53 protein-coding genes and 2 tRNA genes (2 of these 55 cut by a window edge) are annotated in these 55430 nt (G+C 72.3%); 26 read left to right on the top strand and 29 right to left on the bottom strand.

Translation table 11 applies throughout. The features are described from left to right. The 5 genes from pnuC to ACFWGP_RS15790 all read right to left on the bottom strand — a co-directional run. Positions 1-170, bottom strand: the 5' end (the start) of a protein-coding gene (pnuC, locus tag ACFWGP_RS15810) for a nicotinamide riboside transporter PnuC (protein ID WP_376931333.1). Its footprint begins 523 nt before the window's first position; 170 of the gene's 693 nt are visible here — the first part of the coding sequence; it begins with the start codon at positions 168-170; its stop codon lies off the left edge, out of view. Beyond that, positions 167-589 carry a DUF3054 domain-containing protein gene (locus tag ACFWGP_RS15805; RefSeq protein WP_376931332.1) on the bottom strand — a complete coding sequence of 141 codons (423 nt, stop codon included), beginning with the start codon at positions 587-589 and terminating at the stop codon, positions 167-169. Before ACFWGP_RS15805 ends, pnuC begins: the two co-directional genes overlap by 4 nt. Next, positions 586-2493 (bottom strand): thioredoxin domain-containing protein, encoded by a 1908-nt coding sequence (locus ACFWGP_RS15800; protein WP_376931331.1) that lies wholly within the window; start codon positions 2491-2493, stop codon positions 586-588. The genes ACFWGP_RS15805 and ACFWGP_RS15800 overlap by 4 nt, the downstream gene beginning before the upstream one ends. A 3-nt stretch (positions 2494-2496) precedes the next feature. Continuing rightward, entirely contained in the window at positions 2497-3324 is an 828-nt protein-coding gene (locus ACFWGP_RS15795) for an aldo/keto reductase (protein WP_376931330.1), read from the bottom strand. A gap of 78 nt (positions 3325-3402) precedes the next feature. Then, positions 3403-4167, bottom strand: a complete 765-nt coding sequence (locus ACFWGP_RS15790; protein WP_231430304.1) for a DUF1684 domain-containing protein — start codon at positions 4165-4167, stop codon at positions 3403-3405. A gap of 81 nt (positions 4168-4248) precedes the next feature. Between ACFWGP_RS15790 and hrpA the strand changes: the two genes are divergently transcribed. Further along, entirely contained in the window at positions 4249-8253 is a 4005-nt protein-coding gene (hrpA, locus tag ACFWGP_RS15785; protein WP_376931329.1) for an ATP-dependent RNA helicase HrpA, read from the top strand. A gap of 30 nt (positions 8254-8283) precedes the next feature. Here hrpA and ACFWGP_RS15780 read toward each other — a convergent pair whose 3' ends face one another. The 3 genes from ACFWGP_RS15780 to ACFWGP_RS15770 are packed head-to-tail and all read right to left on the bottom strand — an operon-like array spanning position 8284 to position 10977. After that, positions 8284-9060 carry an amino acid ABC transporter ATP-binding protein gene (locus tag ACFWGP_RS15780; RefSeq protein WP_304504449.1) on the bottom strand — a complete coding sequence of 259 codons (777 nt, stop codon included), beginning with the start codon at positions 9058-9060 and terminating at the stop codon, positions 8284-8286. Continuing rightward, positions 9057-10055 (bottom strand): amino acid ABC transporter permease, encoded by a 999-nt coding sequence (locus tag ACFWGP_RS15775; RefSeq protein WP_374201102.1) that lies wholly within the window; start codon positions 10053-10055, stop codon positions 9057-9059. The genes ACFWGP_RS15780 and ACFWGP_RS15775 overlap by 4 nt, the downstream gene beginning before the upstream one ends. Before the next feature lie 19 nt (positions 10056-10074). Next, on the bottom strand, positions 10075-10977 hold the full coding sequence (locus tag ACFWGP_RS15770; protein WP_231430302.1) for an ABC transporter substrate-binding protein: 903 nt from the start codon (positions 10975-10977) through the stop codon (positions 10075-10077). A gap of 249 nt (positions 10978-11226) precedes the next feature. Between ACFWGP_RS15770 and ACFWGP_RS15765 the strand changes: the two genes are divergently transcribed. The 8 genes from ACFWGP_RS15765 to ACFWGP_RS15730 all read left to right on the top strand — a co-directional run bounded on the left by ACFWGP_RS15765 (position 11227) and on the right by ACFWGP_RS15730 (position 18435). Continuing rightward, positions 11227-12435, top strand: coding sequence for an MFS transporter (locus tag ACFWGP_RS15765; RefSeq protein ID WP_231430301.1), 1209 nt, complete (start codon positions 11227-11229; stop codon positions 12433-12435). 14 nt (positions 12436-12449) lie between these two features. Next, a complete protein-coding gene (locus ACFWGP_RS15760; RefSeq protein ID WP_376931328.1) occupies positions 12450-13283 on the top strand; it encodes an aldo/keto reductase in 834 nt (277 codons plus the stop codon). A 98-nt stretch (positions 13284-13381) separates the two neighbouring features. Then, entirely contained in the window at positions 13382-14320 is a 939-nt protein-coding gene (locus ACFWGP_RS15755) for a DUF4349 domain-containing protein (RefSeq protein ID WP_376931327.1), read from the top strand. Positions 14321-14329: 9 nt separating this feature from the next. Then, the gene (locus tag ACFWGP_RS15750) at positions 14330-15520 is read left to right on the top strand and encodes an acyl-CoA dehydrogenase family protein (RefSeq protein ID WP_376931326.1); all 1191 of its coding nucleotides are present in this window, start codon (positions 14330-14332) and stop codon (positions 15518-15520) included. A gap of 105 nt (positions 15521-15625) precedes the next feature. Further along, complete coding sequence (locus ACFWGP_RS15745; RefSeq protein ID WP_231430297.1) at positions 15626-15799, top strand: hypothetical protein; 174 nt, start codon at positions 15626-15628, stop codon at positions 15797-15799. A 10-nt stretch (positions 15800-15809) separates the two neighbouring features. Beyond that, on the top strand, positions 15810-16688 hold the full coding sequence (locus tag ACFWGP_RS15740; RefSeq protein ID WP_376931325.1) for a metal-dependent hydrolase: 879 nt from the start codon (positions 15810-15812) through the stop codon (positions 16686-16688). Positions 16689-16739: 51 nt separating this feature from the next. Next, positions 16740-17234, top strand: coding sequence for a cation:proton antiporter regulatory subunit (locus tag ACFWGP_RS15735; RefSeq protein WP_231430295.1), 495 nt, complete (start codon positions 16740-16742; stop codon positions 17232-17234). A gap of 13 nt (positions 17235-17247) precedes the next feature. After that, positions 17248-18435: a cation:proton antiporter gene (locus ACFWGP_RS15730; protein WP_275505595.1), complete on the top strand. Its 1188-nt coding sequence runs from the start codon at positions 17248-17250 to the stop codon at positions 18433-18435. A gap of 111 nt (positions 18436-18546) precedes the next feature. Here ACFWGP_RS15730 and ACFWGP_RS15725 read toward each other — a convergent pair whose 3' ends face one another. Next, the gene (locus ACFWGP_RS15725) at positions 18547-19668 is read right to left on the bottom strand and encodes an LLM class flavin-dependent oxidoreductase (protein ID WP_231430293.1); all 1122 of its coding nucleotides are present in this window, start codon (positions 19666-19668) and stop codon (positions 18547-18549) included. Here ACFWGP_RS15725 and ACFWGP_RS15720 point away from each other — a divergent pair. Together ACFWGP_RS15720 and ACFWGP_RS15715 are read left to right on the top strand one after the other, a co-directional pair. After that, positions 19667-20512 (top strand): NADPH-dependent F420 reductase, encoded by an 846-nt coding sequence (locus tag ACFWGP_RS15720; protein ID WP_376931324.1) that lies wholly within the window; start codon positions 19667-19669, stop codon positions 20510-20512. The genes ACFWGP_RS15725 and ACFWGP_RS15720 overlap by 2 nt on opposite strands. A 56-nt stretch (positions 20513-20568) precedes the next feature. After that, positions 20569-21264, top strand: coding sequence for a DNA alkylation repair protein (locus ACFWGP_RS15715; protein ID WP_376931323.1), 696 nt, complete (start codon positions 20569-20571; stop codon positions 21262-21264). A 108-nt stretch (positions 21265-21372) separates the two neighbouring features. On the opposite strand, the gene ACFWGP_RS15710 is transcribed toward ACFWGP_RS15715, so the two are convergent. From ACFWGP_RS15710 to galU, 5 genes are all read right to left on the bottom strand, one after another. Further along, the gene (locus ACFWGP_RS15710) at positions 21373-22872 is read right to left on the bottom strand and encodes an MFS transporter (RefSeq protein WP_376931322.1); all 1500 of its coding nucleotides are present in this window, start codon (positions 22870-22872) and stop codon (positions 21373-21375) included. A 78-nt stretch (positions 22873-22950) separates the two neighbouring features. Next, a tRNA-Ala gene (locus tag ACFWGP_RS15705) sits at positions 22951-23023 on the bottom strand. 55 nt (positions 23024-23078) lie between these two features. Next, positions 23079-24104 (bottom strand): hypothetical protein, encoded by a 1026-nt coding sequence (locus ACFWGP_RS15700; RefSeq protein WP_275505592.1) that lies wholly within the window; start codon positions 24102-24104, stop codon positions 23079-23081. 52 nt (positions 24105-24156) lie between these two features. After that, entirely contained in the window at positions 24157-24819 is a 663-nt protein-coding gene (locus ACFWGP_RS15695; protein WP_231430288.1) for a GNAT family N-acetyltransferase, read from the bottom strand. 2 nt (positions 24820-24821) lie between these two features. Then, complete coding sequence (gene galU / locus ACFWGP_RS15690; protein ID WP_231430287.1) at positions 24822-25727, bottom strand: UTP--glucose-1-phosphate uridylyltransferase GalU; 906 nt, start codon at positions 25725-25727, stop codon at positions 24822-24824. Positions 25728-25809: 82 nt separating this feature from the next. Here galU and ACFWGP_RS15685 point away from each other — a divergent pair, with 82 nt between their 5' ends. The 3 genes from ACFWGP_RS15685 to mscL are packed head-to-tail and all read left to right on the top strand — an operon-like array spanning position 25810 to position 27218. Then, positions 25810-26388, top strand: a complete 579-nt coding sequence (locus tag ACFWGP_RS15685) for a 5-formyltetrahydrofolate cyclo-ligase (RefSeq protein ID WP_231430286.1) — start codon at positions 25810-25812, stop codon at positions 26386-26388. A gap of 35 nt (positions 26389-26423) precedes the next feature. Continuing rightward, positions 26424-26738: an FmdB family zinc ribbon protein gene (locus ACFWGP_RS15680; protein WP_231430285.1), complete on the top strand. Its 315-nt coding sequence runs from the start codon at positions 26424-26426 to the stop codon at positions 26736-26738. 51 nt (positions 26739-26789) lie between these two features. Further along, positions 26790-27218, top strand: coding sequence for a large conductance mechanosensitive channel protein MscL (gene mscL / locus ACFWGP_RS15675; RefSeq protein ID WP_376931321.1), 429 nt, complete (start codon positions 26790-26792; stop codon positions 27216-27218). 33 nt (positions 27219-27251) lie between these two features. Here mscL and ACFWGP_RS15670 read toward each other — a convergent pair whose 3' ends face one another. Both ACFWGP_RS15670 and ACFWGP_RS15665 read right to left on the bottom strand, forming a co-directional pair. Beyond that, on the bottom strand, positions 27252-27473 hold the full coding sequence (locus ACFWGP_RS15670) for a hypothetical protein (RefSeq protein ID WP_275505559.1): 222 nt from the start codon (positions 27471-27473) through the stop codon (positions 27252-27254). After that, on the bottom strand, positions 27470-31165 hold the full coding sequence (locus ACFWGP_RS15665) for an AAA family ATPase (RefSeq protein ID WP_376931462.1): 3696 nt from the start codon (positions 31163-31165) through the stop codon (positions 27470-27472). The genes ACFWGP_RS15670 and ACFWGP_RS15665 overlap by 4 nt, the downstream gene beginning before the upstream one ends. A 197-nt stretch (positions 31166-31362) precedes the next feature. Between ACFWGP_RS15665 and ACFWGP_RS15660 the strand changes: the two genes are divergently transcribed. From ACFWGP_RS15660 to ACFWGP_RS15650, 3 genes are read left to right on the top strand one after another with little or no spacing between them, the layout of a single operon-like run. Beyond that, on the top strand, positions 31363-33093 hold the full coding sequence (locus ACFWGP_RS15660) for an FAD-dependent oxidoreductase (protein ID WP_376931320.1): 1731 nt from the start codon (positions 31363-31365) through the stop codon (positions 33091-33093). A gap of 29 nt (positions 33094-33122) precedes the next feature. Next, positions 33123-33431, top strand: coding sequence for a rhodanese-like domain-containing protein (locus ACFWGP_RS15655; protein ID WP_231430281.1), 309 nt, complete (start codon positions 33123-33125; stop codon positions 33429-33431). Continuing rightward, a complete protein-coding gene (locus ACFWGP_RS15650; protein ID WP_376931319.1) occupies positions 33428-33724 on the top strand; it encodes a metal-sensitive transcriptional regulator in 297 nt (98 codons plus the stop codon). Before ACFWGP_RS15655 ends, ACFWGP_RS15650 begins: the two co-directional genes overlap by 4 nt. 181 nt (positions 33725-33905) lie before the next feature. On the opposite strand, the gene ald is transcribed toward ACFWGP_RS15650, so the two are convergent. After that, complete coding sequence (gene ald, locus ACFWGP_RS15645; protein WP_231430280.1) at positions 33906-35003, bottom strand: alanine dehydrogenase; 1098 nt, start codon at positions 35001-35003, stop codon at positions 33906-33908. Between the two features lie 126 nt (positions 35004-35129). Here ald and ACFWGP_RS15640 point away from each other — a divergent pair, with 126 nt between their 5' ends. After that, the gene (locus ACFWGP_RS15640; protein WP_231430279.1) at positions 35130-35648 is read left to right on the top strand and encodes an Lrp/AsnC family transcriptional regulator; all 519 of its coding nucleotides are present in this window, start codon (positions 35130-35132) and stop codon (positions 35646-35648) included. A gap of 30 nt (positions 35649-35678) precedes the next feature. Here ACFWGP_RS15640 and ACFWGP_RS15635 read toward each other — a convergent pair whose 3' ends face one another. Further along, positions 35679-36755, bottom strand: coding sequence for an ATP-dependent DNA ligase (locus tag ACFWGP_RS15635; protein ID WP_275505556.1), 1077 nt, complete (start codon positions 36753-36755; stop codon positions 35679-35681). Between the two features lie 147 nt (positions 36756-36902). Between ACFWGP_RS15635 and ACFWGP_RS15630 the strand changes: the two genes are divergently transcribed. Further along, entirely contained in the window at positions 36903-37175 is a 273-nt protein-coding gene (locus tag ACFWGP_RS15630) for a hypothetical protein (RefSeq protein WP_376931318.1), read from the top strand. Between the two features lie 48 nt (positions 37176-37223). Beyond that, a complete protein-coding gene (locus ACFWGP_RS15625; protein WP_376931317.1) occupies positions 37224-40640 on the top strand; it encodes an SNF2-related protein in 3417 nt (1138 codons plus the stop codon). A gap of 317 nt (positions 40641-40957) precedes the next feature. Here the strand turns inward: ACFWGP_RS15625 and ACFWGP_RS15620 are convergent. Beyond that, positions 40958-41032 (bottom strand) — tRNA-Arg (locus ACFWGP_RS15620). Between the two features lie 96 nt (positions 41033-41128). Here ACFWGP_RS15620 and ACFWGP_RS15615 point away from each other — a divergent pair. Further along, positions 41129-42166 carry a beta-propeller fold lactonase family protein gene (locus ACFWGP_RS15615; RefSeq protein WP_231430275.1) on the top strand — a complete coding sequence of 346 codons (1038 nt, stop codon included), beginning with the start codon at positions 41129-41131 and terminating at the stop codon, positions 42164-42166. 95 nt (positions 42167-42261) lie between these two features. On the opposite strand, the gene ACFWGP_RS15610 is transcribed toward ACFWGP_RS15615, so the two are convergent. The 4 genes from ACFWGP_RS15610 to ACFWGP_RS15595 all read right to left on the bottom strand — a co-directional run bounded on the left by ACFWGP_RS15610 (position 42262) and on the right by ACFWGP_RS15595 (position 45836). Further along, on the bottom strand, positions 42262-42951 hold the full coding sequence (locus ACFWGP_RS15610; protein ID WP_231430274.1) for a CHAP domain-containing protein: 690 nt from the start codon (positions 42949-42951) through the stop codon (positions 42262-42264). A 251-nt stretch (positions 42952-43202) separates the two neighbouring features. Continuing rightward, complete coding sequence (locus ACFWGP_RS15605; protein ID WP_231430273.1) at positions 43203-43700, bottom strand: HNH endonuclease; 498 nt, start codon at positions 43698-43700, stop codon at positions 43203-43205. A gap of 359 nt (positions 43701-44059) precedes the next feature. Further along, complete coding sequence (locus tag ACFWGP_RS15600; RefSeq protein WP_275505553.1) at positions 44060-44914, bottom strand: C40 family peptidase; 855 nt, start codon at positions 44912-44914, stop codon at positions 44060-44062. 229 nt (positions 44915-45143) lie between these two features. Then, on the bottom strand, positions 45144-45836 hold the full coding sequence (locus tag ACFWGP_RS15595; protein WP_275505552.1) for a metal-dependent transcriptional regulator: 693 nt from the start codon (positions 45834-45836) through the stop codon (positions 45144-45146). A 71-nt stretch (positions 45837-45907) separates the two neighbouring features. On the opposite strand from ACFWGP_RS15595, the gene serC reads away from it, so the two are divergent. Continuing rightward, positions 45908-47023 carry a phosphoserine transaminase gene (gene serC, locus ACFWGP_RS15590; RefSeq protein WP_231430270.1) on the top strand — a complete coding sequence of 372 codons (1116 nt, stop codon included), beginning with the start codon at positions 45908-45910 and terminating at the stop codon, positions 47021-47023. Between the two features lie 4 nt (positions 47024-47027). After that, complete coding sequence (locus ACFWGP_RS15585) at positions 47028-47303, top strand: DUF2530 domain-containing protein (RefSeq protein ID WP_275505551.1); 276 nt, start codon at positions 47028-47030, stop codon at positions 47301-47303. Here the strand turns inward: ACFWGP_RS15585 and ACFWGP_RS15580 are convergent. Next, complete coding sequence (locus tag ACFWGP_RS15580) at positions 47267-47998, bottom strand: DUF3027 domain-containing protein (RefSeq protein ID WP_231430268.1); 732 nt, start codon at positions 47996-47998, stop codon at positions 47267-47269. The two genes, ACFWGP_RS15585 and ACFWGP_RS15580, sit on opposite strands and share 37 nt — an antisense overlap. Next, positions 47991-48371, bottom strand: a complete 381-nt coding sequence (locus ACFWGP_RS15575) for a cold-shock protein (protein ID WP_231430267.1) — start codon at positions 48369-48371, stop codon at positions 47991-47993. The genes ACFWGP_RS15580 and ACFWGP_RS15575 overlap by 8 nt, the downstream gene beginning before the upstream one ends. A 111-nt stretch (positions 48372-48482) precedes the next feature. Between ACFWGP_RS15575 and ACFWGP_RS15570 the strand changes: the two genes are divergently transcribed. The 3 genes from ACFWGP_RS15570 (at position 48483) to ACFWGP_RS15560 (ending at position 52363) form a co-directional block, all read left to right on the top strand. Then, positions 48483-48758: a multidrug ABC transporter ATPase gene (locus tag ACFWGP_RS15570; protein WP_231430266.1), complete on the top strand. Its 276-nt coding sequence runs from the start codon at positions 48483-48485 to the stop codon at positions 48756-48758. A gap of 9 nt (positions 48759-48767) precedes the next feature. Further along, complete coding sequence (locus ACFWGP_RS15565) at positions 48768-50627, top strand: helicase-associated domain-containing protein (protein ID WP_376931316.1); 1860 nt, start codon at positions 48768-48770, stop codon at positions 50625-50627. 92 nt (positions 50628-50719) lie between these two features. Beyond that, complete coding sequence (locus tag ACFWGP_RS15560) at positions 50720-52363, top strand: DNA repair helicase XPB (protein WP_231430264.1); 1644 nt, start codon at positions 50720-50722, stop codon at positions 52361-52363. A 30-nt stretch (positions 52364-52393) separates the two neighbouring features. Here ACFWGP_RS15560 and ACFWGP_RS15555 read toward each other — a convergent pair whose 3' ends face one another. The 4 genes in view from ACFWGP_RS15555 to folE are tightly spaced (at most 1 nt apart) and all read right to left on the bottom strand, a layout consistent with a single transcriptional unit that may run on beyond the window. Next, positions 52394-53146: a pyrimidine reductase family protein gene (locus ACFWGP_RS15555; protein WP_376931315.1), complete on the bottom strand. Its 753-nt coding sequence runs from the start codon at positions 53144-53146 to the stop codon at positions 52394-52396. Further along, positions 53143-54066 (bottom strand): dihydropteroate synthase, encoded by a 924-nt coding sequence (folP, locus tag ACFWGP_RS15550; RefSeq protein ID WP_374201101.1) that lies wholly within the window; start codon positions 54064-54066, stop codon positions 53143-53145. The genes ACFWGP_RS15555 and folP overlap by 4 nt, the downstream gene beginning before the upstream one ends. Then, on the bottom strand, positions 54063-55307 hold the full coding sequence (locus tag ACFWGP_RS15545) for an NAD(P)/FAD-dependent oxidoreductase (RefSeq protein WP_231430262.1): 1245 nt from the start codon (positions 55305-55307) through the stop codon (positions 54063-54065). Before ACFWGP_RS15545 ends, folP begins: the two co-directional genes overlap by 4 nt. 1 nt (position 55308) lies before the next feature. Then, positions 55309-55430, bottom strand: the final stretch of a protein-coding gene (folE, locus tag ACFWGP_RS15540) for a GTP cyclohydrolase I FolE (protein WP_231430261.1). It continues 517 nt past the right edge of the window; the window shows 122 of its 639 coding nt (coding positions 518-639); the start codon falls outside the window, past its right edge; its stop codon occupies positions 55309-55311.

Here is a 55430-nt window from a genome sequence, read left to right as displayed (position 1 = left end):
ATGCCGACGGGCCACGCCCAGACCTTGCGCCGCATGCCGCCGAGCGCCGACGCGAGCCCGAACAGGTTGCCCACGATCTCGCGCCAGAGGATCACCTGTCCGCCGATCACGAGCTGGGCGTCGAAGAGCCACTCGATCGGGCCGGGCGCCGCCGCGGCTTCGAGCATCATGCGACGGTCCTGGCGCTTCCGCGGAGGGCGCGCACGAGCGCGACGATCGCACGCCAGCCGATGAGGAGGAGGGCGAGCGTCAGCGCCGCGACGATCATGAACGCGACCTGCGCGGTGTCGCCGGCGAGGACCCGGAGGGCGAGCCCGCCGACGACGGCCACGGCCCACACGATCACGCCCGTCGGCCACGGCGCGCTCGGCGCGCGCCAGGCGCGTGCGAGGCCCCATCCCGCGAGCACGGCGACGAGGAACGGCCACGCGGTCGCGGCGATGCCGGCGACGTCGAGCGCCTCGGCGTGGCTGCGACGGCCGATGAGCACGAAGACGACGACGAGCGCCAGGTCGACGACGAGGCTCACGAGGATCGTTCGCGCGCTCGCCCGGTTCGGGCTCGCCGATCCGGCGACGGTTCCGCTCATGCCTCCATCGTACGGAGCGCGGCGAGCGCCCGGAGCGCGGCGGCGTCGACGACCGGCAGCGCGCAGACGAACTCGCGGCACCGGTAGGCCGCGGCGGCGCCGTCGCGCAGGTCGCGCCCGGCGAACAGGTCGAAGCCGGCATCCGCGAACCGTCGGGCCGCCTCCTCCGTGACGACGGCCGTGATGGATGCCTCGTGCCGACGGCTCTCGGCGACGAGCTCGGCCTCCTGCGGGGCCGCGGCGGCCGCGCCACCGGTCGCCGCGCCGGGCACGACGGTCACGAGCTGCACGACGGGCGCGGCGAGGTCGGCCATGAGCCCGAGCGAAGCGCCGAACGCGATCGGACGCTGCACGGCGACGGCGGCGACGCGCTCCATCGCCGCGACGGCCGCGACCCGATATCGATCGCCGGCACCGAGCAGCCACAGCCGCCACGCCGCCTGCGCGCATGCGGTCGCGCCCGACGGGGTCGCGCCCTCGGCGGGGTCACCGGGCAGGGCGAGGCCGCGCGCGGCGAGCACGGGATCGGGCCCGCCGGGCACGGCGAAGGGCACGGTCTCGTCGGGCCGGGCCGCGTCGATCGCGGCGTCGACGAGTTCGCGCGCGACCTCGGCGTACCGGGGATCGCCGCTCGCGAGCGCGAGGTCGATGAGTCCCCCGGCGAGCATTCCGGGGTCTTCGAGGGCCGCGGTGGCGGCCGACGCCCGGCCGTCGCGCGAGGCCCGGACGATCGCGCCGTCGGCGAGGTGGTGGCCGATCACGAAGTCGGCGGCCCGGCGCGCAGCGGCCAGGGCTCGATCGCCGTCCTGCCCGCCGATGGCGCCCGACGCACGTGCGAGCGCGCCGATCGCCAGGCCGTTCCAGCCCGTGAGCACCTTCTCGTCGAGCGCGGGCGGCTCGAGCGACCTCCGTCGCTCGGCGTCGGCCTGCGCGTAACCGCCTTCGGTGCGCACGCCGTCGACGATGCTCTCCGAGTCCTGCGCGGCGGCGAACCCGCCCGACGCGAGCTGCATCGTGCCGATGAGGAACGCCGACGTGTCGCGGGCGACCTCGCGGAGCACTGCGTCGTCGCGGGCCAGGTCGGCCGCGACGGCGAGCAGCAGGGCGTTGTCGGTGAGCATCCGTTCGTAGTGCGGCTCGCTCCAGTCGGCGCGAGTGGCGTACCTGAAGAACCCGCCGTCGACCGGGTCGCGGAGCGGCGACGCCGCCATCGCCCGCAGCGTGCGGCGGGCGATGGCTCGGCCGTCGGCGCCGCTCCGCGCGAGGAAGTCGAGCACCGGCGCCACCGGGAACTTCGGGGCCCCGCCGTAGCCTCCGTGCACCCGGTCCTCCTGCGCCGCGAGCGCCTCGACGGCGTCAGCCAGCCGAGCGGTCGTCGGCAGTGCGCCCGCCGTCTCGGCCGACGCCGCGTCGGCGAGCGCACCCGCGACCGCGTCGGCGGTGTCGGTCAGCTGCGTCCGCCGTTCGCGCCAGGCCTCGTCGACCGCGGCGAGCACCTGCCGGAACGACGGCATGCCGCGCTGCGGAGCGGGCGGGAAGTACGTGCCCGCGTAGAACGCCCGCCCGTCGGGGGTTGCGAAGACCGTGAGGGGCCAGCCGAGCTCGCGCGTGAACGCCGAGGCGGCGGCCAGGTAGCTCGAGTCGACGTCGGGGTGCTCCTCGCGGTCGACCTTGATCGCGACGAACCGCTCGTTGAGCACGCGCGCCGTCTCGACGTCGTCGAAGCTCTCGCGGGCCATCACGTGGCACCAGTGGCAGGTCGCGTAGCCGATCGAGATCATGACGGGGATGTCTCGCGCGCGCGCCTCGTCGAAGGCGTCGTCGCCCCAGGGGAACCAGTCGACGGGGTTCCCCGCGTGGGCCCGCAGGTACGGGCTGACGGCGTCGGCGAGGCGTCGGCCCATCGGTCAGTCCACCTCGTCGGGGTGGGCGCTCACCCGGCCCTCGCGCTCGAGCGCCGTGATCGCCTGCATCTCGGCATCGTCGAGCTCGAAGTCGAACACGTCGAAGTTCTCGGCCATGCGCTCGCGACGGGTCGACTTCGGGAAGACGATGTGCCCGCGCTGCAGGTGCCAGCGCACGACGATCTGGGCGGGGGTCTTCTCGTGCGCCGCCGCCGGTCCGGCGATCTCGGGCAGTTCGAAGAGCGGGTACTTGCCCTGCCCGAGCGGCCCCCAGGCCTCGATCGCGATGCCGTGCTCCTCGGCGAACGCCGCGGTCGCCGGCTGCTGGTGGGCCGGGTGCAGCTCGATCTGGTCGACGGCGGGCACGACGTCGGTCTCGTCGAGCAGTCGTTCGAGGTGCGGCACGAGGAAGTTCGAGACGCCGATCGAACGCACGCGACCGCTGTCGCGGAGCTTCTCGAACTCGCGCCACGTGTCGACGTACCGGTCGCGGGCCGGGCTCGGCCAGTGGATCAGGTAGAGGTCGACGTAGTCGAGCCCCAGCCGTTCGAGGCTCGCATCGAAGGCGTCGTGCACGGACTGCGTGCCCTGGTCGTCGTTCCAGAGCTTCGTCGTCACGTACAGCTGTTCTCGGGCGATGCCCGATGCCGCGATCGCCCGGCCCACGCCCGCCTCGTTGCCGTAGATGCGCGCCGTGTCGAGGTGCCGGTAGCCGACCTCGAGCGCGTCGGTCACGATCCGCTCGGTCTCGTTCGGGTCGACCTTGAAGACCCCGAAGCCGAGCTGCGGGATGGAGTGGCCGTCGTTGAGCTGGATGCGGGGAACCGTCATGCCCGCCATCCCATCACGGCCGGGCTCGCGCCGACAGGGCGGTTCGCTGCCCGCGAAGCCGGGCACGGCCGCCTCCGGTCACGCCGCGGGCGACTCCGCCGCGACCGTGCGGCGCACCGGCAGGCGCTCCCCCGCGCGCACCGCGACCGACCACCGGTTGCCGGGCGAGGGCAGCGGGCACACGTACTGGTCGCTGAAGGCGCAGGGCGGCAGGTACGCCCGGTTGAAGTCGAGCTCGAGCGTGCCGTCGGCCGCGGGCTCGTCCACGGCGAGGAAGCGGAACCGGTACGCCTCGTGGCCGCTCGTCGCGTCGGCGAACACCGCGCCGAGGCCGCCGGCGTCCCGCGTCAGGGTGAGTTCGATCGGGGTGCCGTCGACGTCGAACCGGGCGACGCCTGCGACGTGCTCGGTCGACGCGTGCCCGTCGACGCTCGTCACGTCGAGCGTCGCGTCCGCCGCAGGCTCGAAGCTCGCACGCACGACCCAGCGCGGCGACGGTGCGAACGCGTCGATGCCGGCGAGCGACGTGCGCGTCGGGGCGTCGGGGTCGAGCACGCGCAGCGCCAGCGCCCCGTCGCGCTCGAACGCGCGCAGCACCGTCGCACCCACCGCCAGTTCGTCGCCGGCTGCGAGGCGCACCGCGTCCGAGGCATCCGCGAGCCCCGTGCCGACCACCGCGCCGTCATGGGCCGCCCAGCGACCGGGCGCGCCCTCCACCGCCGCCGGCTCGTCGGTGAGCCAGTGCGTGTGCCGCAGGGCGGCGAGCCCGTGCGGGGCCGTCGCGCGCGCTTCGCGCGCGTGGTGCCAGTCGTGCCAGTCCGACTCGAAGCGTTCGCTCGTCATGCCTCCACGCTACCGATCGCGGCGACCCGGTTCAGCGCTCGGCGTCCTCGTACGACCCACCACGTCATACGATGGAGGGCTATGTCGTCGCCTGCGCCGATCCCCGTGATCACCTATCCCGCCGAGCTGCCGGTCTCCGCGCAGCGCGACGAGATCGCGCGCGCCCTCGAGTCGCACCAGGTCGTGATCGTCGCCGGCGCGACGGGCTCGGGCAAGACGACGCAGCTGCCGAAGATCTGCCTCGAGCTCGGCCGGACCTCGATCGCGCACACCCAGCCCCGCCGCATCGCCGCGCGCACGATCGCCGAGCGCATCTCCGAGGAGCTCGGCGTCGAGCTCGGTGGCCTCGTCGGCTACCAGGTGCGCTTCACCGACCGGGTGAGCGAGTCGACCCGCGTCAAGGTGATGACCGACGGCATCCTGCTGAACGAGATCCACCGCGACCGCGACCTGCGCCGGTACGACACGATCATCATCGACGAGGCGCACGAGCGCAGCCTCAACATCGACTTCCTGCTCGGCTACCTGAAGCGGCTGCTGCCGCGCCGCCCCGACCTCAAGGTCATCGTCACGAGCGCGACGATCGACCCCGAGAGCTTCGCGCGGCACTTCGAGGATGGCTCGGGCGAGCCCGCGCCCGTGATCGAGGTGTCGGGCCGGACGTATCCCGTCGAGGTCCGGTACCGGCCGCTCGTCGCCGCGGCCGGCATCGGCGACGACGACGAGGACGAGGGCGCCGCGGCCGAGGACAAGGACGTGCAGCGCGGCATCATCGACGCGCTCGACGAGCTCGACCGCGAGTCGAGCGGCGACGTGCTCGTCTTCCTCTCGGGCGAGGGCGAGATCCGCGACGCCGAGCAGGCGGTACGGGCCCGCTATGCGGGCGGTCGCGGCGGCGAGACCGAGGTGCTGCCGCTCTACGGGCGCCTGTCCTCCGCCGATCAGCACCGCGTGTTCGAACCGTCGAAGGTCGCGGGCCTGCGGCGCCGCGTCGTGCTCGCGACGAACGTCGCCGAGACGAGCCTCACGGTGCCGGGCATCCGCTACGTCGTCGACGCGGGCACCGCGCGCATCAGCAGGTACTCGGTGCGCTCGAAGGTGCAGCGGCTGCCGATCGAGCCGATCTCGCAGGCCTCGGCGAACCAGCGCTCCGGCCGGTCGGGCCGCACGAGCGACGGCATCGCGATCCGGCTCTACTCGGAGGAGGACTTCGAGCGCCGGCCCGAGTTCACCGACCCCGAGATCCTGCGCACGAACCTCGCCGCGGTGATCCTGCAGATGGCGTCCCTCGGGCTCGGCCCGATCGAGGAGTTCCCGTTCCTCACGCCGCCCGACGCCCGCGGAATCCGCGACGGTCTCGAGCTGCTGCGCGAACTCGGTGCGCTCGACGACGGCGCCGCGGGCGACGGGCCGCAGCTCACGCGCATCGGACGCCAGCTCTCGCGCCTGCCGATCGAGCCGCGCTTCGCGCGCATGGTGCTCGAGTCGAAGGCGCAGGGCGTCTCGCGCGAGGTGCTCGCGATCGTCGCGGGCCTCACCGTCCAGGACCCGCGCGAGCGCCCCCTCGAGCGCCGCGAGGAGGCGAACGGGTCCCACGCCCGATTCGTCGACCCGACGAGCGACTTCCTGACGCTCCTGAACCTCTGGAACCACCTCGAGCGGCAGCAGCGCGAGCTCTCGGGCAGCGCGTTCCGCCGCATGTGCAGGTCGGAGTTCCTGAACTACCTGCGCGTGCGGGAGTGGCAGGACCTGTACCGCCAGCTCGTGCGCCTCGCGAAGCCGCTCGGCCTGCACGTCGCCGAGCGGGCCGGCGAACCGAACGGCGACGGCATCCACCGGGCGCTCCTCGCGGGTCTCCTCTCGCAGATCGGGCTGCGCGACGACGCCCTGCGCCAATCAGCACCGACGTCGACGGGGCGCGGCGGCGCGCGCGACGCCGATCGCAGGGGACGGCGCCGCGACGCCGAGTTCCTCGGCGCCCGCAACACCCGCTTCGTGGTCTTCCCCGGCTCCGCACTCGCGAAGAAGCCGCCGCCGGCGCTCATGAGCGCCGAACTGGTCGAGACGAGCCGGCTCTTCGCCCGCACGAATGCCGCGATCGACCCGGCATGGGCCGAGCAGCTCGCCGGCCCGCTCGCCAAGCGCAGCTACTCCGAGCCGCGCTGGGAGCGCCGCCAGGGCTCGGCCGTCGCCGACGAGAAGGTGCTGCTGTTCGGCGTGCCGATCGTCGCGAAGCGGCGGATCCAGCTCGCCCGGGTCGACGCCGAGCTCGCCCGCGAGCTGTTCATCCGGCACGCCCTCGTCGACGAGGACTGGGACACCTCGAAGCTCGATCGCCGGCTCTTCGCGTTCGTCAGGCAGAACCGGGCGCTGCGCGGCGAGCTCGGCGAGGTCGAGGAGCGCACCCGCCGCCGTGACCTGCTCGCGGGCGACGAGGCGGTCGTCGCGTTCTACGAGGCGCGCGTGCCGCACGACGTCGCCGACGTTCGCTCGTTCGAGCGGTGGTGGCGCGGTGCGCAGCGCACGGCGCCCGACCTCCTCACGATGCGCCGCGAGGACCTGCTCGGCGAGGACACCGACCGCGCGCACGACGACGGCTTCCCCGACCGCTGGCGGCAGGGCGACCAGACCCTCTCGCTCGCGTACCGCTTCGAACCCGGGGCCGACGACGACGGCGTCACGGTCGTCGTGCCGCTCGTGCTGCTGCCGCGGCTCGAGGCGACCGGCTTCGACTGGCAGGTCCCCGGACTCCGCGACGAGCTCATCACGGCGCTGCTGCGCTCCCTGCCGAAGGTGCTCCGTCGCCAGGTCGTCCCGGCGGCCGAGTGGGCGGCGAAGATCGCCGCCGAGCTTCCGGACGGCCCCGAGGGCGGCGAGCCTCGCGAACCGCTCGTCGCCGAGGTCGGCCGGGCGATCCGGCGGCTCACGTTCACGCCCGTCGACCCGAGCGACTTCGACCTCGACCGCGTGCCGCCGCACCTTCGGGTCACGTTCCGCGCCGTCGACGAGCGCGGCCGCGCGCTCGGCGCGTCGAAGGACCTGTCCGAGCTGCAGGCCCGGCTCGCCGACCGCACGCGCGACGCCGTCGCGCGCGCCGTGAGCGGGTCGGGTGGTCCCGGCGATCGCCCGGCCGTCGCGGGCGACCGCCGCAATGGACGCGGCGCACGGAACGACGACCGGCGCGGCCCGCGGCCCGCCACCGCCCCTCCCCCCGAGCTCGCCGAGCGCGGCGGCATCACCGCCTGGGAGTGGGACGCGCTGCCCGAGCATCTCGACACGAGCCAGGCCGGCAACGTCGTGCGGGCCTATCCGACACTCGTCGACGAGCGCGAGGCGGTGGCCCTCCGGCTCGTCGCGACGCCCGAGGAGCGCGATCGGGCGCTCCGGCGAGGCATCCGGCGGCTCGTCGTGCTCTCGACCCCGACGCCGGTCGCCTATGTGCAGGAGCACCTCTCGAACGAGGAGAAGCTCGCGCTCGCCGCGAGCGCGTACCCGTCGACCCGCGCGCTGCTCGACGACTGCCTCGCCGCCTGCGTCGACGCCGAACTGCGTGCCCGCCACCCCGACGGGCTCCTGCGGACGCGAGCCGAGTTCGATGCCGTGCGCGACGCGGTCGCGGCCACGATCGTCGACCGGCTGTTCGAGACGGTGTCGCTCGTCGCCCGGATCCTCAGGGCGGCCCGCGAGGCCGACCGGGCGATCTCGGGCGCGTCGAGCATCCAGCTCATGGCGGCGCTCGCCGACCTCCGCGAGCAGCTCGCCGCCCTCGTGCCGAACGGGTTCGTCTCGGCCACGGGGCTCGAGCGGCTGCGCCACCTGCCGCGGTACCTCGAGGCGATCACGGCGCGCGTGCGCAAGCTCGTGGACAACCCCGGACGCGACCGGCAGCTCATGAACGAGTTCGACGTCGCCCGTTCGGCCTATGAGAAGGCCGGAGGCACGCTGCCGATCGACGCCGAGGCCGACCCGGTGCTCGTGCGCGTGCGGTGGATGCTCGAGGAGCTGCGCGTGGGCCTCTTCGCCCAGGAGCTGCGCACGGCCGAGACCGTCTCGGTCCAGCGCGTGCAGAAGGCGCTCGCCGGCTGAGCCGACGAGCGCCTTCGGGGCGGATGCGCCTCAGAGCACCTTGGAGAGGAACGCCTTGGTGCGCTGGTGCTGCGGGTTCGAGAGCACTTCTCGCGGGTCGCCCGACTCGACGACGACGCCCCCGTCCATGAAGACGAGCGTGTCGGCGACCTCGCGGGCGAAGCCCATCTCGTGCGTCACGACGATCATCGTCATGCCGCTCTTCGCGAGCTCCTTCATGACCTCGAGCACCTCGCCGACGAGCTCGGGGTCGAGCGCCGAGGTCGGCTCGTCGAACAGCATGAGCTTCGGCTCCATCGCGAGCGCCCTGGCGATCGCGACACGCTGCTGCTGCCCGCCCGACAACTGCGAGGGGTAGTAGTCGGAGCGCTCGGCGAGGCCGACGCGGGCGAGCAGCTCGAGCGCGCGCGCCTTCGCCTGCGACTTCGGCAGCCCCTTCTTCAGCAGCGTCGGTGCGAGCATCACGTTCTCGACGGCCGTCATGTGCGGGAAGAGGTTGAAGCGCTGGAACACCATGCCGATGTCGCGGCGCTGCTTCGCGGCCTCCTTCGGGTGCAGCTCGTAGATCTTGTCGCCGTGCTGGCGGTAGCCCACGAGCTGGCCGTCGACCGAGAGCCGTCCGGTGCTCACGGTCTCGAGGTGGTTGATGCAGCGGAGGAAGGTCGACTTGCCCGAGCCCGACGGCCCCACGAGGCAGAGCACCTCGCCGCGCTTCACCTCGAGCGAGATCGACCGGAGCACGGTGTTCGAGCCGTAGGACTTCGACACCGCCTCGGCCTTCACCATGGGGGTCTCCGCGGCGTTCATGCGCCTCCTCCGGCGTGGTGGTTCGACGGCGGGACCTCCGTGTCGACCGCGGCGACCGCGCTCGTCTCGACGGTCGGCTGCTGCACGGCCGGTCGCTGGTCGATGCCCTTCGCGTAGTGCTTCTCGAGGTAGTACTGGCCGACCATCAGGATCGACGTGATCGCGAGGTACCAGATCGACGCGACGATCAGCATCGGCACCGGCTGGTACGTCTTCGCCGCGATGTCGCTCGTGCGCGTGAACAGTTCGAGCGTGAACGGCACGGCGATGACGAGCGAGGTCGTCTTCAGCATCGAGATGACCTCGTTGCCGGTCGGCGGGATGATCACGCGCATGGCCTGCGGCAGGATGACCCGGCTCATCGTGTGCCACCAGCCGAGGCCGAGGGCGGTCGCCGCCTCCTCCTGGCCGCGGTCGACCGCGAGCAGGCCCGCGCGCACGATCTCCGCCATGTAGGCGGCCTCGTTGAGCGCGAGGCCGATGACCGCGAGGGCGAAGTAGCTCAGCAGGTCGCTCGTCGTGATCGACAGCCACGGCTCGGAGCCGGGGAGGCCGATGTCGATCGACTTGTAGATGACGCCGATGAGGCCCCAGAACACGAGCTGCACGTACACCGGGGTTCCGCGGAACAGCCACAGGTACACCCACGCCACCGACTTCACGACGGGGTTCGGCGAGAGGCGCATCACGGCGAGCACGATGCCCAGGATGATCGCGATGACCATCGAGTACACGGTCAGCTGCAGGGTGTAGCCGGCGGCTTCGACGACGCGCGTGTCGAAGAGGTACTTGCCGACCTCGGTCCAGTTGTAGACCGGCCGGTTGACGGCCGCGTCGACCACGAAGAGGACGACGAGCACGATGAGCACGACGGCGAGGACCATGCGCCACGGGTGGCGCAGCTTGATGGCCTTGATCGCCTCGGGGGGCGTGTCGGTTCCGGAGCCGGCCGGCGGGGTCTCGGACCCCGCCGGCCGGGAAGGCATGTCGGACATGACTGCGGTGCTTCTCAGGTCAGTTCGTCGCGCCGTTGATGGTCGCCTCGTCGACGGCACCCGACTCGATGCCGGCCGACTTCAGGATCTCGAGGTACGTGCCGTCGTCGATGAGCGACTGCACCGCGGCCTGCACGGCCTTCGTCATGTCGCTGTCCTTCTGGGTGGCGAAGCCGTAGGGCGCCGCGTCGAACATCTCGCCGACCGTCTCGAGCTGGCCGTCGAGGTTGGCGACCGCGTCACCCGTCACGGGCAGGTCGGCGGAGAAGGCGTCGGCCTTGCCGTTGACGACGGCGTTCGTGACCTCGGGCTGCCCCTCGAACGGCAGGATCTCGATGGGCTCCTCGCCCGCGTCGACGCACTCCTGGCTGCGTGCGGGCAGCTCGTCGGTGTGCTGGATGGTGCCCGACTGCACGGCGACGGTCTTGCCGCACGCGGTGTCGGGGGTGATGTCGCTGCCGGCGGGCGCGGCCCACAGGCTGCCCGCGTTCAGGAAGTCGACGAAGTCGACCGAGGCCTGGCGCTCGACCGTGTCGGTGAACGACGACGAGCCCATGTCGAGGGCGCCCTCCTGGATGCGGGGGATGATGCTGTCGAAGCTCAGGATCTCCCACTCGGGCTCGAGCCCGAGCTTGGCCGAGACCGCCTCGGCGAGGGTGACGCCCCAGCCGGTCGGCTCGCCGGCGTCGTTCTTGTACTCGTTGGGCGGGTACTCGGCGTCGGTGCCGATGCGCAGCACGCCCGAGTCCTTGACCTCGGCGGGCAGCAGGGCCACCGCGGCGTCGTCGGCCTCGACCGAGGTCTTGGGGGCGGTGCTCTCGGAACCGCCGCCCTCGCTCTCGGAGTTGTTGACGCAGCCGGTGAAGAGCAGGGCCGCGGCGGAGGCGATGGCGGCCGGCAGGAGCAGGCGTCGGATGTTCATGTTGATACCTCTGTCGTCACATGATGATGGGGACAAACGACTGAGCGCAAAGTGAGGCTCCGTCGCCGTAGACCGAGCCTAAACCACCGCAGGCTCGACGCAAGCATCTCGGCAGATCACGATTCGGTGGCGATTCGAATCGCCCGCTTCACACCCTCGACACGCAAGATTCCGTACTTTCGAGACGCAATGCCGCACTGCGCAGCCGTTCGGCGGGCGCGTCGCACCGATCGATAGGCTTGGCGCACCGTGGGAACCTACTCCGAACTGCTCAAGACGCAGGGCGTCGCACGCATCATCGCCGCCCAGCTGACCGCGCGCTTCCCCTCGGGAATGCTCTCGCTCGCGTTCCTGCTGCACGTCGAGCAGCAGACGGGCTCGTACGGCGCAGCCGGGCTCGTGCTCGCCGCCACGTCGATCGGGCAGGCCGTCGCCGGCCCGCTCACGAGCCGCCTCATGGGTCGGTTCGGCATGCGCCCGGTGCTCGTCGTCACGCTCGTGATCTGCGTGAGCGCCGTGGTCGCGATCGGAGTGCTGCCCCTCACCGTGCCGCTGTACATGGCGGTCGGCCTCGTCGCCGGTCTCGCGACCCCGCCCGTGCAGCCCGCCGTGCGCACGATCTACCCGAAGATGGTGAACTCGCGACAGCTCACCCCGCTGTTCTCCCTCGACGCCTCGGCGCAGGAGATCATCTGGGTCGTCGGGCCGGTCGTCACGACCTTCGTCGCGACGCAGATCGGCACGGTGTGGGCCATCCTGCTCGCCGCCCTGCTCATGGTCGTGGGCGGCGCCTGGTTCATCTCCTCCCCCGAACTCGGCCGGGTGCGCATCCCCCGCTCGAAACGCCGGTTCGGCACCGTGCTCGCCCGCCCCGCCGTCCTGCTCGCGACCGTCGTCGGATTCCTCCTGATCGGCGCGTGCGCGGCCATCGAGGCCGGCGTCGTGGCCGTCTTCGGCCACGACGGCAGCGAGGCCGGCATCGTGCTCGCGATCTTCTCCATCGGATCGCTCGCCGGCGGCCTCTTCCTCGGCCACGTCCCCATCGGACCGTGGTCGACCGCCCGCCGCATGTTCATCGTGTTCGTCGGCACCGCGCTCGCAGCGTTCGTGATGGACTTCTGGTGGCTCTCGATCACCCTCTTCGTCGCCGGCATCGGCATCGCGCCCGCGCTCGCGGTGCTGTTCGCGATCGTCTCGGCGAGCGTGAAGTTCTCCGACACCGCCGAGGCGTACGGCTGGGTCGGCACGGGCCAGCTCATCGGCGCCGCACTCGGCTCGGCCCTCGCCGGCTTCCTCATCGACGGCTACGGCGCGCAGGGCGCGTTCTGGGCGGCGAGCGCGCTCGCCTTCCTCGGGTTCCTCGTGCCCGCGTTCGCACGCCGATGGCACCCCGATCTCCGAGGCCGCGACGCGAGCCCCATTCCCGACACCGAACCGGTGCCGCTCCAACCCAGTTGACGAAGGGCGCCAGGATGCCTCGACAGCTCCCGCTCGCACCGCTCGTGCCGCTGGCCGACGGCCACGCGATCCCGCAGCTCGGCTACGGGCTCTACAAGGTGCCCGCGCACGACGCGGCGCAGCTCGCCGGCGTCGCGATCGCGACCGGCTACCGCCACCTCGACACGGCCGCCTTCTACGAGAACGAGCAGGGTGTCGGCGCGGCCGTGCGCGCGGCCGAGGTGCCGCGCGACGAGCTGTTCGTGACGAGCAAGGTGTGGAAGGACGACAACGGCTACGACGAGGCGCTCCGCGCCTTCGACGCGTCGATGGGCCGGCTCGGGCTCGACCGGCTCGACCTCTTCCTCATCCACTGGCCGGTGCCGTCGACCGACCGCTACGTCGACACCTGGCGGGCCCTCGTGCGGCTCCGCGACGAAGGACGGGTGCGCTCGATCGGGGTCTCGAACTTCCACGCCCACCACCTCGACCGCATCATCGGCGAGACGGGCGTCGCCCCGGTCGTCAACCAGGTCGAGCTGCATCCGCGGCTGCCGCAGGCCGCCCTCCGCGAGTTCCATGCGGCACGCGGCATCCGCACCGAGGCGTGGTCCCCGCTCGCCCGGGGTCGCCTCCTCGACGACCCGGTGCTCGCCCGGCTGTCGACGGCGCACGGGCGCAGCCCGGCGCAGATCGTGCTGCGCTGGCACGTCCAGATCGGCAACGTCGTGATCCCGAAGGCGTCGTCGCCGGAGCGCATCCGCGAGAACCTCGATGTCTTCGACTTCGAGCTCGGCGTCGACGACCTCGCCGCGATCGCCTCCCTCGAGACCGGCGAGCGCACCGGACGAGATCCCGACGACGACTGACGCGCGCCGCTCGCGCTCGTCCGGCCGCGACCGGATCGTGACCCGACTCCCAGCGCCCGTCCAGACACTGGCTCCCGGCGCGGCAATACCCTGACCGCATGAGACGACTCGCACCCGCGGCGGCGTCCGCCGCGATCATCGCCCTCCTGCTCGCCGGCTGCTCGATGGGCGGCGGCTCGAGCACGCCCGGCGTCGCCGAGCCCGACATGCCGGCTCCCGCCCAGGGCGGCGACGCCGGCGCCGACGGGGGCTCGGCCGACGAAGCCCGGGCCGAGCCCGACGCCGTCGACCGCAGCGTGATCACGACGGGGTGGATCGCGGTGACCGTCGACGATCCGATCGACGCCGCCGAGGAGGCCGCCGCGATCGTCGACCGCGCCGGCGGGCGCACCGAGAGCCGGACGGAGCAGCCCGGCACCGATGCGTCACCGCCGAGCGCGCACCTCGTGCTGCGCGTGCCCGCAGCAGAGCTCGACGGCGTCGTCGACGAGATCCGCGATCTCGGCCGGGTGGACTCCGTCTCGATGCAGGCCTCCGACGTCACGCAGCAGCGCACCGACCTCGACGCGCGCATCGAGGCGCTCTCGGCCTCGGTCGACCGGCTCGAGCAGCTGCTCGCCGAAGCCGAGACCATCGCCGATCTCATCGCCATCGAATCCGAGCTCACGACCCGCCAAGCCGAACTCGACAGCCTCACCCAGCAGCGCGACCAGCTCGTCGACCAGGTCGACTACTCGACCCTCACGCTCGATCTCGCCACGGTCGAGGCGGCGCCGGCCCCGGCGCCCGACGACTTCTGGAGCGGGGTCGTCGCCGGGTGGACGGCCCTGGTCGGCTTCCTGTCTTCGCTCGCCGTCGCCCTCGGCGTGCTCCTGCCGTGGTTCGCCGTACTGCTCGTCATCGCCGCCGTCGTGACGCTCGTCGTGGTGCTCGCCGCCCGCGGACGGCGACGGGCGCCGGGGGTCCCGGTCGAGCCGGCGCCGCACCCCGGCTCCGACGCCGATCGCTCCCCCACCGGGCCGGAGCCGCGGGCGTAGTCTGGCGACGTGAGCGCGACGACCGAGACCACGACGCAGACCCCGACGCCCGAATCCCTCCTCGACGACGACCTCCTCGAGCGATTCCGCGCCCGAGCGGCCGAGTACGACCGCGACAACGCCTTCTTCGACGACGACCTCGAAGAACTCCGCGCGGCCGGCTACCTCACCGCGCTCGTGCCCGTCGAGCACGGCGGCCTCGGCTGGGGCCTCGTCGACGCGGTGCACGCGCAGATGCGGCTCGCCGGCGCCGCACCCGCGACGGCGCTCGCCGTCAACATGCACCTCGTGTGGACGGGCGTCGCGAAGGTGCTGCGCGACCGCGGTGACGACTCGCTCGACTTCGTCCTCCGCGAGGCGGGTGCGGGCGAGGTGTTCGGGTTCGGCATCTCCGAAGCCGGCAACGACCTCATGCTGTTCGGCTCGCGCACCACGGCCGAACCGCAGGCCGACGGCGGCTACCGGTACGCGGGCCGCAAGATCTTCACGTCGCTGTCGCCCGCATGGACGCGGCTCGGCACGATGGGCCTCGACTCGGTGTCGTCGGATGCGCCGAAGCTCGTCTACGGCTTCATCGACCGCGAAGACCCCGACGTGCGCATCCTCGACGACTGGAACACGATGGGCATGCGCGCGAGCCAGAGCCGCACGACCGTGCTCGACGGGGCGTACGCCGCGCCCGACCGCATCGTGCGCCGGCTCGACCCCGGGCCCAACGCCGACCCGCTGGTCTTCGGCATCTTCGCGAACTTCGAACTGCTCCTGGCCGCCGTGTACACGGGCATCGGCCGGCGCGCGCTCGACCTCGCGGTGGCCGCGGCCGGCCGCCGCACCTCGATGAAGCACGACGGGCGTCCCCTCGCGCACGACCCCGACATCCGGTGGCGCGTCGCCGACGCGGCGATCGCCTACGACGCGATCCCGCCCCAGCTCGACGCCGTCGCCCGCGACCTCGACGAGCTCGTCGACCACGGCGCGGCCTGGTTCGCGAAGCTCGTCGGCATCAAGGTGCGGGCGACCGAGACCGCCAAGCACGTCGTCGACCAGGCGGTCCGCGTCTCGGGCGGCTCGACCTATTTCGCGGGCTCCGAGCTCGGGCGGCTCTACCGCGACGTGCTCGCCGGCATCTTCCACCCGTCCGACGACGAGTCGGCGCACGCGACCGTCGCCAACGCATGGCTCGGCCCGGTCCCCGACTGACGAGTCGCCCCGTTCCCGACCGGCGCGCGGGGCACGACCGCGGCGCGGCCCGATGGATAGACTGGCCGAGGCGACGAACGTCGCCCCCGCACCCTGGAGGACCTTGTGAACGTCGTCGCCACCGTCATCGCCCTGGGACTGTTCGTCTTCGGCATGTGGGTCATGAGCATCGCCCCCGAACTGGCGAGCCTCCAGGCCGCCGTGTTCTTCGGCGGCATCCTCGCCGTCGCGCTCTCGCTGGCGATCCCGTTCCACCTGCTCGGCCGCGCCGACGACTGACGCCGGTCGCATGACGCTGCCCGCGCACGACACGATCGTCACGTACCCCGCCGGTGAACTCGTACGGCACGCCACCGTGCTGCACACGGCCCCCGCCCGCGACGGGCTCGTGGCCGTCGTCACCGACGCGACGTCGTTCCACCCGGTCGACGCCGCCTGGCCCGACCAGCCCGCCGACACCGGCACGCTGCGCGCGGGCGATCGCGAACTGCCGATCCGAGACGCCGTCGTCGCCGCGACCGACGGGTCCGAGCTGCATGTCGGCGACGACGTCCCCGTGCGCAAGGGCACCGAGGGCTGGGCGTTCGTCGTCGCACACCTGATCGATGGCGGCGGCCCGGTCGCCGAAGGCGACCAGGTCGTCATCACCGCGGATGCCTCGGCGCGCCGCGCCCTCTCGCTCGGGCACAGCGCCTGCCACGCGGCATCCCTCGCCCTGAACCGTGCGGTCGAGTCGCGCTGGTCGAAGCCGGCCCGCACCGATGCGCTCGGGCGTCCCGACTTCGACGGCATCGCGATCGCGTCGAGCCGCATCGAGCCGTTCGGCTCGGTCGACCGCTACCGGCTGAACAAGTCGCTGCGCCGCGCCGGCTTCGACGCGACGGGCCTCGCGGAGGCACTCGACGAACTCGGCCGTGAGGTCTCCGCCGCCGTCGGCGAGTGGGTCGCGGCGGGCTCGACGGTCCGCGTCGAGCGCGACGGCGACCGGCTCACCGACCGGCGCAGCTGGGTCGCCGAGCTGCCCGAGGGCGTCGCCCGCATCGCCTGCGGCGGCACGCACGTCGACTCGCTCGCCGAGCTGGGCGCCGTGCGAGTCGCCTTCGAGCTCGTCGACGACGCCGGCACCCCGGTGCTCGAGATGCGCACCCGGGTGGGCGCCGACGGCTGAACCCCCGCGCGCCCGGCCGTGCACCTCCGCAACGGGGTTACGATTACGGGCGTGGGTATTCGCATCGAGAAGGTCGACCTGCCCGGGATCGGCGTGCGTCACGACCTCGTGACCGAAGCCGGGCGCCGAATCAGCGTGGTCTCGCACCGCGACGGCGAGCGCGATCTCGGCGTGTTCGACATCGACGACCCCGACGCGTGCCGCGACAGCGTCGCACTCAACGACGACGAGGCCTCCGCCCTCGCCGATGTGCTGAGCGCCTCGGTCATGCTGAGCCGCCTGACGAGCCTCTCCGACGAGACCGCCGGCCTGTACACGGAGCAGATCGCACTGCCCACCGACTCGCCGTTCCTCAATCGCACCCTGGGCGACACCAAGGCCCGGACCCGCACGCACGCCTCGATCGTGGCGATCGTGCGCGACCGCCAGGTCATCGCCTCCCCCACGCCGTCCGAGCCCCTGCGCGCGGGCGACGTGATCGTCGCCGTCGGCACCCGCGAGGGTCTCGACGGGGTCTCGAGACTGCTCGCCAACGGACCCGACTGACGCCGGGCCCCGCATGCACGAGACCACGCTCCTCCTCATCGAAGTCGGCGCGCTGCTCCTCGGAATGAGCCTCCTGGGGCGGCTCGCACTGCTCATCGGCCTCTCGCCGATCCCCTTCTACCTCCTGCTCGGCCTCGCGTTCGGCTCGGGCGGCATCTTCCCGTTCGACGCGAGCATCGAGTTCCTGCAGACCGGGTCCGAGATCGGCGTGATCCTTCTGCTCGCCCTGCTCGGGCTCGAGTACACCGCGTCCGAGCTCTTCGACAGCCTGAAGTCGGCGCGCATGCCGGGAGTGGTCGACGGGCTGCTGAACGCGTTGCCGGGCGCGGCCCTCGCACTCATCCTCGGCTGGGGTCCGGTCGCAGCGGTCGCATTGGCGGGCGTCACGTGGGTGTCGTCGTCGGGGGTGATCGCGAAGCTGCTGCGCGACCTCGGCCGTCTCTCCAACCGCGAGACGCCGGCGATCCTCGGCGTGCTCGTCATCGAAGACCTGGCGATGGCGTTCTACCTGCCGATCCTCTCGGCGATCGTCATCGGTGTCAGCCTCGTGCAGGGCGCCGTGGCCGTGGCCGTCGCGGTCGCGGTCGTCGTCGTGATCCTCTACATCGCGCTGCGTCACGGCCACCTCGTCTCGCGTCTCTTCCCCGCCGACCATGCCGAGCCCCTGCTGCTCGGCGTGCTCGGCCTCACGATGCTCGTCGCCGGGCTCGCCCAGGAGGTCTCGGTCTCGGCCGCGGTCGGCGCGTTCCTCGTCGGCATCGCGTTGTCGGGTCGCGTGGCGGTGAACGCGAGCCAGGTGCTGACGCCGCTCCGAGACCTGTTCGCCGCGACGTTCTTCGTGTTCTTCGGGCTCACGACCGATTCGTCGCAGCTCATGTCGATGATCCTGCCGGCGCTCCTGCTCGCGGCGGTCACGATCGCGACGAAGCTCGCGACGGGCGCCTACGCCGCGGCGCGCGCAGGGGTCGGCACGCTCGGCCGGTGGCGCGCGGGCTTCTCGCTCGCGCCGCGCGGCGAGTTCTCGATCGTGATCGCCGGTCTCGCCGTGACCGCCGGAGTGGAGCCCGCGCTCGCCTCGCTCGCCACCGACTACGTCCTCATCACGATCATCGCCGGCACGTTCCTCGCCCGCGTGCCCGACGCCGCGTGGTTCCGCGCCGCGGTGCGGCGCCGTCAGCAGCGCACGCGGCAGGCCGTCTGAGGCGGATGCCGCGGCTCGGCCCGCTCGAACATCGCGCTCCGGACACCCGTCGAGCGGGCGATGCCGGATGGGTGCTCGCCGGTCGACGCGACGAGATCGCCCCTTCGGGGTCTACGCGCGCCCCGCGGCCGCGTCGTCGGCGCGGTCGGCCAGGGCCAGGGCCGCGGCCTCGTCGAGCTCGGCGTCGGCGGCATCGGCGGCGGCGAGCAGTTCGCGAACGCGCGGCACGACCTCGGTCGCGTACCGCTCGATGCTGCCCATCATCGCCTCGTGCGGCAGGGTGCCGTTCGAGTACTTGAGGTCGAAGCGCACTGCGCCGATCGAGCGCATCGCCGCAGCGATCTTCTGCGCGACCGTCTCGGGCGAGCCGGCGTAGAGCGCGCCGTGCGACGAGGCCTCGGCCTCGAAGTGCTCGCGCGTCGCGGGCCCCCAGCCGCGCTCGCGGCCGATGCGGTCGATGATCACCTGGTAGTGGGGCCACAGGGTGTCGAGCGCCTCCTGGTCGGAGTCGGCGATGAAGCCCGGCGAGTGGATGGCGACAGGCTGCGCGGGCTTGCCGAACTGGGCGAGCGCCTTGCGGTAGAGCTCGGCGAGCGGTGCGAAGCGCGCGGGGCTTCCGCCGATGATCGCGAGCACCAGCGGCAGCCCGTAGTGCGCCGCGCGCACGACCGACTCGGGGCTGCCGCCGACGCCGACCCACGTCTTCAGGTGCCCGTGCTCGACGGGCGGGTACACGAGCTGGTCGGTGAGGGCGGGGCGCAGCCGGCCCTCCCAGGTGACGGGCTCCTGCTCGAGGAGCGCCGCGAAGAGCTCGAGCTTCTCCTCGAAGAGCTCCTGGTACTGGCCGAGGTCGAAGCCGAAGAGCGGGAACGACTCGATGAACGAGCCACGTCCGAGGATGACCTCGGCGCGACCTCCCGAGACGCCGTCGAGCGTCGCGAAGCGCTGGAACACGCGCACCGGGTCGTCGGAGCTCAGCACCGTCACCGCTGAGCCGAGGTGGATGCGATCGGTGCGCCCGGCGATCGCGCCGAGCACGACCTCGGGAGCCGAGACGGCGAACTCGTGGCGATGGTGCTCGCCGATGCCGAAGAAGTCGAGGCCGAGGCGGTCGGCGAGCACGGCCTCGTCGACCACGTTGCGCAGCACCTGCGCATGCGGCAGCGTGGTGCCGTCGGCGGCCGCCGTGACGTCGCCGAAGGTGTCGAGTCCGAATTCGTAGCGCTCGGTCATGCCGGCCCCTCTCATCGTCGCCGGGTGCGGAAGCCCGGTGCGGAAGTCGATGCATGCGTACGCATGCACAGGTCGGAACCCGCCCCATGCCGAGACTATTCCCGGGAATGTCACGACGGCACCCCGCGTTGAGATGCATGTCGACGCATGGATCGAGCAGCGCGCCGGGCGGAATGGGAGCATGGAGACTGTGACGGATCGCCCGGTGATCGGAATCTACGGCGCGGGAAAGGTGGGCACGGCCCTCGCCCGCCTGCTCGTGGCCGCCGGGTACCGGGTGCTCATCGCCGGTTCGCCGAGGCAGACCGCCCTCGAGCTCCTCGTGGGCGTCGTCGCCCCCGGCGCCGTCGTCGTCCCCTCCGCCGAGCTCCCCGAGAGCGCCGACGTCATCATCGTCGCCGTGCCGTTCGGAAAGGCCGGCACCGTGCCCTGGGCCGCGTTCGACGGCCGCATCGTGGTCGACGCCATGAACTACTGGCCGCCCGTCGACGGAAACCTCGCCGAGGTCGACGCCGACCCGCGCACCACGAGCGAGCAGAACGCGGCGCGCAACCCGCGCGCCCGCGTGGTCAAGTCCCTCAACCACCTCGGCTACCACGAGATGGAGGACGACAGCCTGCCCGCCGGCGATCCCCTGCGACGTGCGCTCGCAGTGGTCGGCGACGACCCCGGCGCGCGCGCCGAGGTGGCCGCCCTCATCGACGCGATCGGGTTCGATCCGGTCGATGGCGGAGCACTCGAGCACGGCGTCGCGCTCGAGCCGGGGCATCCGGCCTTCGGTCGTGAGCTGAGTGCAGGCGAGCTCGCCGCGCTGCTCACCCCGGCCGCCCATCTCGCCGCCTGACACGGCACCGCCGGGTCGCTAGCCTGAAGCCTGACGACGCGGGAGGGCGAGCGAGAATGACGGATGCCGCGGGGCTGACCTCCGCGCTCGAGGCGATGGCGAGCGAGACCGAGCGGATGAAGTACCGCCGGTACTTCCCCGACGACGCGGCGGCGCCGTTCATCGGCGTGCGCATGGGCGCCGTCTTCGAGCTCGCGAAGACCGCGCTCGACCTGCCCGTCGCCGAACTCGAGCAGCTGCTCGCCCGGCCGATGCACGAGGTGCGCGCGCTCGCCTGCAGCATCATGGGCAAGTCGGCCGCCGCTCGCACCACGGGCGAGGCCCGCCGCACCGAGCTCTACGAGCTCTATCTCGCCCGCCACGACCGCATCGATCAGTGGGACCTCGTCGATCTCGCCGCCCGCGACGTCGTCGGCGGCCACCTCGTCGATCGTGACCGGTCCCCGCTCGCAGCCCTCGCCGCCTCGTCGTTCTGGCCCGAGCGGCGGACCGCGCTCGTCGCGACCTTCGCCTTCATGAAGCGCGGCGAGACCGACGACGCATTCGCGATCGCCGGGCGGCTCGCCCGCGACGAGGCGCCGTTCGTGCAGAAGGCCGTCGGCTGGGTGCTGCGCTCGGCGGGCGATCTCGACGCCGGGCGCCACCTCGCGTTCGTCGAGGAGCACGCGGCGACGATGCCGCGCGTGGCGCTGCGCGCCGCGATCGAGCACCTGCCGAAGGACGAGCGCGCGCGGGTGCTCGCGATCCGCTGATCGCCGTCCGTGGCAGCGGGCGGCCGAACCGCGACGATGACGGGCTGCGCGGTTCAGGCGTCGTCGGCCTCCGTCGGCGGCTGGCCGAGCGGGCGCCGCTCGCGCGGTTCAGGCGTCGTCGGCCTCCGTCGGCGGCTCGCCGAGCGGCCGTCGCTCGCGCCGCCGGGCCCCGAGGTCGGCGACGCCGATCGCGAAGGCGATCGCGACGAACACCGCGACCGCGAGCATGCCGACGCCGTACGCGTCGTGGTACACCGCGAGATCGGGCTGGCCCTCGGATTCGCGGTAGATCGTCGAGTAGAACAACGACAGCGTCACGGCGGTGCCGATGGCCGTGCCGATCCGCTGGCCGAGCTGACCCACCGAGCCGGCGAGGCCGCCCTGCTTCACGGGGATGTCCATGAGGGTCAGCGTCTGGTTCGGCGAGACGACGAGGCCGCCGCCCGCGCCGCCGATCACCATCGCGCCGGCCATCGCCCACGGCGTCATCGCAGGCGGGGTCGCCAGCGCCGCGAGCACGAGCAGCCCGATGCCGACGAGCAGCAGCATGAGCCCCCATACGACGAGCGGTCGGCCGAGGCGGTTCACGAGGTTGCCGCCGATCCACGAGCTGAGCGCGCTCAGCAGCGCGAAGCCGATGCCCACCATTCCGGCGAACACCGCCTCGAGGCCGAGCCCGTGCTGCAGGTACAGCGTCGTCAGCAGGAACATCGAGGGCATCGCCGCGAAGTAGACGCTCGCGAGCGAGATGCCGTTGCGGAACGAGCTCACGCCGAACAGGCCCAGCGGCACGAGCGGGTGGCGACCGGATGCCGCGTAGCGGCGCTCCCACGCGACGAACGCCGTGAGCGCGAGCACGAAGACCACGAGCACCCACCAGCGCGCCGGGTCGTCGTCGGGCGAGCCCGTCGTGAGCAGGAACGGCCACATGAGCGCGACCACGGTCACACCGAACAGCAGGAGCCCGACGGGGTCGAGCGACAGCGGCTTGTCGGAGGGACGGCGGGTGACCGGCAGCAGCCAGATCGCGAGGGCGATCGCGATGAGCGCGAGCGGCACGTTGATCCAGAAGATGCCGCGCCAGCCGTCGGTCGGCCCGCCGATCGCGATCATGAGGCCGCCGAGAGTCGGACCGAACGCCGTCGCGAGCCCGATGGTGGCGCCGAACAGGCCGAAGGCCTTTCCGCGCTCCTTGCCGTGGAAGAGCTCCTGGATGATGCCGAGGACCTGCGGCATCTGGATGCCCGCGGCGACGCCCTGCAGGAGGCGCGCGACGAGCAGCACGGTCGCGTTCGGCGCGAGCGCGGCGACGAGGCTCGTGAGCGTGAACAGGCTGAGGCCGACGACGAAGAGCGTCTTGCGCGAGCGCTGGTCGCCGATGCGGCCGGCGGGCACGAGCGTGAGGCCGAACGTCAGCACATAGCCGGCGACGATGAGCTGCAGCTCGGTCGAGGTCGCGTCGAAGGCGTCCTCGATCGCGGGAAGGCCGACGTTGACCTTCGACAGGTCGAGGATCGTGAGCGCCGCGACGGCGACGCACACCCAGTAGGCACGCCAGCGGTGCTCCTCGGACAACGGGATCGAACGGGTCACCGGCGGCTGCGACATCCGTTCCACCCTATGCCCGCCACGGAGCGATGCGGTGGAATGCCGAAGGCCCCCGCCGAAGCGGGGGCCTTCTCTCGGTGGACCCAGGGGGATTCGAACCCCCGACCTTCTCATTGCGAACGAGACGCGCTACCAACTGCGCCATGGGCCCGAGCCGTGAAAGAGCCTATCACCACTCGAGGGGTGGTCTTGACCACCCGGCTCGATCAGCCGGCCGCCCGACGACGGCGCAGCACGGCGTCGAGGTCGTCGATGCCGGGCCGGGCGTCGTCGACGATGCCCATCCGGGCGTACGGGTTCGGGGCCGCCTGCGCGGTGCGGTCGGCGGCACGCTCGGCCTCGCGCTCCCCTGCGGCGGCGCGTTCGGCTGCGGATGCCGCGGGGCTGATCTTCGGCACCGGCGGGGCGAGCCGTTCGGCCCGCCTGGCGAGGAGCGCCTCGCTCTCGACGCGCTTGAGCTCGGCGGCCGCCTCGATCGACGCCATGGCGGTCGCCGCGATCGTCCCCCGCGACAGGTGCAGGGGCTTGGGCAGCGGCCGGGGCGTCCAGCCCTCCGTCTCGGCCGTCGGCTCGGCGAACTCGATCGGCTCGAAGTCCAGCGCCGCCGGCGTCGCGGGCGCGGCGACCGCGACCTGCGGCAGGCGCCGCTTCGCGAGCCGCACGAGCCCGAAGGCCGCGCCGACGAACGCGACGCCACCGGCGGCGGCGATGACGAGCGATGCTCCGAACGCCGCGGCGACGAGGCCGACGATGACGGTGATGAGCCCGGCGAGCGCGATGAGGGTGCATGCGGCGCGACGGCGGCGCACGGCTCTGCGTGCTCGCCGCGCGGCGTCGTGCGACGGATCGATCTGCGAAGCTGCGACGGCCGGTACCGGCTGGGTGACGGGAGCGCTCGCTGCCGCGCGTGCGCGCGCGGCCTCCGCCGCTTCCTCCGCGGCGCGGCGCTCGGCGATGGCCGTCTGCTCGGCCGCTTCCGCGGCGAGGCGTGCCGTCTCCTCGTGCTCGTGCAGGATGCGCTGCTGCGTCGCGACCTCGCGGGCGGTGGCCTCGACGACGATGGGCTCGGGCGTCTCGGCGGTCTCGGCGAGGATGCGGAGGGTCTGCTGGAGTCGTACGGCGTTGCGCTCGGTCGCGAGGTACTGCCGACGGCGCAGCCAGCTCGGCAGCAGGTACGCGATCCACAGCGCGGCCGCCACCGCGATCAGGATCCCCCCGCCGATCACATCCATGCGATAACGCTAGGTCACGCGCGGCCCCGCGCCCGAATCGGCGCGGGCGTGTTCAGCGATCTGTCAGCCGCAGCGGCTCGGCGGCCGCGGCGAGGTCCTCCGCGGTGATGCGTGCGGCGCCGTCGGGCACGCGCCCGTCGCGCCACCGGCGCAGCACGCCGCGCGGCACCTCCTCGCTCACGAGCGCGAACGCGAAGTGGTCGCACCAGGCGCCGTCGATGTGGATGAACCGGCGCCGGAGGCCCTCGTAGCGGAACCCGAGCTTCTCGACGACGCGCAGCGACGGCCCGTTCTCGGGTCGGATGCAGATCTCCATGCGGTGCAGGCGCAGCACGCCGAAGCAGTAGTCGGTCGCGAGCGCCACCGCGGTCGGGGTGATGCCCCGGCCGGCCACGTGCTCGGAGACCCAGTACCCGATCGTCGCCGACGACAGCGAGCCGTAGCTGATCGACGAGACGTTGAGCTGGCCGACGAGCTCGCCGTCGACCTCGATGACGAACGGCAGTCCGTGGCCGCCCCGTGCGTGCGCGAGCAGGTTGCGGATCGACGCCCTGGCATCGATGAACGACCCGCCGCCCGGGTAGGTCGCCTCCCACTTCTTCAGCCAGCCGCGGTTCGCGAGCAGCACCCGTTCGAGCGCCTTCGCGTCGCGCACGCGGATGGGCCGGAGCACGACCTCGCCGTCGCGGAGGGTGGGCAGGGACGATGCCGCCATCGTCAGTGGGTGGGTGGGGTGAGGGTGTCGGTGTAGTCGATGAGCCAGGAGCGCAGGTCGGCGCCGAGGTCCTCGCGATCGACCGCGAGCTGGATCACGGCCTTGATGTAGTCCAGCTTGTCTCCCGTGTCGTACCGGCGACCACGGAACACGACCCCGTACACCCCGCCCGTGCCCGCCACATCTCCCGCCATCGTCATCAACGCATCGGTCAACTGGATCTCACCACCCTTGCCCGGCGGCGTGTCGGCCAGGATGCCGAACACCTCGGGCTTGAGCACGTACCGGCCGATCACCGCGTAGTTCGACGGCGCGACCTCCTTCGCGGGCTTCTCCACCAACCCCGTGATCCGCACCACATCGGGATCGTCGGTCGGCTCGACCTGCGCAGCCCCGTACAGGTGGATCTGATCCGGGTCCACCTCCAACAAGGCCACGATCGACGCGTCCCGCTTCTGCTGCTCGTCCAGCATCCGCGTCAACAACTCGTCCCGGGCATCGATGATGTCATCCCCCAGCAGCACCGCGAACGGCTCATCACCCACATGCATGTGCGCCCGATGCACCGCATGCCCGAGCCCCAGCGGGTCACCCTGCCGCACGTAATGCATGTCCGCCAGATCGGTCGACTCGTTCACCTTCTCCAGCTTCGCCGTGTCGCCCTTGCGCTCCAGCGTCGCCTCCAACTCCGCGACCCGGTCGAAATGGTTCTCCAACGCGTTCTTGTTCCGACCCGTGATCATCAACACATCCGTCAACCCCGCCGCCACGGCCTCCTCGACCACGTACTGGATCGCCGGCTTGTCCACCACCGGCAGCATCTCCTTCGGCATCGCCTTCGTCGCCGGCAGGAACCGCGTCCCCAACCCCGCCGCAGGAATGACCGCCTTCGTGATCCGTTGAGTCATGCGCTCCAGCGTACCGGCTGGGATCCTTCCATCCGGGCTGCGACCGGTCCGGCCGGCTCCGCCTCCGCCTAGGATGTGAGCCATGCCCGACGATCCCGGTGTCCAGAAGCGCATCCTGCGCGCGGAGCTGCGCGAGCGCCGCCAGAACATGTCGATGCACGAGCGCACGCACGCCACCGAGGGCTTCACGGCCCGCCTCCAGGAGCTCATCGGCTCCACCGGCGCCGACTCGATCTCGTGCTACCTCTCGATGCCCTCCGAGCCCGACACGCGCCCCTTCGTGAACTGGGCCGAGGCCCGAGGCATCCGCGTGCTCTTCCCCATCACCCGCGAAGACGGGCTGCTCGACTGGACCGTGGGCGAGGAGCAGACCGAGCGGCTCGGTCCCACCGGAGTGCCGGAGGCCGAGGGCGAGCTGCTCGGGCCGATGGCGATCAACGACGTCGATCTCATCGTGATTCCGGCCGCCGCGATCGACGCCACCGGCATGCGCCTCGGCTGGGGCCGCGGCTATTTCGACAAGACCCTCGGGTCGATGGGAAAATGTCCTCCGGTGTACGCCGTGGTCTTCGACAGCGAGTTCGTCGAGCACGTGCCGCGCGAGGTGCACGATCAGCCCGTCAACGGCGTCGTGACCCCCACCCGCATCATCGCCTTCTGAGCCGGCGCACCGCCGCCCACCACCGAGAGACTGCAATGCCCACCTATTCCTACCGTTGCACCGAGTGCGACAACGCCTTCGACATCCACCAGGCCTTCACCGACGACGCGCTCACGGTCTGCGAGGTCTGCGGCGGCAAGCTGCGCAAGCTCTTCAACACGATCGGCGTGACCTTCAACGGATCGGGCTTCTACCGCACCGACTCGCGCGCGGGCGGCTCAGCGGGTTCGGGGGGTTCGAAGAGCGGGTCGGATGCCTCGTCGGCGTCATCCTCGTCGGGCTCGGGCTCGTCAGGCTCGGGCTCGTCGAAGCCGGCGTCGACCGGCGGGGGCGCCTCGGCATCGTCCTGAGCCTCGGCTAGCGTGGTGCCCGTCCGAAATCGACACTGGAGGGGGAAGGCCGTGATCAAGGGCTTCAAGGAATTCATCATGCGGGGCAACGTCATCGACCTCGCCGTCGCGGTCGTCATCGGCGCGGCGTTCACGGCGGTCGTGAACTCGATCGTCACCAATCTGATCAACCCGCTAATCAGCCTCCTGTTCAAGGCTGACAGCCTCGACCAGGCACTCGTCTGGACGGTCGGCGACACGAAGTTCAGCTTCGGCGCCGTCATCGGCGCGATCATCTCCTTCCTCGCCGTCGCAGCCGTGGTCTACTTCGTGTTCGTCATGCCGATGAACCACTTCAAGGAGCGCGCCGAGCAGAAGCGCAAGGCGGGGCAGCCCGACCCCGAGGAGCCCGAGACCGAGCTCACGGTGCTCGCCCAGATCCGCGACCTCCTCGCCGAGCAGGGGTCCGTGGTCGGTTCGGGCCGCCACAGCGACCAGTAGCGCGACATCGACCGTCCGACGACGGGTCGAGACTCAGTCGCGCCGCCAGTGCGGCGGCCGGTCGCGCAGCAGGCGTTCGTCGTCGGGAGACGTGCGCCGAGGCATCCCCGTCGTGTCGCCCGACTGATCGCCCTCGGCCGGCGCGACGGGCGCCTCGGGCGACGGGTCGGAACCCGGCGCCGGCGTGAGCTTCGCCCGACGGGCACGTCCGGGAGCACGCTCGACGCGCTGGCGCGGCTCGGGCTCGTCGGTCACGGGCGGGAACCGGCGGCGCGCACCTCGGCGCCGTCGTCGACCGGGTCGGGCTTGCCGAGCACGCTCGCGACCCGAGCGGCGACCGCGTCGGGGTTGCCGAACAGCTCGAAGCTGTGCACGCGCAGGTAGTGCCACCCCAGCCGGCGCAGCACATCGGGCCGCAGCCGCAGCGACTCGCGCAGGCTCTGCCCCGCGAACGCATCGTCGGTCTCGACCACGACCGCCTTGCCAGCGTGGGCGGCGGCGAGCGCGAGGCGTCCGCGGTAGCCGACGCTGACCCGGATGCCACGCCGCTCGAGCCGTGACGCGAGGTCGCGCAGCATCGAGCCGACCTCCATCCGCTCTCCCGAGTCGGCCGCGCGTTCCTCGGTCTGCGTCAGCACGTTCGCGAGGGCGAGCACGCCGTGGCTCTGCCGCGACTCGTCGATGTCGTCGGGGCGGAACGCCGAGACGATGTCCATCGAACGGCGAGCGCGGGTCATGCCGACGGCGAGCAGGCGATCGCCGCCCGGCTGGCCGAGCGACCCGAAGTTCGAGAGCAGGCGGCCGTGCGGGGTGCGACCGTAGCCGATCGAGAAGATGACGCGGTCGCGACTCTGGGCGACGGCCTGCTCGAGCGTCAGCACCGTGAACGGCTCGGCCCGGTCCTTGAGGATGAAGTCCGACAGGTCGGTGCGCTTCGCGAACGCGGCGAGCACCGCCTGGTGCACCCTGGCCGCATGCCGCGTGCTCGCGGTGATCACCATGAGCGACTCGCGCGGACGCTTGACGGCGTGCTCCATGACGAGCTCGACGACCTTCGCGACCTCGGAGTCGATCGACTCGACCGTGCCGGTCACCGAGTCGGGCAGCCCGTTGCCCGAGACGTAGTGGAGGCCGAGGCTGCCGTGCCCGAGGAAGCTGCCCGCCCACGGCAGCGACACGATGCGGCCGCCGTAGAAGCGCCGGTTCACGAGCTCCGCGAGGTCTTCGCCGCCGGCGCGGTAGCTGCGGGTGAGGGTCAGCGTCGGCAGCAGCTCGCCCAGCCGCGCGAGCGCCGAATCGGCGTGCAGGGCGTCGACGCCGCCGTGCTCGTGATCGCGGTCGGGCGGCGTCTCGCCGTCGTCGATGCCGGTCTCGAAGAGCGTCGGCGTCTGCGTGACGGGGTCGCCGAAGGCGACGACCTGCTTCGCCCGGCGGATGGCCCCGAGGTTCTCGGCGATGGTCGTGGCCCCGGCGTCGACGAGGATGACGGTGTCGAAGGCGATGCGGTCGTCGACGGCCGACACCTCGTAGGGCGAGGCGAGCCACACAGGGGCGAGCACGCGGAAGAGGTTCGGCGCCTCGGTCACGAGCGCGTCGGCGCGCAGGCGATCGCCGCGCAGCAACCGCTTGAGCACCGCGGCCTCCTCGGGGTGGTCGACGAGCGCGACCTTCCAGTTCTCGGCGAGGCGCCACGCGAGCAGCGGACCCGCAGCCGACGCGTGCGCCTCGTCGACGAGCCGGAAGTCGCCCTCGAGCCGGTCGAGCACCGTCGTGTTCGCGCCGAGCAGCGCCTTCTCGCCCGCGAGCACCTGCTCGAGCACCGACTGCCACCAGGCCAGCTCGAGCTCGTCGGCGACGCGCGGCTCGGGAACGTGGCGCTTGGCGAGGTCGACGAGCAGCGGGTCGAGCCCGAGCTCGCGCAGCCGGCCGAGGATCGCGGTGCGCTCCTGCAGGTTCGCGAGCACCTCCGAGTCGGCGGCGAGGCCGGCGAGGGTCGCCACCAGGTCGCGGATCGGCCGTGCGCCGAGTTGGCGCGGCGTGCCAACGAGGTCGAGCGGCGCGTCGAGGGTCGCGAGGTCGCTCGAGACGTGCTGGTACGCGACGTGCACGTCGTCGATGCCGACCGGGACGCCGGGGATCGCCCCCGCGTCGGAGTAGCGCTGCCAGAGGGTTCGCTGCTGCTGGATGCCTCGGAGCGCCGAGTTCAGGTCGGTGATGTGCACCCCGGGGCGCACGAACTCGAGCGCGTGACGGCGCAGGCGCCGGCGATTCGCACCCGACATCCCCGACTCGCGCCGCGGGGCGGTCGCGGCGATGAGCTCGCCGAGCGGCCGGTCGAAGACCGACGGCTGGAACCGGTCGAGGGTCTCTCGCACGTCGAGCAGCAGCCGGAGGAACACGCCGAGCTCGGCGATCGACTCGAACTCGCGGAGGCGGGTCTGCGCGATGAGCGAGCGGCCTCGCTCGAGGAGCCGCGGCACCTCGACGGCGCTCAGCCGCTTCGCGAGCTCGTGGGCGTTCGTCGCCTCTGCCGACGACGTGAACGACGCGCCGTACCAGGGCGAGTCACCCGGGCCGTAGCGAAACTCGCCGAGCTCGGCGGCGCGCGCGAGGTCGCGCGCGACGTCTCCGCGGCCGGTCGCGAGCTCGGCGAGTGCCGCTCGGTCGAGCCGTGCCGTCGTCGACGGCGGTGCCGGGAGGAGCGCGAGCCGCGCGAGCTCGCTGAGCGCATCGAGCACCGACACGTGCAGTTCGGGATCGGGACGCGTGAGGGCGGTGCGATAGTCGAGCAGCACCTTGCGCAGGCGGACGAGCGCGTCGTCGACGTCGGCGACCCGCGGCCGCTCGGCCTTCTCGTTGCGGGAGATCGACTGGATGAGCTCGCGCCGCAGACCCGGCGTGGTCACCGCGGCGCCGCCGAGGCCGACCTGCCCGAGTCGATGCGCGATGCCGTCGAGGCTCGCGCGCCGCGCGCCGACGACGAGCACCCGCTTGTCGTTCGCGACGAGCGCGCCGATGGCGTTGACGATGGTCTGGGTGCCGCCCGTGCCGGGGAGCGTCTTCACTACGACGGAGGTGCCCTGCTCGATCTCTGCGACGACCTGCTCCTGCTCGGGGTCGGCGTCGAGCAGGAGGGTGTCGGTCGAGGGCGGGCGGTCGTCCTGCCCGACGGGCTTGGCGCGCTCACCGCGAGCGGCGGTCACGGCGGCGCGCGCGGCCGGGTTGCCGGCGAGCGCGTCGATCACCGGGTGATCGAGCTTCGCGGCGTCGATCGCCATCTCGGGCCCGACCTCGGCGAACGACGAGACCACGAGCCGCGGAGCGACCTGGAACCAGGGCAGGTGGCTCGTGAGCCCGCGCAGCCGGTCGATGACGGGCTGCGGCTTGAAGACGCCGTTCGTGATCGCGAGTGCGACGAAGGCGTCGGCGTCGAGCGTGATCTGGAACTGGTCGCGCAGCTCGCGGGCCAGCGCGGGGTTCAGGAAGGGTTGGCTCTTGAGCTTGAGCTCGAAGTCCCGGCCGTAGCGACGGATGGCGAGCGGACGGAGCAGCACGGGGGCGAGGTACTCCTCGCCGCCGTTGCGCCACGAGGCGAGCCCGATGGCGAGGTGCACCGACTCGACGCCGCGGACGCTCCGCAGTTCGATGCCCTTCTGCGTGATCTCGGCCGCCGCGAGCCGCGCGTTGCGCAGCGCCAGCTCGTCGCGGATGAGGCTCGACAGGAGGGTCGACTTGCCCGTGATGAACTGCGGCAGGCCGCCCGGGTGCGTCGTCGAGAGCTCGATGCGGCTGCGCGGGGTGTCGACGAACCGGACGAGCGGCGAGCGGCCGCCGACCGCGGCGAGCTCGGAGTTCCAGCGTCGCCAGGCGGGTTCGGCGACGTTGCCGGCGACGAGGGCCGGGTCGCCGAGGCTGAGGCCGTCGGGGCGGGTGATGTCCTGCTGCATGGGTTCCGGAGTGAGTTGGTCGGCGGCGGCGTCGGGCTCGTCGCCGAGGATCTCGTCCTCGTCGTCCTGGTTCCGATCGAGCCGCTGCACACCGACACCCTAAGACGAAACGCGCGAAATCCTCGGAGCATCGCCGCGGTCGGCCCCGTTCAGCTGCTTCTCGGATACCCCATGGGTATACATGCTAGGCTCGTCGAGTGCGCCTGATCCCCACCCGCGACCCCAGCTCGGCCATCCGCCCGCCCGTCACCGTCATCATCGGCGGCGTCGCCGGCGGCATGTCGGCCGCGACCCGCCTGCGCCGGCTCGACGAGGAGCGCGAGATCATCGTGCTCGAACGGAGCGGCGCCGTCTCGTTCGCGAACTGCGGCCTGCCGTACCACGTCTCCGGCGTCATCGCCGAACGCGACGACCTCGCCCTGCAGACGCCCGAGCGGCTCGCCGAGCGCTTCCGCATCGATGCGCGGGTGCGCCACGAGGCGGTGGCCGTCGACCCCGCCGCGAAGACGGTCTCGGTGCGCGACCTCGCGAGCGGGAGCGTCGCGTCGATCGCGTACGACGAACTCGTGCTCGCGACGGGGGCCGCACCGCGGCGCCCCGACGGCGTCGACGACGACGCCCCGATCCACGTGCTGCGCACGCTCGACGACCTCGACGGCATCATGGCCGCCCTCGCCTCGGTCGGCGATGCCGGCCCGGCCGTCGTCATCGGCGGCGGGTACATCGGCATCGAGCTCGCCGACAACCTCGTGCGGCGCGGCGTCTCGACGACGCTCGTGCAGCGCGGCGAGCAGGTGCTCGGCGGTCTGGACCCCGAGATGGCGGCGCCCGTCGCCGACCATCTCGCCCGGCGCGGCATCGGCATCGAGCTCGGCCGCGACGTGCGGCGCGTCGCCCACGACCACGTCGAGCTCGACGACGGCACCCGGCTGCACGCCGGCATCGTGTTCGCGGCGATGGGCGTGCGCCCCGAATCGGTCCTCGCCGTCGCCGCGGGCCTCGCGACCGGCCCCTCCGGGGGCATCGTCGTCGACCACGATCACCGCACGAGCGACCCGTCGATCTTCGCCGTCGGCGACGTCGTCGAGCAGCGCGACGCGATCGACGGATCGGCGCGGCTCGCACCCCTCGCGGGCCTCGCGAACCGGCACGGCCGCGCCGTCGCCGACGTCATCGCCGGCGCACCACGACCCGCCCGCCCCGCCCTCGGCACCGCGATCGTCGACGCCGCAGGACTCACCGTCGCCTCGACCGGCTGGAGCGAACGGCGTGCGCGCGAACGCGGCCGGGCGGTGCGGATCGTGCACTCCCATCCCGCCTCGCACGCCGGCTACTACCCCGGCGCCGCACCCATGTCGCTGAAGCTCGTCGTCGACGCCGCCACCGACCTCATCGTCGGCGCCCAGGCCGTCGGCACCGACGGCGTCGACAAGCGCATCGACGTCATCGCCACCGCGATCGCGACCGGACTCACCGCCTCCGAGCTCGCCGACCTCGAGCTCGCCTACGCACCCCAGTACGGGCACGCGAAGGACCCGATCAACCAGCTCGGCTACATCGCGGGCAACCTCGCGAGCGGCGAGGACCGGGTCGTCCAATGGCACGAGCTCGACGACGAGCTCGCACGCGGCGCCGTACTCATCGACGTGCGTGCCGAGACGCAGCTGAACGAGGGGCGCATCCCCGGCGCAACCTGGATCCCCGTCGAAGCGCTGCGCGAACGCCACGCCGAGTTCGCCGGCCGGCGGATCGTCGTGCACTGCCGGGTGGGGCAGGGCGCGCACACCGCCGCCCGGCTGCTCGCCGGTCTCGGCCACGACGTCGTGAACCTCGACGGCGGCTTCCTCACCTGGCGCGACGGCATGCGCGCCCGCGAACTCGCCGCGGCTGCGGCATCCGACCCCGCAGACGGCGAACGCGCCGCCTGACCGACCCATCCGCTGACGAAGGAGCCCGAATGCGATCCCTCTCCCCCGCCGAGGTGCACGCCACCGACGACGCCTACCTCATCGACGTGCGCGACGAGGCCGAAGTCGCCCAGGCGCGCATCGACGGCGCCCACCACATCCCGCTCGGCGAGCTGGTGGCCCGCCTCGACGAGGTGCCGCGCGACCGCACGGTGTACGTGCTGTGCCACGTGGGCGGCCGCAGCGCGCAGGCGGTCGTCTACCTCGAGCAGCACGGGTTCGACGCGGTCAACATCGACGGCGGCATCGTCGGCTGGTACCGCGAGGGCCTGCCCGTCGAGCTCGGCGGCGCATCATGAGCACCGCCCTCGAGGAGCAGCGGCGCATCGCGAACCGGCTGAAGCGCGCACGCGGGCAGCTCACCGCGGTGATCGCGGCCGTCGAGTCCGGTGCCGACTGCCGCACCGTCGTGACCCGGCTCGCGACGGTCTCGAGCGCACTCGACAAGGCGGGCTTCGCGATCATCTCTGCGGCGCTGCGCGAGTGCCTCGCCGACGAGGCCGAGCCCCGTTCAGCCGAGGGATCGGACGAGCCCGCGAGCGGACGGATCGGGATCGACGAGCTCGAACGGCTCTTCCTCAGCCTCGCCTGAGACGACGGATGCCCCGCCCGCGGGTCGCGGGCGGGGCATCCGGTCACGACCCGCGTGGGAGCACGCGGGTCGCAACGGTGCGCACCCCTCGCGGCCGCCTGTGCAGTGGCGGCCGATCGGCTGCGAGGGGTGACGATCGAGCGCGTGGGTGCCTCGGCCGAGGCACCCACGATCGAGCAGCTCAGCGAGCCGAGTACTCGAGACCGTGCGCCAGGGCCACCGGCTCGTTGGTGAGCTTGCCTGCGGTGGCGTTGAGGCCCTTGGCGAGCGCCGGGTCGGCGTCGAGGGCCGCCTCCCAGCCGAGGTCGGCGATCTTCAGCGCGTACGGGAGCGTCGCATTGATGAGCGCGGGCGCCGAGGTCGCCGGCACCGCACCGGGCATGTTCGCGACGCAGTAGTAGATCGCGTCGTGCACCTTGAAGGTCGGCTCGGCGTGCGTGGTCGGGCGCGAGCCCTCGAAGCAGCCGCCCTGGTCGATCGCGATGTCGACGAGCACCGCGCCCGGCTTCATCGTGGCGACCATCTCGTCGGTGACGACCTTCGGCGCGGCCGCACCCGGGATGAGCACGGCGCCGACGACGAGGTCGGCGGTCTTCAGCGCGCGGGCGATCTCGTACGACGACGAGGACATCGTCTTGATGCGGCCGTGGTAGCGGCCGTCGATCTCGCGCAGCTTCGGCAGCGAGATGTCGAACACGGTGACGTCGGCGCCGAGGCCGAGCGCGGTCGCCGCAGCCTGCTCGCCCGCGACGCCGCCGCCGATGACGACGACGTTGGCGGGGGCGGTGCCGGGCACGCCCGCGAGCAGCACGCCGCGGCCGCCCTTGGAGGCATGCAGCTCGGCGGCGCCGACCTGCGGGGCGAGCCGGCCGGCGACCTCGCTCATGGGGGTGAGCAGCGGCAGCGAGCGGTCGGCGAGCTGCACGGTCTCGTAGGCGATCGCGGTGACGCCCGAGTCGAGGATGGCCTTCGTCAGCGGCAGGTCGGCCGCGAGGTGGAGGTAGGTGAAGAGCGTGAGGTCGTCGCGGAGGTAGCCGTACTCGCTCGCGATCGGCTCCTTGACCTTCAGCACGAGCTCGGCCGACCACGCCTCGGCGGCGGTGGCGACGATCGAGGCACCGGCCTCGGTGTACTCGGCGTCGGTGTAGCCCGCGCCGAGGCCGGCGCCGGCCTCGATCGCGACCGAGTGCCCGCGCTGCGTGAGCGCGTGCACGCCGGCGGGGTTCATCGCGACGCGGAATTCGTTGTTCTTGATCTCAGCAGGCACGCCGATGCGCATGTTGGCTCCGAATGGTGTGTGGGGTGTTCCTCATATCATCGCCGGTTGTTCGTCGCCGAGAAAGAACCACCGTGGAAAATTCGATATCATCGACCAATCCTGTTCGTTCGTTCGAAAGGCGGTCGCATGATGACCGATGCACCGCAGATCAGCGCCCCGGGGTCCGACCCCACGGCGGTCGCACTCGACGCGATCGACCGGCAGATCATCGCACTCCTCCACGAGAACGCCCGCATCCCGAACGTCGAGCTCGCCCGCGCCGTCGGCGTCTCGCCGTCGACCTGCCTCGCCCGCGTGCGCTCGCTGCGCGAGCGGGGCGTCATCGTGCGCTACACGGCCGAGATCTCCCCGGCGGCGCTCGGCTACCACCTGCAGGCGCTCGTGAGCGTGCGCATCCGACCCGGAGCGAGGCACCTCATGGAGCAGATCTCGGACGACCTGCGACGCGAGCCCGAGGTCGCCCAGCTCTTCTTCCTCGGCGGCACGGAGGACTTCCTCATCCACGTGCGGGTGCGCGACAGCGACCACGTCCGCCAGTTCGTGCTGAAGAACCTCTCGGCGAACCCGGCCGTCGCCCTCACCGAGACGAACCTCGTGTTCGAGCACCACACGGCGATGTCGGCGGGTCTTCGCGCGGTGCTCTGACCCTGGTTCGAGACCTCGCTCCGCGCCTCTTCAACCCTCGGCGGGACCGAGCGGCAGGATCTCACCGAGGTCGAGCCCGTCGGGCGCCTCGAGCTGTGCGTACGTGCAGCTCTCGGGCGTGCGGTCGGTCCGCCACCGGCGGAACTGCGCCGTGTGCCGGAACCGGTCGCCCTCCATGTGGTCGTACGCGACCTCCACGACGCGTTCGGGCCGCAGCGGCACGAACGAGAGGTCCTTGCCGGCGCTCCACCGGCTCACCGCCCCCGGCATGCGGGTCGTCGCATGCGCCTGGGCCTCGGCCCATTCTCCCCACGGGTGGTCGGACAGGTCGGTGGCGACGAGCGGTGCGAGCTCGGCGACGAGCTCGGCGCGACGGGCCATCGAGAACGCGGCCACCACGCCGACGTGGTGCAGCCGCCCGTCGTCGCCGTACAGCCCGAGCAGGAGCGACCCGACGACGTCGCCCGACTTGTGCCACCGGTACCCCGCGACGACGCAGTCGGCCGTGCGCTCGTGCTTGATCTTGAACATCGCGCGCTTGTCGGGCAGGTACGCGCCCTCGAGCGGCTTGGCAACGACCCCGTCGAGCCCGGCACCCTCGAAGCGCGTGAACCAGTCGCGGGCGACGTCGAGGTCGGCCGTCGCCGGCGTCACGAACACGGGGTCGGATGCCTCGGCGAGCGCCTGTTCGAGCCGCCGACGCCGCTCGCCGAACGGCGTGCCGGTCAGGTCGTCGTCGCCGAGCGCGAGCAGGTCGAACGCGACGAACGAGGCCGGGGTCTCCTCCGCCAGCAGCTTCACCCGGCTCGCCGCGGGGTGGATGCGCTGCTGCAGCGCGTCGAAGTCGAGCCGGCCGCCCCGCACGAGCACGATCTCGCCGTCGACGACGCACCGGTCGGGGAGCTCGCGCCGCAGCGCCTCGATGAGCTCGGGGAAGTAGCGGGTCATCGGCTTCTCGTTGCGGCTGCCGAGCTCGACCTCGTCGCCGTCCTTGAACACGATCGTGCGGAAGCCGTCCCACTTCGGTTCGACGTGCCCGACATCGGGGATCTCCTTCACCGACTTGGCGAGCATGGGAGCGACGGGCGGCATCACCGGGAGATCCATTCGACCATCCTGCACCCGGCCGCCGACGAGCGGTAGCACGCCCCCACGGCGGGGTCAATCCCTCGCCGTGCCGCGTCGCCGACGCGTAGCGTCGTCAGCGACCGACGGGGACGTCGGCATGAGCGAGTCGACCGCGAGGGAGCTGATATGAGTTCGATCATCGACCGCCCCGTTCATCGTCGTGACCGGGACCCCGACTTCGCGCTGCCGCCGATCGGCCTGTGGTGGCCGATGCTCGAGGGCACCCTCCGACGCGAGATCCTCGAGAACCTCGAGGCTCCGCTGCGTGCCGTCGTCGTCCGCCGCATCTTCGAGCTGTGCGAGCTCGACGTGGGCCCGACGCCGCGCATCGGCGTGCACCTCGACGAGAACCAGCGCGCGTACATCGCCGGCTGGATGCACGCCGTCGACTGGACCTGAGCGCCGTCCGGTGTGCGCAGGGCATCGTCGTGATGCGACGATAGACGGATGCCCTCCGATTCCTACCCGCTCGTCGAGGAGCTCGCGATCGCCCGACTCGTCGGGCCGTTGAGTCTCAGTCGCGGGCGCACGGTCGAGCGCGCGGGCGCGGTCCGGCACCTCGCCTGGGATGCCTCGGGCTTCCGTCTCTCGGCAGCCGTCGACGGCACCGCGACGGCGCCGTACCGGGTGGAGGTCCGCCTCGACCTCGGCGTCCCCGGCCGCACCACGATCCTCTCCGGCACCTGCACCTGCCCGGTCTCGCGCAACTGCAAGCACGTCGCGGCCGTGCTCCTCGCCTCCGGCGAGCGCCATCGCCTCGACGAGGCGCCGCCGGCGCCCGCGTCCCCCGTCGATCCGGCAGAGCCCGAGTGGCGCACCGCGCTCAACGCGCTCACGGCGACCGCGACCGCGACCGACGTCGAGGCCGCGCCGCGGCAGCCGCTCGCGCTGCAGTTCGAGCTCCGCGAACGGATCACCCGCCGCGGGGCGCGCCAGTCGGCACGCGACGAACCCGCGACCAACGAGGAGGCGGTCGAGCGGCTCGCCGTTCGACCGGTGACCCGCGGTGCGCGAGGCGGCTGGATCAAGGCGAACCTGACCTGGCAGAACGTCGGCTTCCAGGGGCGGGCGGGCGGATTCGACCCGCGACAGGCACGCTGGTTCGCCGAGTTCTCCATGCTGAAGGGCGCGAGGCACGCCGGGTTCGCCGAGTACGGCTCCGCGTGGATCTCGCTCGACGACTACGAGAGTACGACCCTGTGGGCGCTGCTGGCCGTCGCCCCGGCCCACGGCATCGAGTTCGTGGGCACCGGGGCGCGCACGGTGATCTCGGTGGCGGCCGCCGCCGACATCGGCCTCGAGGTCCGGCGGGCCGACGCCGAGACGGAGGCGGCGCCGACGGACCACGCCGAAGCTTCGTCCTCGGCGGCGAACCGGCTCGAGCCCGTCGCCGAGGCGCCGCGCCCGATCGCGCTCGAGCTCGCCTCGAGCGTGACCGTCGACGGGGAGCGCCACGCGAGCCGACGCGCTCGGCTGATCGGCGACCACGGCGTCTACGTCTTCGACTTCGCCCGCGGGCGGATCGTGCTCGCCCCGCTCGCCGCACCGCTCCGTCCCGCCGCGCGGGCGGCGGTCCGGCGACGCGAACCGATCGTCGTGCCGGCCGACGAGGTCGCGACGTTCACCCGCGAGCAATACCCCGTCCTCGCCCGCTCACTGCGGATCTCGAGCGACGACCCGGCCGTCGACCTTCCCGAGCTGCCGCCCGCGACGCTCGTCGCGGTCCTCGCCCACGAACCGGGCCAGGTGCTCCGCATCGGCTGGGAATGGGAGGCCGACGGCGGCCGCCGGCTGCCGTTCGACGTGCCCGACGCCGAGTTCCACGATCCCGTGCTCGAACGCCGGCCGGCCTTCGAGGCCGCCGGGATCGCCGCCGACGAGCCGGCGGGTGCGCCGCTCCTGCGCGCCCCAGCGCGCGACGGACGCTCCGACCCCGCGCTGCGGCCGACGACCGTGCTGCGCGGCATCGAGGCGGCCGAGTTCTCGACCCGCGTGCTGCCGCGACTGCGCGAGCTCGAACGCCTGCGCATCGACGAGACCGGCGAGGCACCCGAGTACCGCGAGCTGACCGAGGCACCGAGGCTCGCCGTCACCGCGGTCGAGAGCGAACGCACCGACTGGTTCGACCTCGGCGTGATCGTGACCGTCGAGGGCAAGAAGGTGCCGTTCGGCCCGCTGTTCCGTGCCCTGTCCCGCGGGCAGAAGAAGCTGCTCCTCGTCGACCACAGCTACCTCTCGCTCGACCACGAGGTGTTCGCGCCGCTGCGCGAGCTCCTGGAGGAGGCCGGGACCCTCGACGAGTGGGAGACCGGCGAACTCGCCATCCATCGCACCCAGACGGCGCTGTGGTCGGAGTTCGAAGACCTCGCCGACGAGTCCGAAGCCGCGGTGTCCTGGCGCGAGACGGTCGCCGGGCTCCGCTCCCTCGAGCGCATCGACCCGGTGGCACCGCCCGCGGGCCTCGCGCTCGAGCTCCGTCCCTACCAGCTCGAGGGCTACCGCTGGCTCGCCTTCCTGCACCGGCACCGGCTCGGCGGCATCCTCGCCGACGACATGGGACTCGGCAAGACGGCCCAGACCCTCGCGCTCGTCGCCCACGCCCGCGAGCTGGATGCCTCGGAGCCGCCCTTCCTCGTCGTCGCGCCGACCTCGGTCGTGTCGAACTGGGCCCGCGAGGCATCCCGCTTCGTGCCGGGGTTGAAGGTCGCGACCGTCACCGCGACCCAGGCGGCGAGCCGGGTGCGGCTCGCCGACGCGATCGCGGGCGCCGACCTCGTCGTGACGAGCTACGCCATCCTGCGGCTCGACGCCGAGGCCTTCGCCGAGCCCGAGTGGGCCGGGCTCGTGCTCGATGAGGCCCAGTTCGTGAAGAACGGCAACTCGAAGGCGAACCAGGCGGCCCGGGACATCCGTGCGCCGTTCCGGCTGGCCGTGACCGGAACCCCCGTCGAGAACAACCTCATGGAGCTGTGGGCGCTCATGAAGGTCGTCGCGCCCGGGCTCTTCCCCTCCGCACGGGCCTTCGCCGAACGCTATCGCCGCCCGATCGAGAACGACCGCAACACCGAGCGGCTCGCGACGCTCCGCCGACGCATCCGCCCGCTCGTGCTGCGCCGTACCAAGGAGCTCGTCGCGCCGGAGCTGCCGGAGAAGCAGGAGCAGGTGCTGGCGGTCGCGCTCGACCCCGCGCACCGCCGCATCTACGACACATTCCTGCAGCGCGAGCGGCAGAAGCTGCTCGGCCTCATCGACGATCTCGACCGCAACCGGTTCACGATCTTCCGCTCCCTCACGCTGCTGCGCATGCTGAGCCTCTCGCCGGCGCTCATCGACTCCGAGCAGTACGCCGACGTGCCCTCGGCGAAGCTCGACGCCCTCTTCGAGCAGCTCGACGAGGTCGTCGCCGAAGGCCACCGCGCGCTCGTCTTCAGCCAGTTCACGTCGTTCCTGCGGCTGGCGGCCGCCCGTCTCGAATCGGCGGGGGTGCCCTACGCCTACCTCGACGGCGCGACCCGCCGCCGCAGCGAGGTCATCGACCGGTTCCGCACCGGCGGTTCGCCCGTCTTCCTCATCAGCCTGAAGGCCGGCGGCTTCGGGCTCAACCTGACCGAGGCCGACTACGTGTTCCTGCTCGACCCCTGGTGGAATCCCGCGAGCGAGGCCCAGGCGGTCGACCGGGCGCACCGCATCGGGCAGTCGAAGAACGTCATGGTCTACCGACTCGTGGCCGAGGACACGATCGAGGAGAAGGTCATGGCGCTCAAGGAGAAGAAGGCGGCGCTCGTCTCGTCGGTGATGGACGACGAGGAGTTGTTCGCGACGGCGCTCACCGCCGACGACCTCCGCGGGCTGATCCAGCCCTGAGCAGGGCCGACGAGGTGCCGCCGGGCCGGTGAGGGGGAATCACCGGCCCGGCCGTCGACAGCCCACGCGGGTAGGGTCGCGAGCCCATCGACGGCGTACACCTGAAGGCACACGCGTCGCAAAGGCGAGGAAGGAGCACATACCCCCGAGCTTCTCCCCCGTCGCTCTCCGCGCACGCAGTAACGAGGAGGCGATGAACCCGAATCATCGCCGCCGCTACGTCGCGGAGTCCTTCGACTCTATCGGGTGTCGTCCCCCGCTCAGGGGGACGACACGTGCCGAACGTCCCGAATTGGACGATTCGGCTCGAGCACGCGTGGTGCCCCTGGAGGGACTCGAACCCCCAACCTGCTCCTTAGGACGGAGTTGCTCTTCCATTGAGCTACAGAGGCTGACCGGAAGAGTCTAGCCGCTCCGCTACCGTGGAACGCGGCGCACGCGGGTGCGCCATGGAGCGGCTCGTCCGCGAGCGACGGAAGGCGGGCATCATGGCCGACGGCACCACGAGGTTCTGGGTCGGCGCCTCGACGCTCGGAGCACTCGGCTCCGCCGCGACGGGCGTGCGATCGCTCGACGTCGACACCGAGGGCCGCGCCGTGCTCGGCGACCCCGTCGAGGTCGGCGAGAACCCGATGTTCCTCGCGATCTCGCCGGCGAACGGCGTGCTCGCCATCGCGCACGAGCTCACCGACGGGCGTGTCTCGACCTGGACCCTCGAGGGCGACGGGCTCGCCGCGTTCGGCCGTGCCGGCTCCGCGTCGGGCGATCCCTGTCACGTCGCCTTCGACGAGTCGGGCGAACTCGCGTTCGCCGCGAACTACTCGGGCGGTCGGCTCACGGTGCACCACATCGCACCGGATGCCTCGGGCGACGCCGTGCTCGAGGCCGAGTTCGCCGGCACCGGTCCCGACCGAGCGCGCCAGGAGTCGTCGCACCCGCACCAGGCGGTCCTCGACTCGGCGCGCGACCGGTTGCTCGTGCCCGATCTCGGCGCCGACCGCGTGCGGGTCGTCGGCCTCGCCGCCCTCCCCGAATCGCTCGGGCACGACCCGGCCGCCGACATCGTGATCCACGCCGGCGCCGGGCCCCGCCATCTCGTGGTCAGCGGCGACCTCGCCGTCACCGCGAACGAGCTCGACCGCACCGCGAGCGTCGTCGACCTCGCCGAGGGCCGCGAGCTCGGCTGGTTCCCGATCGGGCCCGAGACGCCTCCGCGCGGCCTCGGCTGCTCTGCGATCCGCCTCACGCGCGGCGGCATCGTGCTCGTCGGCGACCGTGACGCGGACGCGCTGCGCGGCCTGCGGCTCGACCGCGATGCCGCGACGCTCGAGCTCGTCGCGACCGTGCCGACCGGCGGCCGCCACCCGCGCGACCTCGAGCTGACGCGCGACGAGCGATTCGCGCTCATCGCCGACCAGGGTTCCGACTCGATCGCGATCGTCGCGCTCGACGGGGAAGGCGTGCCGGTCGAGGTCGTCGGCACCGTGTCGACGCCGGCGCCGGCCTGCCTCGCACGGGTGCCGTAGGGGTCTCGATACGCGTCGACTCCGTCGGCGCTACTCGACCGACGGAACCCACCGGGTCGGCTCCGTCGGCGCTGCTCGACCGCCGGATCAGCCCGTCAGACCGGCGGGTACAGGTACAGCGCGTCGCCGGCGGGGATCGTGCGCCGGTGGTACGAGTGGTCGGAGTTCTGGTTGTACTCCTCGATGTTCACCGAACCGTCGGCGTTGATCGACTGCACGTAGGCGACGTGGTTGTAGGGGAACCACGCGACCGCGCCGACGACCGGCGTCGACGAGGTCGGCCAGCCGTGGGCGACCCATTCGTCGGCCCACGCATAGGCGCTGCCGGAGGCCAGGTTCGACCAGTCCCACTTCCACGGGGCGCTCGTCACCCCGGCATCGCGGTTGAGTCGCCACGCCACGAAGTCGACGCACTCCCGGTAGTAGTAGCGCAGCGGCGACAGCCCCCCGCCGTAGTCGTCGGGCAGCTGGTCCCACCAGGGGTAGTCGTCGCCCTGGGCCTGCACGGCCGGCTTGGCGTACGCGCCGTTGCCCCGTGACGCGAGTTCGGCCGCCCAGGCTCGCCGTTCGGCCTCCTCGGCCGCGAGCCGGGCCTCCTCGATCTCGGCCTTCGTCGTCACCGCGTAGCCGTCGACCGTGATCGGGGCATCGCTCGCCATTGCGCCGACGCTGAGCCCCTGCGCCTCGGCGACCGACTTGCTGAAGGCTCCGGATGCCTCGAACTCGGTGCCGTTCGGCACCATTGCGTAGGCCGGCAGCGCGACCGTGCCGACGATCGCGGGCACGATGACGATCGTCGAGAGCACCCGCAACCGGCGGTCCCGCGAACGGGCCGTCGCGCTCGGTGCGGGCGCCTGGCGCGGGGACGGAACGCGCCGTGCCGTCCGATGCGTCGACCGGGCCTCGGCAGCACGACGACCGTGCTCGGGTTCTCGGGGGCGGCTCCGCACCCGACCTACCCTAGGGCACGTCGCGACGCTTTGTCACGATCGACCCGCGCCGACTCCCCCGCGTGTCCCGAACCGGTGGACGGACGTCAGGCGGCGGCCGCGAGGAACTCGCTCCACTGCGGCAGCGGGCGCTCGACGCCCCGTACGACCCAGGTGCGTCCGTGCGGCATCTTGGGGGTGAAGCGCAACTCCCAGCCCATCTCCGCCGGAGTGCGATCGCTCTTCACGTTGTTGCACCGCAGGCAGCATGCCACGAGGTTCTCCCACGTGTCGCGCCCGCCGCGCGAACGTGGAAGCACGTGGTCGATCGTCGCCGCGCTGCGTCCGCAATAGGCGCAGCGGTGATCGTCGCGTCGGAGCACGCCGCGTCGGGTCACCGGAATGCGGTGCGCTCGTGGCGCCCTGACGTAGCGCGTGAGCAGGATCACGCTGGGTCGCTGCCAGCTTCCGCTCGCCGCGCACACCGGATTGCCCTCCTCGTGCACGAGGACCGTGGCCTTCTGGTTCATGACGAGCAGGAGCGCCCGCTTGAACGAGACGACGGCGAGCGGTTCATATCCGGCGTTGAGCACGAGAGTGCGCATGGGGGGCCTTTCGTTCGGTGCTGGATGGCTTCCAGCCGCGTGGACGGTTCGGCGACCCGGTGTCGGCCGTCCTGGCCGAACCGGCAGGGCGTGCAGCGCCGAGCCCCGGAGAACGCGAAACGGGCACCGCCATGAAGACAGTGCCCGTCGAAGTGCTCGCCCGGATGATGCTCGGCTGACTGCTCGGCCGATGGTCGAAATGCGCGCGCGCATCCGTGGAATGGATGCTGCGCCAGCCCGCCATCGCCCTCCCCCTGCTCGGATTCTGGGATCGTCAGGGCTTCAGGGTAGAACACGAACGGCGCGCCGGATACTCCCGGCGCGCCGTTCGTCGCGTGCGAGTCACGCGGTGTTCATGTTCAGATGCCGATTCGGACGATGTAGTAGTCGCTCGTCCAGATCGGCTGCACGCGCACCGAGGCCCCCTCGTACGGCGCGTGCAGGATCATGCCGTTGCCGGCGTAGAAGCCGTCGTGGCCGTCCATGATGACGAGGTCGCCCGGCTGCGCGTCGGCCTCCGAGATGACCGTGCCCATGGCGCCCTGGCCGGACGACGAGTGCGGCATGCTGACGCCGAACTGCGCGTAGACGTACATGACGAAACCGGAGCAGTCGAAGCCGGCGGGCGTCGCGCCGCCGTAGACGTAGGGAACGCCGACGTACTGCGTGGCGACGTCGTAGACGCTCGCGAGGTCGAAGTCGGGGTACGGCGGGTTCGCGAGGAGCTCCGAAGCGCTCGGCCCGTCGTACGACGCGGCGTACGAGGCCATCGCGTTCTCGGCGGCGATGCGAGCGGCCTCGGCCTCGGCCGCAGCGCGTTCGGCGGCGCGGATCGATTCACCGGTGACCGTCTTGTACCCGTCCTCCGTGACGGGGGCGGCGATCACGTCGTCGGTCACCTCGACGGTCTGGGCCTGCGCCTTCGAGAGCTTCGTCGCATCGGTCTCGCCGAACTGCGGACCGATGCTGCCCGGGGCGATGGCGTAGGCGGGAATCGCGAGCGTGCCGACGATGCCGGCGGCGACGGTCATCACCATGATGTTCGCGAGACCGCCGCGCCGGAACCGGCGGGTCGACGGCAGCGGCTTCGTTGCGACAGCCTTCGCGAGATCGGGAGTGGGGGGATTCTGGGGCGCCTTCGAGGCGATGATCGCCTTCGTCGCGGCCCCGCGGGTGCGGCTCTTCGAGAGCCGACGCCGTGAGAGTCGAGCCAAAACGTGTACCTCCGTCGCCCCGCGACACCTGGATGCCGCTCCACCTGTTGCGCACGCGGCGCTTCACGGGTACCGGATCGAGCAGTGGAACGCGGGAGGCGTCTCGACCCTGGTCCACCGGCGGGCTTCTCGCCAGCAGACTCGTACGAGGGTACGCGAGTGCCGCCCGAATGTCACATTCTGATCACGGCGCGGCGCAGATCACCCGATCAGCGGCCAGAATGCGCCATCACTCGGCGATGAAGATGTGGCTCGCGACCTCGGTCGGGAGCTCGAGGCCGCCGCCCGCTCCGTCGACGCGTACGAGCACGTAGCCCCCGGCACGACTGAAGGTCGCCACGGCGCCGGGGACGATCCCGGCCTGCTTCAGCTGGCCGAGCAGCTCGGGGTCGAACTGCACGGGCTCGCCGAGGCGGCGCACCGTGCCGCGCACCGGTTCGTCGCGATCGGCGACGAGCTCGACCACGTTGACGACGCCGGCGAGGAAGGGATCGGCGGGTGCGAGCCCGAGTTCCTCGAGGCCGGGGATGGGGTTGCCGTAGGGCGACTCCTTCGGACTGCCGAGGATCTCGATGATGCGTCGCTCGACCTGCTCGCTCATCACATGCTCCCAACGGCATGCCTCGTCGTGCACGTACTCCCATTCGAGCCCGATCACATCGGCGAGCAGGCGTTCGGCGAGCCGGTGCTTGCGCATGACGTGCACGGCCTTCGAACGCCCGGTCTCGGTGAGCTCGAGGTGGCGGTCGCCGGTCACGACGACGAGTCCGTCGCGCTCCATGCGCGCGACCGTCTGCGAGACGGTGGGACCGGAGTGACCGAGACGCTCGGAGATGCGCGCGCGCAGGGGGACGATGTTCTCTTCTTCGAGGTCGAGGATCGTGCGCAGGTACATCTCGGTGGTGTCGATCAGATCGGTCACGCGTGTCCTCCCATTGCGTCGCAGCCCGTCATCCAGCCTAGTGGCCGCCGCCCGCTCGCTAGACTCGTCGCATGCCGAGCCTCGTGATCCCCGCTTCCCTGCTGCCCGCCGACGGACGCTTCGGCTGCGGCCCGTCGAAGGTGCGTCCCGAGCAGCTCGCGCACCTGGCCGAGTTCGGCCCGGCGATCCTCGGCACGTCCCACCGCCAGGCGCCGGTCAAGGACCTCGTGGGCCGCGTGCGCACCGGCCTCGCGGAGCTCTTCTCGCTGCCCGACGGCTACGAGGTGGTGCTCGGCAACGGCGGCTCGACCGCGTTCTGGGACGCGGCGTCGGCGTCGCTCATCGACCGTCGCGCGCAGCTCGCCTCGTTCGGCGAGTTCGGCGCGAAGTTCGCGAAGGCCGCCGGTGCCCCGTGGCTCGAGGCACCCGATGTGCGCACCGCAGCTCCGGGCGCGAGTGCGCGGCCCGAGGCTGTTGCCGGCATCGACGTGTACGCGTGGCCGCAGAACGAGACGTCGACGGGCGTGCAGGCCCCCGTCGCCAGGGTCGCGGGCGACGACGGCGCACTGACCGTGATCGACGCGACGAGCGCAGCCGGCGGCGCCGCCGTCGACGCACGCGAGTTCGACGTGTACTACTTCGCGCCCCAGAAGAACTTCGCGGCCGACGGCGGCCTCTGGTTCGCGATCCTCTCCCCCGCGGCGATCGAGCGCATCGAGCGCATCGCCGCGACCGACCGGTACATCCCCGAGTTCCTCTCGCTGAAGAACGCGGTCGACAACTCCCGGCTGAACCAGACGCTCAACACCCCGGCCCTCGCGACGCTCCTCCTCATGGAGAACCAGATCGACTGGATCAACGCCTCCGGCGGCCTCGCCTGGGCCGACGCGCGTACGCGCGAGTCGTCCTCGCTGCTCTACAGCTGGGCCGAGGCGAGCGACGTCGCGACGCCCTTCGTCGCCGACCCCGCCGACCGCTCGCAGGTCGTCGTCACCATCGACTTCGACGAGCGCGTCGACGCCTCGGCGATCTCGAGGACGCTCCGCGAGAACGGCATCGTCGACACCGAGCCCTACCGCAAGCTCGGTCGCAACCAGCTGCGCATCGCGACGTTCACGGCGATCGAACCCGCCGACGTGCGAGCGCTCATCGCCTCGATCGACCACGTGCTCGAGCGGATCGGCTGACCCGATGCGGCTCTGGCTGAGCGAGAGCGAGCGCAGGCCCGATCCGGCGCCGGCCCGGGCCGACGCGCGCAAGGCACTCGTCGCCGGAACGATCGGCTGGATCGCCCTGCTCGGCGCGTGCCTCGCGTTCGGCGACTGGTTCGAGGCGTCGGGCCTCGGCTGGCTCACCGCGGCGTCCGTCGTCGGGGTCGCGCTCGGCCTCATCGGCCTCGGCGTCGTGCAGACGATGCGCCGACGCGCACGTCAGTCGCCGGCGGGCGTCTCCGACTCGGGCGCCTGAGCGGCGTCCACCTCGGGCGATGGGTCGTCCCCATCGACCTGGCCGGCATCGTCGTCGTGGTCGCCCTCGTCGTCGTCTCCGTCGTCGAGCGCGTCGATGTCGATCCCGTCGAAGTCGTCGTCGGCCTCGAGCCCCTCGTCGAGCCCGTCGTCCTCGTCGTCCTCGTCGTGATCGTCGCCTTCGCCGTCGTCGAGACCCTCGTCGTCGTCGATCTCGTCATCGGCGGAGGTCTCGTCGTACTCGTCGTCGTCCGCCCCGGCGGCCTCGGCGGCCGCAGCTGCCTGGACGGCCCGGTACTCGGCGAGCCGCTCCGACCAGGGCACCCACTCGGGCGCGAGCAGCGCGTGCTCCCCCGGCATGAGTTCGGTCTCGAGCACCGTCGGCTCGGCGTCGTCGACCCTCGCGATCGTGACGCTCCAGTGCCAGCCCGGATAGCCGGCGAGGTCGGCGGCGAACTGCAGGGTGAGCACGTGCTCGCCCTCGGCGATGTGCCCGACGACCGAGCCCACGGTCTCGGGCGCCGTCACCTCGAGCAGGGCGCGCTGGGCGAGCGAGGCCGAGGCGAGCAGCACCTCGTCCGCGACGAGGGCCGGCGCCGCGTCGTGTTCGGTCGTCGTCTCGGCGACGACGTCGTCCGTCGCCGTCGCGGGGACGACCTCGTCGTCCGCCGTGTCGGGTTCGCGCGGCTCAGGCATCCAGCTCGTCAGCCACCTTGCGCAGCAGCGCCGCGATCTGACGGCCCCGCGCCTTGTCGGGGTAGCGGCCGCGACGGAGGTCGCTGCCGGCGGCGTCGAGCCACTTCACGAGGTCCTCGACGATGACGGCCATGTCGTCGGCCGACCGCCGGTTCATCTTCGCGAGGCTCGGCGGCGTCTCGATGACGCGCACCGAGAGCGCCTGCGGCCCGCGGCGCCCGTCGGCGATGCCGAACTCGACCTTCGATCCCGCACGCACGGTCGCGCCGGCGGGAAGAGCGGAAGCGTGGAGGAAGACCTCCTGGCCGTCATCTGAGCTGATGAAGCCGAACCCCTTCTCCTCGTCGTAGAACTTGACCTTGCCGGTGGGCATCGCAGAACCTCGCTTATACGTCGCACGGCGCGCCGAGAGCAACGCGCCGTTCAACCTCCAGTCTAGAGTCCCGGCGACCCACGCGCCGCCCCGCTGCCCTATCCTTGACGAGTGAGCGATTCCGGCCCTATCACCGAACATCGCGCCGAACGCGTCCTCGCCGTGATGTTCGCGGCGATCATCGGCTGCTCGATCGTCGCGTTCTTCGCCGTCATCATCGGCAGCGCCGCGGGCGCCGCTGCGAACGACGGCTTCAGCCAGGGCATCTGGCCGTTCGTCATCATGTTCCCGTGGTTCGGCCTGCCGATCGCCTTCGTGCTCCTCATCACGCTGCTGATCGTCAACGCGGTACGCCGTTCGCGCGAGACGCGGGCCGGATCGAGCTGAGCGGAGACGATGCTCGAACTCGCCGGACGACTTCGCGAACTGCCACGGGACGACCTCGCCGCAGCGCTCCGGTCGCGCGAGTTCGACGCCACCGGGGTCAACGATCTGTTCGACCTCGCCGAGTCGCTCCTCGCACCCGACTCGGTCGACCGCGCGATCGCGCGACTCGACCGGCCCCGCCTCGCCGTGCTCGTGGCGGCGGCCGACCCGACCTCGACGGTCGACGGCGTGCGGCGGACCCTCGCCGAACTCGGCGCGCCGGCATCGATGGTGGATGCCTCGGCGACGCTCATCGATCGCCTGGCCGAGTCGCTCCTCCTGGTGCGCGGCGACCAGCACCTGCACGTGCCCGCCGGCGTCGCCTCCCGGCTCCTCCCACGACTGGGCGTCGACCTGCCGACGCTCGCCGAGCTCGCCGCGCCCGCTCCGCCCGTGCTCGTGGGCGACGACCCCGTCGACCGCTCCCTGCTCGAGCGCCACTCGTCGGACGCCGCGTACGCGACGGTCGCGGCGACCGCCGAGCTGCTCGCCGCGCTCGGTGCGCAACCGGCCCGCGAACTCGCGAAGGGCGGGCTCGCCCTGCCCGACTCGAAGCGGCTCGCCGAGGCGAGCGGCACGCCCCTCGAGGCGCTGCCCGGCCTGTTCCACCGGGCCGACGAAGCCGGCCTCGTCGTGCGCGACGGGGCGTACTGGCTCGAGTCCGATCGTGGCGCGGCTTGGTCGATGGAGTCGGCGCGCGGCCGCTGGATCGTGCTCGCGGGGTGCTGGCGCGATCGCATCCCCGAGACGCTGCGGGAGCTCGTCGCGCGGCGAAGCGACACGCTCACCTCGGGGGCGCTCCGCGACGACGTTCGCTGGCTCTACCCCGCCGGCGGCGCCTGGCTCGACGACGGGCTGCAGCGCCTGCTCGGCGAGGCCGAGGCGCTCGGGCTCGCCGTCTCCGGCGAGCCGGTCGAAGCGGGCCGTCTCGTGCTCGCCGGCGAACTCGAGCGGGCCGCCGACCTCGTCGCCGCCCACTTCCCCGCCCAGGTCGATCACGTCTACCTGCAGCACGACCTCTCGATCGTCGCGCCCGGGCCGCTCGAGCCCGAGCTCGACGCGCGACTCCGCGGCATCGCCGACGTCGAGGCCCGCGACCTCGCATCGACGTATCGCGTGAGCGCGGCATCCGTGAACCGCGCGCTCGCCGCGGGCGAGCGTGCCGATTCGATCCTCGAGTTCCTGTCGTCGATCTCGCTGACCGGAATCCCGCAGCCGCTCGCGTACCTCGTCTCCGAGGCCGCCGAACGTTTCGGCGCCGTCAGGGTCACGGCCGCGGCCGAGTCGGAGGCACCCGCACAGGCCTCCATCCGATCCGACGACGCCGAGCTCGTCGGCACGCTGGCCGTCGACCAGGCGCTCGCCTCGCTCGCGCTGCGCCGCGCCGGCCCGCACCGGCTGCTCACCCGGTTCACGCCCGACGTGGTGTTCTGGGCGCTCTCCGACGCCAAGTACCCGGTCGCCGCGGAGAACGCCGACGGCGAGATCGTGCGCCTCCAGCGGCACCGGCTCGCGCCGGCTCCGGTCGTCGCTCCTCGCGCCGACCCCGTCGCCGCGCTCCTCGACCGCCTCGAGGCGACGCAGGGCGGCGACGGCACCGAGCAGGCCTGGCTCGCCCGCCAGCTCGAGGCGGCCGCCCGCTCGAAAGAGAGCCTCACCGTGACCGTCCGCATGCCCGGCGGCGACACGGCCGACTACCTGCTCGCGCCCGCGAGCGTGGCGAACGGGCGGCTGCGCGCGCGCGACCACAAGGCCGACATCGAACGCACGCTGCCGCTGTCGGCCATCGCCGCCGTCGCGCCGGCGCCCGCGGCGACGCCGGAGGGGTAGCCGGCAGCGCGACCGCGACCCACGCGACCGGGACGAGCACGAGGCATCCGCGCCGGCCGGGCGCCCACGAACCGGGCGTAGACTGGACGGTCATGTCGGACGGCCCACTCATCGTTCAGAGCGACCGCACGGTCCTCCTCGAAGTCGCGCACCCCCTCGCGGAGGACGCGCGGCACGATCTCGCCGTGTTCGCCGAGCTCGAACGCGCGCCCGAGCACGTCCACACCTACCGCATCACGCGCCTCGGTCTCTGGAACGCCAGGGCCGCGGGCCACGACGCCGACGACATGCTCGCGACGCTCGAGCGGTACGCGAAGTTCCCGGTGCCCCAGACGGTCGCGGTCGACCTCCGAGAGACCGTCGGCCGATACGGCCGGCTCGTCATCGACCGCACCGACGACGGCGCGCTCCGCCTTCAGAGCACCGACCTCGCCGTGCTCACCGAGGTCGTCGGCGCGAAGAAGATCGCCCCGCTCGTCGGCGACCGCATCGACGAGCGGAGCTTCCTCGTCGCGCCCTGGGCGCGCGGGCAGCTCAAGCAGGAGCTCGTGAAGCTCGGCTGGCCCGCCGAGGACCTCGCCGGCTACACGCCCGGCACCCCGCACGAGATGGGCCTCGTCGAGAACGGCTGGCACCTGCGCGACTACCAGCAGAAGGCGGTCGACAACTTCTTCGACGGCGGCTCGGGCGTGGTCGTGCTGCCGTGCGGCGCCGGCAAGACCCTCGTCGGCGCGGGCGCGATGGCGACCGCGAAGACCACGACGCTCATCCTCGTGACGAACACGGTGAGCGCCCGCCAGTGGCGCGACGAGCTGTTGAAGCGCACGACCCTCACCGTCGACGAGATCGGCGAGTACTCGGGTCAGGTGAAGGAGGTCAAGCCCGTCACGATCGCGACCTACCAGATCCTCACCGCGAAGCGGAAGGGCGAGTACGCGCACCTGTCGCTGCTCGACGCGCTCGACTGGGGCCTCATCGTCTACGACGAGGTGCACCTGCTGCCCGCACCCGTGTTCAAGCTCACCGCCGAGCTGCAGGCTCGCCGCCGGCTCGGGCTCACGGCGACCCTCGTGCGCGAGGACGGCCGCGAGGGCGACGTGTTCAGCCTCATCGGGCCGAAGCGCTTCGACGCCCCGTGGAAGGAGATCGAGGCGCAGGGCTTCATCTCGCCCGCGGCCTGCTACGAGGTGCGCATCGACCTGCCGCAGTCCGAACGGCTCGCATACGCGGCATCCGCCGACGACGAACGCTATCGGCTCGCCGCGACCGCCCCCGCGAAGCTCGGCGTCGTGAAAGAGCTCGTCGCCCGCCACGCGGGCGAGCGCATCCTCGTGATCGGCCAGTACCTCGACCAGATCGACGAGCTCGCCGAAGTGCTCGGCGCCCCGCAGCTGACCGGCTCGACGCCCGTCGACGAGCGCGAGCGCCTGTACCAGGAGTTCCGCGAGGGCACGACACCGGTCCTGGTGGTGTCGAAGGTCGCGAACTTCTCGGTCGACCTGCCCGAGGCGACCGTCGCGATCCAGGTGTCGGGCTCCTACGGCTCGCGCCAGGAGGAGGCGCAGCGGCTCGGCCGCCTGCTGCGCCCGAAGGAGTCGGGCCTCAGCGCCAACTTCTACACGCTCGTCGCCCGCGACACCGTCGACCAGGACTTCGCGCAGAACCGGCAGCGGTTCCTCGCCGAGCAGGGCTACAGCTACACGATCCTCGACGCGCACGCGCTCGAGGCCGCCTGATCGCCCGAGCGGCCCGAGACCCGACAGCGGTCAGCGTGCGCGCTCGTAGCGCAGCAGCAGCAGGTCGCCCGCCGGGATGGCGTGCACGAGACGCATCGGGCGGTCGAGCTCGGGCGCGCCGCGCACGATGCGCCCGGCATCGCCGGCGACGATCGTCGGACTGAGGCTCAGGCACAGCTCGTCGACGCGGTCGGCCTCGAGGAGCGAGCCGAAGAGGTGCGGCCCGCCCTCGCAGAGGACCTGCGGCACTCCCGCGGCGGCGAACGCGTCGACGGCGGCGCCGAGGTCGACCGCGACGTCACCGCACACGAACACGTCGGCGACCGCGGCGAGCGCCTTCCGCCGCTCAGGGTCCGACGCGGCGTGCGTCACGACGATCGGGCGGGTGGTCGCCTCGGCGAAGAAGGGATGCTGCGGCTGAAGCTCGAGCGCCGACGACACGACCGCGAGGCGGGGCTGGTCGGCGAGGCCGTGCTCGCGTCGCCAGGCCACGTTCTCGGGACGCAGCCGCACCCCGCCGTAACCTTCGACCCGCACGGTGCCCGCCCCCACGAGGACGAGATCGGCGAGGGTGCGCATGACGCCCATCGCGAGCCGGTCGGAGGCGTCGCCGAGTCCCCCAGACCGCCCCTCGATCGTGACGGCACCGTCGAGGCTCGACACGAAGTTCATCCGCACGCGCGGGGTCGTCCGGTCGGCGAAGGCGTAGGCCTCGAGCAGCCGCTCGCGGTCGACTCGCGGCGCCTCGGCCTGCTCGGGGGCGTCGCCCGGTGTCTCGGTCATGGCTCCTCGTTCGGCCCGTCGACCATGTTGTGCTTGAGGTACGCGGGCTCGCGCCATCCCATGATCGCCTCGACCATCCGGGCCGCGTCGACCGACTCGGGCACGTTGTGCATGCGCAGGATGCGTGCGCCCTGCGCCGCGCAGAAGACCGCCGCGGCGATCGACCCGGCGAGGCGCTCACCGCGGGGGCGGTCGAGGCTCTCACCGATGAAGTCCTTGTTCGACACCGCAGCGACGAGCGGGAAGCCGAGCCTCGTGAACTCGCCGAACCTGCGAGTGAGCTCGAGCGTCTGCAGCGTGTTCTTGTTGAGGTCGTGCCCCGGGTCGAGCACGATGCGCTCCTCGGGCACGCCGCGCGAGACGGCGAGCGCGACGCGCTCCTCGAGGAACGCGCTGATCTCGCCCACGACGTCGTCGTACTGCGGCTTCGGGAACCACTGACGGGGCTCCGCTCGGCTGTGCGTGATGACGAGCGTCGCGTCGGAGCCGGCCACCACCTCGGCGAGCGCCGCGTCGTGCACCCCGGTCGTGTCGTTGATCACGTCGGCGCCCGCGGCGATCGCCGCCGCCGCGACCTCGGCGTGGAACGTGTCGACCGACAGCGCGGCCCCCGCCCCGGCGAGCGCCGCGACCACCGGCACGACGCGATCGATCTCCTCGGCGATCGGGATCGCGGGTCCAGGCCCGAACCTCGCTCCGCCGACGTCGATCCAGGACGCGCCCGCCTCGATCGCGCGGCGCCCGGCCTCGACCGCGGCATCGAGGCCGAAGGTCGCGCCGCGGTCGTAGAACGAGTCGGGGGTGCGGTTGACGACCGCCATCACGGCGATCTCACGACGGAAGTCGACCTCGCGGCCGGCGATCACGCGCACCGGCCGGGCGAGGTTCGGCTCGACCCAGCCCGCAGGCTCCGCCGTCACGCGGATGCCTCGGCGACGAGCCGCTCGAGCGGCACCGACGCATCGGCGAGCCGGGCCGGGTCGATGCGGGCACCCGATCGGATGAGCTGCTGGACCTGGTCGTTGACGTCCCAGACGTTCACGTTCATGCCCGCGACGACGCGGCCCTCCCGCTGCCAGAACGCGAGGAACTCGCGCGCGGCCCGGTCGCCGCGGAAGACCGGGTCGATGCCGTCGGCGAGCGTGCCGTAGCCCGAGTACTCCATGCCGAGATCGTACTGGTCGGTGTAGAAGTACGGGATCTCGGCGTACTCGACGCCCTCACCGGCGAGCGAGCGACCGGCGGCTCGCCCGGCGTTCTCGGCATTGGCCCAGTGCTCGACGCGCAGGTGGGACTGGAGCACCGGGTGGTAGACGCTCGCGACGTCGCCGACGGCGTACACGTCGTCGGCGCTCGTGCGGAACGAGGCGTCCGTCACGATGCCGCCCCGCACCTCGAGTCCGGCCGCCTCGGCGAGGCCGGTCTCGGGCACGGCGCCGATGCCGACGAGCACGAGATCGGCGGGCACGGTCTCACCGGTGTCGAGCTCGACCCCGGTCACGCGTCCGCCCTCGCCGCGGATGCCGGCGACGCCGGTCGACATGCGCAGGTCGACGCCGTTCGCCCGGTGCAGTTCGGCGAACACCTCGCCGACCGCGCTGCCGACGGCCGCAGCGAGCGGCACCGCCTCGGGCGCGATGACCGTCACCTCGTCGGCGTACCCGCGCGCCGCCGCCGTGGCCTCGAGGCCGATCCAGCCGGCGCCGATCGCCACCATCCGCCGGCCGCCGACCGCGAGCGCGGACCGGAGCGCCTCGGAGTCGGCGAACGTGCGCAGCACGTGCACGCCCGCGAGCTCGCCCTCCGGAGCACGCCATCGCCTGGCGCTCGCCCCCGTCGCGAGAAGCAGGCGCCCGTAGTCGAGCGTGCGGCCGTCGGCCAGCCGGAGCCGGTGCGCGGCGGGGTCGAGCCCGGTCGCGCGCACGCCGCGCAGCACCTCGACGCGCTCGTCGGCGTACCAGTCGGCCGGGAACACGTCGACGACGTCGCGTTCGGCCGCACCGGTCAGGAACTCCTTCGACAGCGGCGGCCGGATGTACGGCATCGCGTCTTCGCCGGCGACGATCGTGATCGGGCCCGTGTGCCCGGCCTGCCTCGCGCCCTCGGCTGCTCGGGCGCCCGCCAGCCCGCCGCCGACGACCAGGAGCCGTTCGTCACCCATCTCAGTTCTCCGTTCTGCCGATGCCGCAGCGCTCGAGGAACTCGCGGCGGACGCGGTCGTCGTCGCGCACGACGCCCGCGAGCGAGCTCGTGACGGTGCGCGTGCCCGGCACCTGCACGCCGC

The sequence above is a fragment of the Agromyces sp. NPDC127015 genome (assembly GCF_042725165.1).
In the GTDB taxonomy this organism is placed as follows: domain Bacteria; phylum Actinomycetota; class Actinomycetes; order Actinomycetales; family Microbacteriaceae; genus Agromyces; species Agromyces chromiiresistens.
Note: the sequence above shows the minus strand (reverse complement) of the source record. Positions and strands in the feature narration are given on the sequence as shown.

Bases quoted from the DNA above. Each gene is read 5' to 3' on its own strand.
- ACFWGP_RS15730 (WP_275505595.1), top strand. From the start codon at position 17,248: ATGCACGAGACCACGCTCCTCCTCATCGAAGTCGGCGCGCTGCTCCTC.
- ACFWGP_RS15545 (WP_231430262.1), bottom strand. From the start codon at position 55,307: ATGGGTGACGAACGGCTCCTGGTCGTCGGCGGCGGGCTGGCGGGCGCC.
- ACFWGP_RS15560 (WP_231430264.1), top strand. From the start codon at position 50,720: ATGTCGGACGGCCCACTCATCGTTCAGAGCGACCGCACGGTCCTCCTC.
- ACFWGP_RS15680 (WP_231430285.1), top strand. From the start codon at position 26,424: ATGCCCACCTATTCCTACCGTTGCACCGAGTGCGACAACGCCTTCGAC.
- ACFWGP_RS15605 (WP_231430273.1), bottom strand. From the start codon at position 43,700: ATGCGCACTCTCGTGCTCAACGCCGGATATGAACCGCTCGCCGTCGTC.
- ACFWGP_RS15585 (WP_275505551.1), top strand. From the start codon at position 47,028: ATGCGGCTCTGGCTGAGCGAGAGCGAGCGCAGGCCCGATCCGGCGCCG.
- ACFWGP_RS15775 (WP_374201102.1), bottom strand. From the start codon at position 10,055: ATGTCCGACATGCCTTCCCGGCCGGCGGGGTCCGAGACCCCGCCGGCC.
- ACFWGP_RS15710 (WP_376931322.1), bottom strand. From the start codon at position 22,872: ATGTCGCAGCCGCCGGTGACCCGTTCGATCCCGTTGTCCGAGGAGCAC.
- ACFWGP_RS15770 (WP_231430302.1), bottom strand. From the start codon at position 10,977: ATGAACATCCGACGCCTGCTCCTGCCGGCCGCCATCGCCTCCGCCGCG.
- ACFWGP_RS15565 (WP_376931316.1), top strand. From the start codon at position 48,768: ATGCTCGAACTCGCCGGACGACTTCGCGAACTGCCACGGGACGACCTC.
- ACFWGP_RS15720 (WP_376931324.1), top strand. From the start codon at position 19,667: ATGCCGGCCCCTCTCATCGTCGCCGGGTGCGGAAGCCCGGTGCGGAAG.
- ACFWGP_RS15760 (WP_376931328.1), top strand. From the start codon at position 12,450: ATGCCTCGACAGCTCCCGCTCGCACCGCTCGTGCCGCTGGCCGACGGC.
- serC (WP_231430270.1), top strand. From the start codon at position 45,908: ATGCCGAGCCTCGTGATCCCCGCTTCCCTGCTGCCCGCCGACGGACGC.
- ACFWGP_RS15575 (WP_231430267.1), bottom strand. From the start codon at position 48,371: ATGCCCACCGGCAAGGTCAAGTTCTACGACGAGGAGAAGGGGTTCGGC.
- ACFWGP_RS15755 (WP_376931327.1), top strand. From the start codon at position 13,382: ATGAGACGACTCGCACCCGCGGCGGCGTCCGCCGCGATCATCGCCCTC.
- hrpA (WP_376931329.1), top strand. From the start codon at position 4,249: ATGTCGTCGCCTGCGCCGATCCCCGTGATCACCTATCCCGCCGAGCTG.
- ACFWGP_RS15625 (WP_376931317.1), top strand. From the start codon at position 37,224: ATGCCCTCCGATTCCTACCCGCTCGTCGAGGAGCTCGCGATCGCCCGA.
- ACFWGP_RS15615 (WP_231430275.1), top strand. From the start codon at position 41,129: ATGGCCGACGGCACCACGAGGTTCTGGGTCGGCGCCTCGACGCTCGGA.
- ald (WP_231430280.1), bottom strand. From the start codon at position 35,003: ATGCGCATCGGCGTGCCTGCTGAGATCAAGAACAACGAATTCCGCGTC.
- ACFWGP_RS15700 (WP_275505592.1), bottom strand. From the start codon at position 24,104: ATGGATGTGATCGGCGGGGGGATCCTGATCGCGGTGGCGGCCGCGCTG.
- ACFWGP_RS15725 (WP_231430293.1), bottom strand. From the start codon at position 19,668: ATGACCGAGCGCTACGAATTCGGACTCGACACCTTCGGCGACGTCACG.
- ACFWGP_RS15635 (WP_275505556.1), bottom strand. From the start codon at position 36,755: ATGGATCTCCCGGTGATGCCGCCCGTCGCTCCCATGCTCGCCAAGTCG.
- ACFWGP_RS15580 (WP_231430268.1), bottom strand. From the start codon at position 47,998: ATGCCTGAGCCGCGCGAACCCGACACGGCGGACGACGAGGTCGTCCCC.
- ACFWGP_RS15795 (WP_376931330.1), bottom strand. From the start codon at position 3,324: ATGACGGTTCCCCGCATCCAGCTCAACGACGGCCACTCCATCCCGCAG.
- ACFWGP_RS15640 (WP_231430279.1), top strand. From the start codon at position 35,130: ATGATGACCGATGCACCGCAGATCAGCGCCCCGGGGTCCGACCCCACG.
- ACFWGP_RS15555 (WP_376931315.1), bottom strand. From the start codon at position 53,146: ATGACCGAGACACCGGGCGACGCCCCCGAGCAGGCCGAGGCGCCGCGA.
- ACFWGP_RS15665 (WP_376931462.1), bottom strand. From the start codon at position 31,165: ATGCAGCAGGACATCACCCGCCCCGACGGCCTCAGCCTCGGCGACCCG.
- ACFWGP_RS15790 (WP_231430304.1), bottom strand. From the start codon at position 4,167: ATGACGAGCGAACGCTTCGAGTCGGACTGGCACGACTGGCACCACGCG.
- ACFWGP_RS15655 (WP_231430281.1), top strand. From the start codon at position 33,123: ATGCGATCCCTCTCCCCCGCCGAGGTGCACGCCACCGACGACGCCTAC.
- ACFWGP_RS15630 (WP_376931318.1), top strand. From the start codon at position 36,903: ATGAGTTCGATCATCGACCGCCCCGTTCATCGTCGTGACCGGGACCCC.
- ACFWGP_RS15650 (WP_376931319.1), top strand. From the start codon at position 33,428: ATGAGCACCGCCCTCGAGGAGCAGCGGCGCATCGCGAACCGGCTGAAG.
- ACFWGP_RS15715 (WP_376931323.1), top strand. From the start codon at position 20,569: ATGACGGATGCCGCGGGGCTGACCTCCGCGCTCGAGGCGATGGCGAGC.
- ACFWGP_RS15780 (WP_304504449.1), bottom strand. From the start codon at position 9,060: ATGAACGCCGCGGAGACCCCCATGGTGAAGGCCGAGGCGGTGTCGAAG.
- galU (WP_231430287.1), bottom strand. From the start codon at position 25,727: ATGACTCAACGGATCACGAAGGCGGTCATTCCTGCGGCGGGGTTGGGG.
- ACFWGP_RS15800 (WP_376931331.1), bottom strand. From the start codon at position 2,493: ATGGGCCGACGCCTCGCCGACGCCGTCAGCCCGTACCTGCGGGCCCAC.
- ACFWGP_RS15695 (WP_231430288.1), bottom strand. From the start codon at position 24,819: ATGGCGGCATCGTCCCTGCCCACCCTCCGCGACGGCGAGGTCGTGCTC.
- ACFWGP_RS15685 (WP_231430286.1), top strand. From the start codon at position 25,810: ATGCCCGACGATCCCGGTGTCCAGAAGCGCATCCTGCGCGCGGAGCTG.
- ACFWGP_RS15805 (WP_376931332.1), bottom strand. From the start codon at position 589: ATGAGCGGAACCGTCGCCGGATCGGCGAGCCCGAACCGGGCGAGCGCG.
- ACFWGP_RS15740 (WP_376931325.1), top strand. From the start codon at position 15,810: ATGACGCTGCCCGCGCACGACACGATCGTCACGTACCCCGCCGGTGAA.